The sequence below is a fragment of the Microbacterium bovistercoris genome, assembly GCF_003387575.1.
GTDB classification, from domain to species: Bacteria; Actinomycetota; Actinomycetes; order Actinomycetales; family Microbacteriaceae; genus Microbacterium; species Microbacterium bovistercoris.
Window position 1 is genome coordinate 1 of sequence record NZ_QUAB01000018.1, and the last position, 55,186, is coordinate 55,186.

Consider the following 55,186-nt stretch of genomic DNA (forward strand, 5'->3'; position numbering starts at 1 on the left):
GGTGCGGCGACTGCCGCCCAGCCGGGTGCGGGCGCCGGCGTCGCCGGCATCCGCTTCGCCGCCGGCGCCGGCGACAACGCCGGCGCGGCGCTCGGCCTCGGCGCACGCAGCGGCGACGCCGTGGTGTCGATCGGCACGTCCGGCACGGTGTTCGCCGTGACGGATGCCCCGGTGCACGATGTCAGCGGCACGGTCGCCGGATTCGCGGATGCCGCGGGCGGCTGGCTCCCGCTGATCGCCACGCTCAACGCGGCGAGGGTGCTGGATGCCACGGCCGCGCTGCTCGGTGTGAACCACGCGGACCTGAGCGACCTGGCGCTCACCGCCGACCCCGGTGCGTCCGGCCTGGTGCTGCAACCCTGGTTCGAAGGCGAGCGCACGCCCAACCTGCCCGACGCCACGGCGACGCTGTTCGGCATGACGCTGGCGAGCACGACGCGCGAGAATCTCGCGAGGGCCGCGATCGAGGGGGTGCTCTGCGGGCTCGCCGAGGGCCTGGACGCGATCCGCGCGCACGGGGTCTCCCCCACCCGTGTGCTGCTCATCGGCGGTGCCGCGCAGAGTCCGGCGGTTCGGACGATCGCCGCGCAGGTCTTCGACCTGCCGGTCGTCGTGCCCGAGCCTGCGGAGTACGTCGCGCTCGGCGCCGCCGCCCAGGCCGCCTGGGCGCTCACGGGCGCACGCCCGTCGTGGGGCGAGGAGGACGGTTCGGATGCTGAGCGGGGAGCGCTCGTCCCCGGCATCCGTTCCCAGTACGCCGCGCGCCTGCCCTGACCTTCAGGCTTCTCCAGCTCCGGTCTCAAGGGTTGCGGGTGCCAGGCCGGAAACACCCGCAACGAGTGAGACCGGAGCTGGGGAGAGGTCGACGGCCCGGAAGGTCAGCGCTCGATCTGGAAGTTGAACACGCCCTGGTCGAAGTGGTTGTACTGCTCGTAGTCGATCAGGTCGTACAGATCGGCCCTGTGCTGCATCTCGCCGAGCTTCGACGTGAGGTGCCCCTCGTCGATCAGCGTGTCGAGGGCGCGATCCGCCGCGCCCATCGCGATGCGCAGCAGCGACACCGGCCAGATCACGAGGTTCACGCCCGCGTCCCGCAGCTGATCGACGGAGAACAGGTCGCTCTTGCCGAACTCGGTCATGTTGGCGAGGATCGGCACCTCAAGCGCCTTCGCCATCGCCTCGAACTCGGACAGATCGCGCATCGCCTCGGGGAAGATCGCGTCGGCGCCGGCATCCACCAGCGCCTTGGCGCGATCGATCGCGGCATCCAGCCCCTCGACGGCACGGATGTCGGTGCGCGCCATGATCAGGAAGTTCGGGTCGCGCCGGGCGTCGGCCGCCGCTCGGATGCGCTTGATCGCGGTCTGCTCGTCGACGACGGCCTTTCCGTCGAGGTGACCGCAGCGCTTCGGGTTGATCTGATCCTCGATGTGGGTGCCGGCCAGGCCCGCGTCCTCGAGCTCCTGGATCGTACGGGCCACGTTCATCGGCTCGCCGAATCCGGTGTCGGCGTCGACGATCGCGGGCAGGTCGGTCATCCGGGCGATCTGCTTCGCCCGGCCGGCGACCTCGGTGAGCGTGGTCAGACCGATGTCGGGCAAGCCCAGGTCGGCCGACAGCACGGCGCCCGAGATGTAGACACCCTCGAAGCCCTTGCGCTCGATGAGGCGGGCCGACAGGGGGTTGAACGCGCCGGGGAAGCGCAGCAGCTCACCCGAGGCGAGCCGTTCGCGGAACAGGCGGCGCTTCTCGGCGGCGGTGGTGGTGGAGTACAGCATCAGATCCTCCTTGGGTCAGGTCCCGGTCGTTGAGCGAGCGACGAAGGAGCGAGACGAAACGCGTCACGCGAACCTGAGACGTTTCGTCTCGCTCCGCTCGCTCAACGGCCGATGCAGCTCAGAACAGTCCAGCCGGGGCCGGGGCAGCTTCGAGCAGGCCGGGCTTGGCGATGATGCTCAGCTCGGCGACCTCCGCCGCGGTGAGCTCGGGCAGACGCTGGACGAGCTCGAGGAACCGCTCGATCTCGGCCGGCTCGAGCACCGGCTCCGCCAGCATCCGGAACTTCGCGACGTAGTTCGCACGGGCGAACGGCCGGGCGCCGAGCGGGTGCGCGTCGGCGACGGCGATCTCGTCGGTCAGCGTCGTGCCGTCGGCGAGCGTGATCTCCACGCGACCGCCGAACGCCTTCTCGGCCGGGTCGATCGAGTGGTACCGGCGGGTCCACTCCGTGTCCTCCGCCGTGGTGATCTTGTGCCACAGCGCGACGGTGTCGGGCCGCGCCGCGCGAGCAGGCAGGTACGAGTCGACGTGGTGCCAGGCGCCGTCCTGCAGCGCCACCGCGAAGATGTACGGGATCGAGTGGTCGAGCGTCTCACGCGAAGCCTTCGGGTCGTACTTCTGGGGGTCGTTCGCGCCCGAGCCGATCACGTTGTGGGTGTGGTGGCTGGTGTGGATCACGATCGACGCGACGTTGGCGGGGTCCGCGAGTTCAGGGCGCTCACCGTGCAGCTTGCGAGCCAGGTCGATCAGCGCCTGCGCCTGGTACTCGGCGGAGTGCTCCTTCGTGTACGTGTCGAGGATCGCGCGCTTGGCCTCGCCTGCGGCAGGCAGCGGCACGTCGTAGGAGGCGTCCTTGCCGTCGAGCATCCAGGCGATCACGCCGTCCTCGCCCTCGTAGATCGGCGACGGCGAAGTCTGCCCGCGCATGGCGCGGTCGACGGCCTCGACGGCCATCTTTCCGGCGAAGGCCGGGGCGTGCGCCTTCCAGGTGGAGATCTCGCCCTTGCGGCTCTGACGGGTGGCGGTGGTGGTGTGCAGCGCCTGGCCGATCGCCTGGTAGATGGTCTCGGCGTCGAGGCCGAGCAGCGTGCCGATGCCGGCGGCGGCCGACGGGCCGAGGTGCGCGACGTGGTCGATCTTGTGCGCGTGCAGCGAGATCGCCTTCACCAGGTCGACCTGGATCTCGTAGCCGGTGGCGATGCCGCGGACGAGGTCGCGCCCGTCACGACCCGCGTGCTGCGCGACCGCGAGGATCGGCGGGATGTTGTCGCCGGGGTGCGAGTACTCCGCGGCGAGGAAGGTGTCGTGGTAGTCCAGCTCGCGCACGGCGACGCCGTTCGCCCACGCGGCCCACTCCGGGCTGGTGCGGTGGTCGAGCGCGGCGCCGAACACGGTCGAGCCGCTGCCGCCGGTGGAGACCGGGTGGCTGAAAGCCTGGGCGCGGGCGGCGTTGATGGGGCCGCGGGTGAGGGATGCCGCTGCCACCGAGGCGTTGTCGATGATGCGGTTGATGATCATGTCGACGACGTCGGCGTCGACCTCGACAGGGTCTGTGGCGACCTGGGCGATCTTCCAGGCCAGCTGGTCCTCGCGGGGCAGGTCCTCTTCGGAGCGGTACACGCGGACGTGGTGGGAGACGGTCATGGGGTTCCTTCCGGCAGTGACTCGAGGATGCTGGTGAGCGCGTTGTGCAGGTGCACGTGCGTGGCGTGGGCGGCGAGGTCGCCGTCGCGCGCGGCGAGCGCGCGGGCGATCGTGAGGTGCTCGGCGGCGGATGCGGCGAGCCGCTCGGGCTTGTCGCGCGCCATCCGGCGCACGCGGACGAGGTGGGTGCGCACGGTGCGCAGTGCCGAGCTCAGGTAGTCGTTGGCGACGGCCGCGTCGAGCGCGGCGTCGAGGCGTGCGATCAGCGCGTAGTAGGCGTCGCGCCCCTCGTCAGCCGACAGGTCGACGGTCGCGAACTCGGATGCCAGGGCGCGGAAGGCCTCGGCATCGCCGCGCTCAGCGGCGAGCCGCGCGGTGGTCTCCTCGAGCGCGCGGCGGATCTCGAACAGAGCGCGGATGTCACCGGCATCCAGGTCGGCGACCACGGTCACGCGCGGCGACTGCTGCACGACCAGGCCGTCGGCGACGAGCCGGCGCAGGGCCTCGCGCAGAGGCGTGCGGCTCACGCCGAGGCGCGCCGCCTGCTCCACCTCGCTGAGCACGAAGCCCGACGGCAGCGCGCCGGACTGGATGTCCTCCAGCAGCTCGGCATAGGCCCGGTCACTCGCTCGCATGCCATTATTGTATACATAAGAGCGCCGCGCAGCGGTCCTATGCGCATTTCAGTGATTGAACGTATACAAGCTATTCCGCGCTGTTCGCGTACGGGTGCCAACGCTCCAGCATCGCCGAGATGATCACCCCACCGGCCGGTGTGCCGTCGGGAACGGCTTCCAGAGCGAGCCCCTCGGCTGCGAGATCGGCCAGTACGCGCGTGCGCAGTGCGACGATCTGTTCCCGTTCCGCAACCGACAGCGCGTCGTCCACCTGCGCCTTGAGCCGAGCGGCGGTCGCATCGACCTCCGGCTGCATCGCCGCGACTGCGTTGTTGATCATCGTGTCGACCTCGTGCCGTTCCTCCGGGCGCAGCGCCCGTACGATCAGTACGAGGGCGACCCCGCCGGCGCCGATCACGCCGGCGACGACGACGAAAGCCGTCCACGCGGTCGCCGGTCGCGACAGTTGGAACGCCGACGCAGCACCCAGCGCGATCCCCAGACCGATCTGCATCCGGACCGCCGCCCAGTTCACCGGCCGAAGTCCCCAGGCGAGCAGCATCGCCAGATCCAGCAGCCCCGCGATTCCCGCGAGAACGGCCACCGCGGTCGCCGTCTCGGCCGGGTCGAACCGGAAACCGCTCGTCAACACTGCCGCCACCGCAGCGCACAACAGCGCCCCGAACAGGACGATCATCGACCAGCCGTGCGGACTGCGTGCACCGAATCGCGCCCGCATCCGCGCACGACAGTCCCTCCAGGCCTGTTCCGCAGCCTCCCGGGACTCATGCCAGATCCGCAGTCCCAGATCGCGATGGCCGACCGTCTCGAAGACCACGCGTTCGACCTCCTTCGGGTCGATGTGCGAAGGGTTCGTCGGCAACGCCGAGCGCACCTCGACGCTCTGTGCCGCGTGATCCTCAGCCATGCGTGGTCCCCGAAACGTATACCGACCGCGCGAATCAGCCGACCCGCCGTCGGCGCTCAGACGCGAGATACGGGTTCCAGTCCGTCAGGAACCCAGCGATGATCAGGCCGCCGGCCGGCGTCTCGGATTCTTCTCCTGATAGCCACTTCGTGCGCACGGCGAGGATGCGCCTCTGTTCCTCCGAGCTGAGCTCTGCGAGAACCTCGGCCTGCAGCCTCGCGGCAGTCGCATCGACATCGGGCTGCATCTCCGCGACCGCAGCACTGATCAGGGTGTCCATCTCGCTGCGCTCGCCCGGGCGCAGCGCCCGCACCAGAAAGATCATCAGCACACCGGCGACGCCCACCACAGCCGTACCCACCACGATGGGAGTCACCCAGGTGACCGGGCGGGACAACTGGAAAGCGGCCGCTGCTCCAGTGGCGACCGCTACGCCGATCTGCAGTCGTACGGCTGCCCAGTTCCACGCGCGCCATCCGGCGGTCAGCAGCACGATCAGGTCGGCGACTCCAGCGAGCGCCGCGAGAACTGCCGTCGCCGCCGACGTCTCGGTCGGATCCGTACGGAATCCGCTCGCGAGTGCCGCCGCAAACGCGCCAAAAAGTACCGCTGCGAACAACACGAAGAATGACCACCCGCCATGCGGGCTGCGGGCACCGTACTTCTTGCGCATGCCTCTGCGGCAGTCCCGCCAGGCCTGCTCAGCGGCCTCGCGCGATCGGTCCCACAGCCGCCCCCCGACGTCGCTGTGCCCCGCCTCAGTGAAAGCGGCGAGCTCGATGCTCTTCGGGTCGGACTGACGACGCGCGCTCTCGTCCTCAGAAACCATGCCGTGCGGGCCCTTCCTCCACGTCGAACGTCGCGACCACATTGTCGGCGTGGACCTGCACGACGGCCGCAGCCAATGGCGGAAGCGACGTCAACGCCGCGACGACGAGGCGTCCATGAACTCCGACGACGTAGACCGTGGATACCGTCCGCGGAATCGCCACCTGCTCGTCCCCGCCGGCCGCCTCGGGGTCGAGCAGCGTCACGCGCCAGCCGGAAACCGCACCGAGATCGACGGGCACCGCATCAGCCGACCACGGCGACGGAACAAGCCGTTCGGCGACCGTGACAGCGCCGGCTGCCGTCAGCGGAACGGGAGCATCGTCCAGCGCCGCGATGCCGAGCATCGCATACACGTCTGCCACAGGCTCTGCCAGCAGCAGCACCGCGACAAGACCACTATCGACCCTTGCACGCAGCGCAAGGGCGGATGCCGTGGCAACCGCATCCCGCGCCTCGGCTGGGGCGGACTGCACCTGGTTCCCGTACCAGTCCGCTGCTTCCGGCATCCCCGGTACCACCTGCCACACGTCAGGATCGGGGCGGAACACGAGCTCAGTCACGTCGCCACCTCACGCTGGCGACGATCGCGTCGCACAGCCGGGACACCGTCTGCTCCCCTTCATCCGGCAGCCTCGCGCCTCCGGCGTCGCGCAGGATCTGCGAGCGGAACATCAGGCCCACCGAGGGATGCCCGGGGACCGGGAGCAGATAACCGGCGCCCGCGACCTCCACCTCTCCGTCTTCCACCGCCACGGTCTGCTCCATCGGCCACCGCAGAATTGTGCCGCCGGGGTCGAGCGGCGCGGCCCCCCGCGACGAGATCAGGCCGCTGCCGACATCCTGCAACGAACCGCCCTTCGGCGCGCGCAGCCACGATGCGACCAAGCTGACCGGCACGAACTCCTCGGGTGCGACTCCGGCAGGAGCGAAGACTCGGACTATCTCGGCCCGCGTGGCCTCCGCGCGCGCGGACGCCAGCATCCCTTCGATGCGCGATCGCAGCACTGCGCGGTTCGATTCCGGAAGCTGATCCAGCACGGCTTCGAGCCGCGGTCGCATCGACCTGAAGGAGGCATCTGACGCTTCCCATCCCGTAGGCAGAAGCACTGCGAACGCGGGCATCCCTCCCGCGGACTCGACGAGTTCGGCGCGCAAGGACATCGGCGGGCTCCCTGTGTGCTCGGGATGGATCGGTCGGGATCGAGCCTAACGGCTCAGTCGAACTTCTCTTTGAGGTCCTTCAGCGTGCTGACGACCTTGACGTACAGATCCACCCCGCCGCCGAACGCCTCGGCAGTGGTCGCCGGGTTGCCCAGAAGAGCCTCCCAGCCTGCGCGCCCCCCACCTGTCCAGCCGAAGTTCTGCACCAGGAACTTCGGCGTGTAGAGCATGCGCATGAGGTTCTGCGAGTTCAACCCATGCGGACTCCGCACGAGGATCTCGCCGTTCTTGCCGACGACATCGAACAGGTTCTTGACCTTGCCGCCCACGAACTCGTCGAGCTTGCTGCCGTACTGCGCGAAATCGTCTCCTGCGATGCGGAAAACCGCCGCGACCTTGGGGAACTTGCCGGGGTTCACGAAGGACGCGAACTTCGCGAGCTTGCCGAACGGGATGATGCCGATGGCGGCGAGCGCGACGCTGGTCCAGTCACCGCGTCCTGCGTTGAGCTTGGCGATCTCGCCGAGCAGGCTGAGCACCCCCGCGACGGCGGCGAGCACTCCGGCGAGGAGCGCGAGCGGGCCGGTGACGAAGAAGGCCACGACCATGAGGGCGATTCCGACGTACAGCAGCACAGTGAGCATCGCCTCAACGAACGGCATCGAGTTGTCCCAGAAGCTGTCCGAGACGCCGTCGGCGTTGACCTTCTCGAGTCCGGAGCACGCGGTCTCGTAGGCGCTCTCCCAGGTCTCGACCGGGGCGTCGTAGGAACCCCAGTAGTACTCCCAGTTCTCGACCGCGGCGTCGAAGGCGCCCTGTTCCGCGTGATCGGTCGGGGCCGTCCCGGTCTGCTCGACGTCGTGGGACTCGTTCCACTCCCACTCCCGCTTCGCACCCGACGCCTCGCCGAGCACCTGCGACGCTGCCCGCACCTCTTCCCAGGTGCGCTCGGCGCCGCTGACCCGCCAGCCGGTCTCGCCCTGCGCCGTACGCAGCTTGTTGCTGTACGCCGCAAGCGTCTCGCCGCTGGGCAGATAGCGCTTCGCAGCGGTGGACAGGTCGCTGTGGACCTCCTTGGCCTGTTCCCGGATCGCCTCGAAGGACTCGCCCTTGCCGACGGTGCCGTCGGCGAAGAGCTCGAGCGTGCGTGCCGCGCGTGCCATCTTCTCGCCGAGCGCTGCGATGTCCGCGGCGTGTGCGGCGATCGCATCCGGATCGCCGTCGATCTCGCGGACCTCGCGCCGCCCCGGGGTGTGCGGCATGTCGGCCTGGGAGTAGATGTAGGAGTTCTCGGTCATTCCTTGGGCTCCATGCTCCGGGCCAGTTCGAGGTCGGCTTCCCGCCATCCGTCGCGCGCGTCATCGATGCGCTTCTTCATCTCTTCGAGATCGAGCCGAAGCGTCTCGCGCTTGTCGTCCCACGCGGATTCGAACTCGTCGGCGGCACGGGCCAGCCGCGAGTCGCCGAGAGGCCGATCGATGGCATCGAGCAGCTTCCCGGTGCGTGCACCGGCGCCCTTCTCATCGAACTCGCTCATGATGTCGCCCAGCGCCTCGCTCAGCGCCTGCATCGACTCGAGCGGGATCTCCACCCCATCCGCCATGATCGCCTCCTCCGCTAGCCCTCGCCAGCATAGACGTCGCGACGGGCGGCGGCGATGGGGAGAACTACCCGTCCACCGGCTCCGGCAGCGGCTCCACGAACTCGGGCGCCTGCGGCTCGCCGAGCTTCACCAGCACGACGCCGGCCAGCACCAGCGCCGCACCGATGGCCTGCAGCAGGTCGGGCAGCTGGCCCAGCAGCAGCCAGCCGAACAGCATCGCCGCCACCACCTCGGCGAGCGCGACGAACGACGCCAGGCGTGAACCGAGCATCCGGGTCGAGACGATCCCGAGCACGTAGGCGAGTGCGGCGGCGACGAGTCCGATCGCGAGCACCGGCACGAACCACGGGACCGTGCCGAATCGATACGCGATGTCGTCTGTGGTCCAGGTCATCGGCAGCACGCCGAGCACGCCGGCGAGGGTGAGCCCGACCGCGCCGATCAGCAGGCCGAGCCCGGCGAGCGCGATCGGCGGCACGCCCGTGTCGCTGCGGGCCGAGAGGATGAAGTACGCCGCCGCGCCGACCATGGCGCCGAGCGCCCAGAGGATGCCGCCGAGGTCGAGCCGCGCGCCGGTGACGATGTCGAGCATGAGCACGAGCCCGACGAAGGCGACCACGGCGCCGGCGATGCTGCGCGCGGAGGGGCGCTCACCCCGGCGGATCCAGAGCCAGAGCACCACGGCCACGGGTGCGGTGTACTCGATGAGCAGCGCGATGCCGACATCCATCACGGCCACCGCCTGGAAGTAGAACAGCTGCGTCGCGGTGACGGCGAGCAGGCCGTAGGCGAGAACCATCCCCGCGTTACGGCGCACCGCTCCCCAGCGTCCGCGCAGTGCGAGGAGGGTGGGAATCAGCAGGGCGATCGCGCCCACCCAGACGCGCACGGTGACGGCGGCGCCCGGCGTCCAGCCGGCGTCGATGAGCCCGCGCGCCCAGGCGCCGGACATGCCGAACGAGAATGCCGCGGCCACGGCGATGAGCAGGCCGAGGGTCGTGCGCCGGCCTGCGGAGGAGAGAACGGATGCCACGGGTCGACGCTACCTGCCCGTTCGCCGCTCGACTGATCCGTCGAGAACTCTTCACAAACGATTATCGATTAGTGTAATGTCCCCAGTGTCCCACCACCTGGAAAGGATCAACGATGATCAAGCGCCGCCTCCTCCCCGTCGTCGGCATCTCCGCCATCGCCGCCCTCGCCCTCGCGGGCTGCAGCGGCTCGTCCGGCGGCGACTCCGCCTCGGCCGACGGGAAGACCACGCTGCGCGTGCTCGTGAACGTCACCCCCAACCTCACCGAGGAGTTCTGGAACGACCTCGTCGCACCCTTCGAGAAGGAGCACAAGGACATCGACGTCGTCATCCAGAACCCCGGCGCGGAGGGCGTCGCAGCGGCGGTGCCGCGGCTGCTCGCGGCCGGTGACGCTCCCGACATCGTGCAGTCGATCGCCCCGACGCCCACGCTCGCGCCCGAACTGGTCGACCTGTCCGAGTACGACTGGGCGAAGAAGGGCCCGCTCGCAGAGCAGTACTCGATCGACGGCAAGACGTACATGGCCGGCATCGGCTACCAGCTTCAAAGCCTGTTCTTCTACAACAAGACCGCGTTCGAAGAGGCGGGGATCACCGAGGTTCCCACCACCGTCGACGAGCTCACCGAGGACCTCGACAAGCTGCAGAAGGCGGGCTGGACGACGACGGTCCAGACCGGCGGCGACTGGATGACCAGCCACGCGCTGCAGGCGCTCGGCCTGCCGTCGGTCATCGCCGAGAACCCGAAGTGGTTCCAGGAGATCTCCGCGGGCGATGTCACCTTCAGCGAGACGTACGGCGACGCGGTGGACACCTACGCCGACTGGGTCGCGAAGGGCTACATCCCCAAGGACGCACTCGGGATCAAGTACCCCGATGCCGAGCAGGCCTTCCTCTCCGGGAAGAGTGCCGTCTACCCGATGGGGAGCTGGTTCGCCGGGACCCAGGCCAAGGCTGCGGACTCCGCCGACATCGGTGTGTTCCGCGCCCCCGCGTTCGACGCCGACGAGCAGCCTGCCATGGGCGCCAACATCGCCAGCCCGTACTCGATCCTCAAGGCGACGAAGAATCAGGATGCCGCGGCCCAGCTGATCGAGTTCCTCGTGACCGACAAGAAGGCCGTCACCGACCAGCTCGCGGTCGACGGTAACTTCCGCGACGGCTACGAGTACGAGATGACCCCGCTCGGCGAGGAGCTGCAGAAGATCAGTGCCGACACCCCGGAGGACGCGTACACCCCCACGGGCGGCGGCTACGGCGAGCGCACGATGCCCACGGGCTACTCCGAAGAGCTGAACACGCAGACGCAGGCGCTGATCGGCGGGACCAAGGCCGCCGACATGCTGAAGTCCATGGACGACTGGTTCGCGGCGAACGCCGGCTGACCGTCTGCGGCCGGGGCGGTCCTCCGCCCCGGCCGCACTGTCGGCATCCGCACAGGACAGCGAAGAAGAAATGTTCCGCACCCGACCCGAATCGGAGCTCATCCCCATGAGCACGACCCTCGCTCCTCGGCGCCGCTCGGCGCTCCAGACCTGGCAGCTGCGCCTGCCGGGCTTCCTCATGGCCGCACCGGCGGTGGCCGTCTTCATCGCGATGTTCGTGATCCCGATGATCCTCGCCGCCGTGCTGAGCTTCACCAACTGGAACGGCTACAGCCTGAACTTCGACTTCATCGGCTGGGACAACTACGCCAAGGCGTTCCGCAACCCGCGCTCGATCGATGCGGCGATCTTCACCGGGATCGTGGCCGTGGTCGGCACCGTGCTGTGCAACGGCATCGGCCTCGCCGTCGCCGCACTGATCTCCGGCCCCGGGCGCTCGAACACGCTGCTGCGCACGATCTTCTTCTACCCCTACGTGATCAGCTCGCTGATCATCGGCTTCATCTGGTCGGCGATGCTCTCCCCACAGGGGGCCGTCAACGGTGTGCTGAGCACCATCGGCCTTCCGGCGATGCCGTTCCTCACGGACCCCACCTTCGCGAAGGCCAGCGTCATCTTCACCATCGCGTGGGCGCACTTCGGCTTCAACATGATCCTGTTCCTCGCCGGCATCAAGTCGGTGCCGGCCGAGTACTACGAGGCCGCGACCGTCGACGGTGCCTCGCGCTGGCAGCAGTTCCGCTCCATCACGCTCCCGCTGATCGCACCGGTGTTCACCGTGAACATCGTGCTCACCCTGGTCGGGCTGCTCAAGGTCTACGACGTGGTGCTCTCACTCACCGACGGCGGTCCGGCCGGCTCCACCCAGACGATCGTCTACCAGATCCTGAAGAACTCCTTCGCGAACTCCGAGCTCGGCTTCGGCGCCGCGCAGTCGATGGTGCTCCTCATCGTCACCGCCGTGATCGGCCTGGCCGTCACGCTGGTGCGTCGCCGCGCAGAGCAGAAGGTCACCGACTGATGAAGCAGACACGAAACCGCCCCTCCGTCGCCGTCTCGACGATCCGCTGGATCGTGCTCGGCGTCATCGCGATCGGGATGCTCATCCCGATGTACACGATGGTGATCAACGCCTTCAAACCGCAGGCCGAGATCATCGAGAACCCGCTGCTGATCACGCCGCAGAGCTTCACCTTCGAGTACCTCTGGGCCGCGATCACCAGCAGCAAGTTCAACGTCATCGCCGCCTACGGCGTGACCCTGCTGTTCGTCGTGCTGGTGAACATCTTCTGCATCGTGCTGTCGGCTCCCGTGGCCTACGTGATCGCGCGCGGCGGATCCAAGTGGCACCTCGGGCTGCTGCTGCTGTTCGTCTCGGGCCTGTTCATCCCCGGACAGGTCACGCTGATCCCCGTCGTGTTCGTGCTGCGCATCCTCGGCCTGATCAACACGATCCCCGGGTTCATCCTGTTCGAGACGGCCGCGACGCTGCCGGTGACGATCTTCCTGTTCACGGCCTACCTGCGGTCGGTCCCCCGGGAGATCGACGAGGCGGCGGCGCTGGACGGCGCCGGCAGGATCCGGGGGTTCTGGTCCTGCATCTTCCCGATCATGAAGCCCGTGGTCGCGACCATCGTGGTGCTGAACTCGATCGGGGTGTGGAACGACTTCGTCAGTCCGCAGATCATCCTCGGCCCGAGCTCGGGGATCTACACGGTGACCACCGGCGTGTACGCCGCGGTCGGACAGTTCTCCACGGACTACACGCAGGTCTTCCCGACGCTGCTGCTGGCGGTGCTGCCCGCCCTGGTGTTCTTCGTCCTCATGCAGCGGCACATCATCGGCGGCCTTGCCGCCGGGGCGACGAAGGGCTGATCCCGGTGACTGACGAGTACGCCTCCCCGCTGCGCACGATCCCGGCGTGGGCCGTGCTGCAGCGCCGGCTGTTCGACGAGATCGAGAGCGCGCGGCGCGTGTTCTCCGAACGGTACACGCTGCCGGACGGACGGCTGCGCGGCGTCGCCGAGTTCGAGGATCGGGACGGCGTGGACGACCTGTACGAGCCGTTCTTCAACTGGCCGGCGTTCTACCTGCTCGGCGGGCCCGACGAGGTGCTCTCCGACGCGAAGCGGCACTGGGAGGGCGTGACCCGCCAGCTCGCCGAGGCCGGCATGCTCACCGACGAGTACGAGAACGGCTACGACTGGTTCCATCAGGGCGAGTCGCTGCTGCTCTTCGCCGGCATCTGCGCAGCCGATCCGGACGACCCTGCATTCGCCGAGCGGGCCCGGCGCTTCGCCGACCTGTTCCTCGACCCCGTGCACGGCAACTACGACGCCGAGCGCAACATCATCCGCGCTCCGCACAACGGCGCCCTCGGCGCCCGCGTCGGATTGGACGACCCGGATGAGGACGGCCGGCTCGCACCCTACTCGGCCGACCGCGCCGAGATGCGCCCGTACGGCCTGCCGGTGCACGGGCTCGACGGCATCCGCGAGTGGGACGATCTCGCCGACCCGCGGAACGCCGCACGGATGACCGCCGAGATGCAGCACAGGGCCGCCGGTGACGTGGCGGTGAACCTGGCCGCCACATCGCTCGCCGCGAACCTCTGGCTGTACGCCGGCGACGACGAGGCCGCGGACTGGGTGCGGCGGTACGTCGACGGCTGGCGCGAGCGCGCCGACGGCGGCCTGATGCCCGACAACGTCGGCCCGGACGGCGAGGTCGGCTCGCTGCAGGACGGCCGCTGGTGGGGTGGCCACTACGGCTGGGCCTGGCCGCACGGCCTGCACTCGGTCGGCATGAGCGCGCTCATCGGCGCGCTCAACCACGCCCTGATCACCCGCGACGATGCCGCTCTCGACCTGGTGCGCACCATGCTCGACACGGTGCTCGACCAGGCGCGCACCGGCACGGTCGCGGACAGCACGTACAGCCTGCGCGGTGGGTGGATGGCCCGGTTCGGCGACGCCGCGCACGAGCCGGGGATGCTGGTGCCGTACCGGCACAGCCTCGACGGCTGGTTCGACTTCGGCCCACTGCAGCTCGATCTGCCGGTCTGGCTGTGGTGGTGGACCCGCGACGAGAGCGACCGTGCCCGCCTGCAGCGCATCGCCGACGGCATCCCGACATCCGCCGACCTTGTCGCGCCGTTCCGCGACAAGGAGGAGGCCGGCCACGAAGCGGGCTGGTTCGCGTACCTGTCCGGTGACCTGCCGGAGTACCCGGAGCGCGCGCTCGAGATGGCGCTCGGCCAGGTCGCCCGGCGCACCGCGATGATGCTCGCCGACGGCACCGATCCGGATGCCGCTCATCTGCACTTCTGGCAGCGAGTGAACCCCGTCGCCACCGAGGTGCTCACGCAGCTCGTCGGCGGCGCTCCCCAGGTGCTCTACAACGGCGGCCTCGGCTTCACCGCGCTGCGCTACGAGGACGTCGATCGCGGCAGACCCGGCATCCCCCAGGACGTCGCCGCGCTCGTGCACCGCCTCGACGGCGACGACATCGGGCTGCGACTGGTGAACACCTCGGTCGTGCACACGCGCACCGTGCGGATCCGTGGCGGCCGCTTCGGCCTGGACCGCGTCGTCTCGGTCGCGGCGCGCGTCGAGGAAGCGGGTGGCTACCCCGGGGCATCCGGCTCCTACGCCGCTCCCGCCGGCGCCGTCGTGACCCGCACCGCGGAGTGCGACGACGACCTCGTGGTGACGCTGCCGCCTGCGCACGGTGCCGACCTCGACCTCACCCTCGCCAGGGCGGCAGGTTCGCCCCGGCATCTCATCACCGAAGGACACGCATGACCGCCGAACTGATCCGCCCCGACTTCGCCCTCCCGGTGCGGGGCGCGGCCTACTCCCGCCCCGACGCCGCCCTCGTCGAGGACTTCTCGTCGCTGTCGTCGGCGACGGCGTGCGCGAAGCTGCATCAGCTCGGCATCCGCCGCACGTTCGTCGAGGGCCCGACTCCGCTCACGACGGGCAGCCGCGTCGTCGGCTCCGCGCTCACGCTGCAGTTCATGCCGCAGCGCGAGGACATGGCGCTGCCGCAGGACTCCTCCGCCGGCGTCGAGCAGGAGTACGCCGAGCGGCACACCGCCCTGTGGCACGTGCTCGAGGCGGTGCAGCCGGGCGACGTGCTGGTGGTGCAGGCGTACGGCAGCAGGTTCTCGGGATGCCTCGGCGACATCCTGGTGCGCTACTTCATGCGCAAGGGCGGCGCGGGCATCGTCGTCGACGGCCGCATCCGCGACGCCGGGCGCATCCGCGAGCTCGGCATCCCGGTGTGGTGCACGGGGACGACCCCGCACTACGCCTCGCAGTCCGAGTTGGCGCCCTGGGCGTACGACGTGCCGGTCGCCGTCGGCGGCGCGCTGTGCATGCCGGGCGACCTGGTGATCGCCGACGACGACGGCCCTGTCGTGGTGCCACAGGCCATGGCCCCGCAGGTGGTCGCATCGGCACGTGATCACGAGGAATGGGAGGTGTTCAGCCGCAGCCGACTCGACGAGGGCGCACGGCTGAGCGACTACTACCCGCTCACCCCCGACACCCGCGAGGAGTACGAGGCATGGCGCTCCCTGCAGCCTTCCACCCGCTGACACCCGTTCCGTGGCTGCGCGACGACCTCGGGCTCGGCTGCGCGCCCATCGGGAATCTGTTCACACCGGTCGCCGACGACGACGCCGTCGCCACCGTGCACGCCGCGCTGGACGCCGGAGTGCGATTCTTCGACACCGCGCCCCTATATGGCTCGGGCGAGAGCGAGCGCCGTCTCGGCCTCGCCCTGCAAGGTGTGCCGCGCGACTCGTACGCGCTGGGCACGAAGGTGGGCCGCCTGTTGGTGGATGCCGCTGGGAGCACGGTCGCTCCGGGCTCCGTCGGCCGGGACTCGGTCGCCGACCTCAGCCGGGATGCGGTGTGGCGCAGTCTGGAGAGCAGCCTCGCTCTGCTCGGCACCGACCGGGTCGACGTGCTCTATCTGCATGACCCGCTCGACGTGGATGCCGCCCTGTCGGGAGCGCTGACCGCCATGACCGAGCTGCGCGAGCAGGGCGTCGTGCGAGCCATCGGCATCGGCAACGGGGTCCTCCCCGTGCTCGAGCGGTACGCCGCCGAGGCGCCGGTCGACGTGCTGATGGAGGCGGGAAGGCTCACCCTGATCGACCGCGGCGCCCAGGAGCGGCTGATGCCGCTCGCCGCGGAGCGAGGCATCTCGATCGTGGCTGCGGGGGTGTTCAACTCCGGGATCCTCGTGGACCCGGAGGGGTCGCCGTTCTTCGACTACCGCCGCGCCGATGACGTCCTCATCGAGCGCGCGCTGCGCATGCGGGACGTGTGCGCGTCGCACGGCGCGACACTCGCGGATGCCGCGGTGCAGTTCCCGCTGCGGCACGGCGCCGACGGTGTCGTGGTCGGGGCGCGCACGCCGGAAGAGGTGCTCGCGTTCGTGCGCGGACGGGATGCCGCGATCCCGGACGAACTCTGGAGCGCGCTCGACGAGGTGGTCGCCGCCTGATGGACATCGTGGACGCACACGTGCACATCTGGGACGTCGACGCGTTCCCGATCCCGTGGTTCCATGACGGCCTCGGTCTGCCCCCTGTCTCCGCGCCGGAAGCCTTTCGCGACGCGGCCGCGCCCTGCGGGGTCTCGGCCGCCGTCGCCGTGCAGGTCGCGGACTCCGTCGAGGAGGCGCGCTGGCTGGCGGCGACGACCGCGACGGACCAGATGCTCACCCGCGCCGTACTGCAGTACGAACCCGAGCCGGGACGAGTCCTGGGCGCCACGGCGTTCGAGGACGCCACGTTCAGCGGCATCCGTGCGGCGATCCCGCAGTTCGCGGCCGATCTCTCGGACGTGCCGGGTCTGGACGCCCTGACCGACGCCCTGGGGTCTGCAGGACGGGTGCTGGAGCTGCTGCTGCGCCCGGAGCAGCTGCCGGGCGCGGCAGCGCTCGCCGGCCGGCATCCGGCGACGCCGATCGTGCTGTGCCATCTGGGCCTCGGCCACGGCGCGGCCACGGAGGCGTGGCGGTCGGGTCTGGCGGCGTTCGCCGCCGCCGGCAACACATACGCGAAGTTCTCCGGGCTGCTCTCGCCGACTCGGACGGATGCCGAGCTCTCGGCGCTCGCCCGCACGGCGCGGGGCCTCTTCGGCGCCGACCGCCTGATGTTCGGCAGTGACTGGCCGATGTCGGCCCGCACGCACACCTACGCCGAGGTCGTCGACGCCGTCTCCCGCGTGATGCCCGACAGCCCGGCCTTCTGGACCGGCACTGCCGCCCGCCTCTACCCTCTGTCCTGAGACCTCTCCCGCCCGGGTCGCCAGCGACCGCCCTTCGTCACTTCGTCTCGCTGCGCTCGCTCAGCACGGCGCTCGTCGCTGGCGCTCCTCGCTCAGGAGCCGGGCACCCGGGTCCTGAGCGAGCGAAGCGAGACGAAGGACGTGCCGCTGTGGAGAACTCCAGGCGCCCCGTCCCGGAACGGCGTACCTTCGCCGTCATGCCTCACGTCTACATCCTGAAGTGCTCGGATGGCAGCCTCTACACCGGGAGCACTTGGAACCTCGAGTACCGTCTCGCCCAGCACGAGTTCGGCGAGGGCGGCGACTACACGAGACGACGCCGTCCGGTCGAACTCGTGTGGTGTGCGGAGTTCTCGCGTGTGGACGAAGCATACGGATGGGAACGCCGGATCCACGGCTGGTCGCGAGCCAAGAAGCAGCTCCTCATAGACGTGAAGTACGAGGACCTGCCCGGATGGAGCAGGAGACAGCGCGAGGCGAAGCGGGCCGAGGATCGTGACTGACGTCCTTCGTCTCGTCGCTGGCGCTCCTCGCTCAGGACCCGGGGATCGGACTGTCGCACGCCCCGGGTCCTGAGCGAGCGAGGAACGAGCGAGACGAAGGACGCCCTCACCAGTGTCTGACGTCCTTCGTCTCGCTTCGCTCGCTCAGGAACCGGGAAGTCGAACCTCAGGAGCCACGCTTCGGGTCCTGAGCGAGCGAGGAACGAGCGAGACGAAGGGCGTCCCCGCAGCTGGGACTGACGTCCTTCGTCTCGCTTCGCTCGCTCAGGAGCCGGGCCTCAGGAGCCGGTGGAGCCGGAGTCGTCCAGCAGGGTGCCGGCGGCGTGACTGCGGAACAGGTCGGCCGCAGCATCCGCATCTCCGGCGTCGAGAACGTCGAGCAGGCCGCGGTGCCAGTCGGCCACCTCGTGCCAGTCGCCGGTGAACTTCGGATCTCCGAGCACGTGCATGACGCGCAGGCTGGGCTCGAGCAGATCCCACATCTTCGGAAGGTAGACGTTGCCGCTCGCCTCGATCACAGTCCGGTGGAAGGTGAAGTCGAGCTCGCGGAAGCGGGCGAGGTCGGGGGCGTCCGCCGCCTCGTGCATCGCGTCGATGAGGTCGGAGAGCGCGGCGCGGCGCTCCTCATCCAGGGTGCCGCAGGCGAGCCGTCCGGCCAGTCCCTCGAGCTCGACGCGGGCGACCTTGGCCTGGCTCGCCTCCTCCTGCGAGTAGCTGGCGACGAAGTTGCCCTGGTGCCGCACGTGCGACACCAGCCCTTCGTGCGCGAGCCGCTTCAGCGCGTCGCGCACCGGCGCCTGGCTGACCTGCAGCTGACGGGCCAGCTGCGACTCCACCAGCTGCTCCCCGGGGGCCAGGGTCGAGTCCTTGATCATCTCCTTGATCATCGAGTAGATCTGATCCGACAGCAGCCCCCGCTGCAGCCCCATCGTCCCGAGCGCATCAGTCATGTTCACAGTGTACTTTCGTTATCGACTATCGCTAATGCCGGCGGCATCCCGCCAGGCCTGCGCGATCAGACGCGATCCTTCCGGGGTCGGGTGCACGCCGTCCGGCGCGAGCTCGGCCGCATCGCGCCCCTCCGCCGCGGCCGCGAACAGGGCGGCCAGCGGCACGAGCGCGGCGTCGTACTCCTCCGCCAGGCGCACCACGACTCGTCGCTTCTCCTCGAGGTCGATGAGCCAGCCCTGCTGCTCGTCGTCCAGTGGCAGGAAGAACGGCTCCATGAGGATCAGCCGCGGGCTGTGCGCGGCCACGACGGCGTCGAGGATGCGGCGGTACGCGGCCTCGTAGTCGGCGGTGTCCGTGGGGTCGTCGCTGTCATGCCGCCGCAGCATCTCGTTCACGCCCACGTACACCGTGAGCAGCTCGGGCGCCGTCGGCATCAGCTCTGCGCCCCAGCGCGCCTCGAGGTCGGCCACGCGGTTACCGGCGATCCCGAGGTTGCGCACCGTGGCGCCGCCGGCGACGAGTTCGTCCGCGAGCAGCGACACGTATCCGTCGCCCAATGAGGCGGCGTCGCCCCTGTCGCGACCGGCGTCGGTGATCGAATCCCCGATGAACACGATCCTGCGGGGTGCTGACATCGTCTGCCTCCTAGTTCTTCAGCTTCTTGCGCACGGACGTCTTGAGCTCGACGGTCGCCGTGTCCAGTGTGACGGTCAGGGTCTGGTGCGGACGCACCTTGCGGCTGTCGAAGCCCGTGACCATGTCGGCCGTCACCGGCTGCTGCGTCACCGTCCCGTCGCTCCACTCGACGTCGAGCAGCATCCCGGTCGTGTCGAGCTCCTCGCCCACCAGGTAGGCGGTCTTCGGCTTCGCGTCGTCCGCCCAGCGGATGCCGGCCACGCTGGCCGGCGGCGGCGTCGGGCGCACGACGAGCGTGTTCTCCTTGGCGTAGTGGTACAGGTTCAGGTACCCGTCGGCGCCGATGCGCAGGTTCTCCCTCGCGTCGAGCACGTTCCACACGGTCTTGCCGTCCACGCGCAGCACCACGCGCGTTCCGCCGTCCTCGGCGATCGCGCCCACCTCGATGCGATGCGTGCTGTTCGGCTCGATGACGGTGTTCGGGATGATGTCGAGCATCGTCTGGCCTGGCGTCCAGCTCTGGAACTCGAGCGTGTCCTCCTTGACGATGAACAGGTATCCGGTGTTGGAGTTCTGCCAGGCGGGGATCCCGGTCTGGTCGGAGCGCACCTGGAAGCCGTACCAGCCGCCGTCGAAGGCGCCGAAGTCCGCATCGAACTGCAGCAGCTCGTCGGCATAGCGCTCCGCCTTGTACCCGTACACGCCCTGCGCGGTCAGTCGCACCCCGTCGTCGCCGACGGCGATGCCGTCCGCGACGCTCCAGTTCGCGGCGTCCTTCAGCTGGGCGTCCAGCCGCTTCGCCGGGTACTCGGCGTCCGCCACGGTGACGGTCACGGAGTCGGTGAGCGCCGGGTCGGAGACGGATGCCGCGGTGACGGTCGTGGTTCCGGCGCCGACGGCGGCGATGCGCCCGTCGACGACCGTCGCGACCGCCGGGTCGGCGACGGTCCAGGTGACGCGGGTGTCACTGGCGTCCTCCGGAGCCGCCGTCGCCTTCACACTGTGCCGCTCGCCGACGTTCAGGGCGAGGGTCTCGGCGTCCAGGCTGATGCCCGTCACCGGCACACCCGACAGCGAGAATCCGATGTTGTCGAGGTCGAGCGACTTGTATCCCTCGACGTAGAAGCCGACGCGGCCGGCGGCGCCGGGAGCCGGGTCCCTGCCCTCCAGCACGACGGAGCCGTTCACGACGATCCTGATCTTGCCGTCCTGCACGGCGATCCGCACGTGGGAGGTCTTCCCGTTCGGCAGCGCCTGGTCGGCCGGGAGCACCTTCTCGGCGACGATCTGCCAGTTGCCGTCGAAGATGTCCCAGGTCGGACCGGCCGCCGCATTTCGGTACCGGATGTAGCCGCCGCCGTTCTGGTTGCGGTTGTAGATCAGCAGGTCGGACTTCACGACGTCGCCGGCAGGCGGGGTGACGTCGAAGTCCAGCACGAACTGGGTGAAGTCGCGGGGCAGCAGCGAGTTCGCGCCGTTCACGATGCGGTACACCTTGTTGCCCGTGGCGTCGACCTGGATGCTGCGGTTCGGGTCGGTCGGCCAGCTGTTCGCCCCCGACTCGAAGTCGGTGAAGTGCAGCACGCCGTCGCCCTCGGAGACGATGACCTCGATGGTCGCCTGCTTCGCGGTGTCGGACTTCGCGGTCGCGGTCACGGTCGTCGTTCCCGGGCCCATGCCGAGGACGACGCCCTTGGCGTCCACCGTCGCGACCGCCGTGTCGGCGGAGGTGTAGGTGACCTCGGCATCCGCGGCGTTCCAGGGCAGCGGCACCGCACGGACGCGGACCTGATCGCCGGCGTCGAGGTGCACCTGGTCGCTGTCGAAGGCGATGCCCGTCAGCTCCACCTTCTCCGGCGACTGGGACTGGCCGATGTGACCCTGCACGCCGATCTCATCGAACGCGATGGGCTCGAAGCCGGGGATCTCGGTGAACACCTCGGAGTCCGCCTTCAGCGCGTAGTCGCCCTTCGAAGCATCCACGAAGCCGGGGTCGGCCGTCGCGACGAGGTTGGTGCCGTAGTTCAGCAGGTTCTTGCCGTCCTTCGCGCCCTGGTCGTTCAGTCCGGCGATCGGCTTGCGGTTCGGGTTCCACACCACGTTCTTCGCGTAGGTGCTGTGGTCTGGGTAGTAGTGGTTGTCCTCGAAGAAGTGGGCCAGTTCGGGGTACTTCTCGAGGTACGGCGTGCCGACGAAGTCGTTGTTCTCCTCGAACACCCGCTTCCACTCCGGCATGTACGACCGGTCGACGACGTTGCCCTCCTGGTCGCCCATCCACTGCTCGTAGTTGTCGTACGGAACGTAGGCGTCGACGAAGACGTTGTTGCTCGCGTTGATGTAGTCGGCCGAGCCGCTCTTGATCGCCGAGTTGCCCATGTTCACGAACACGTTCTTCTCGATCGTGAGGTCCCAGGTGAAGTTGTCGGCGTAGATGCCCTCGACGCCGGCGATGCCCACGCCGATGTCGTGGAAGTAGTTCTCGCGGAACACGTGCCCGCGCTGCTGCGGCGTCATCCCGGAGTTCATGTAGATCGCGCCGAGGTCGTTGAACAGCTTGCAGACGTCGTACACCTCGTTGCGCTCGAACAGGTGGTCGTTGCCGTAGACGATGATGCCCGGGTGCGGGGCGTCATGGATCTTGTTGTTCTTCGCCACGTTGCCGACGCCGTCGAACATCACACCGGGGTTGTAGGCCTTGTGGTAGTACGCGAAGTCGGCGATCTCGGAGTTCTGCACGCTGTTGCGGCCGGGTTCGAGGGTCTTCTTGTCGCCGCCCTGCAGCACCACCCCGATGCCGCCGACGTGCGTGATCTTCGAGTCCGTCACCGCGTGGTCGCGGCCCCCGCGGTTGATCGGGATGCCGTCGTAGGTGTAGCGACCGGGCGAGTTGATCAGCACGCCGCCGTCGGTGAAGTTGCGGATGTCGGCGTGCGAGATCTTCACGTTCGAGCCGCCGAGGATGACGGCGGCGGTGGCGCGCCCGTACTCCATCACGATGTCGTCGAAGGTGACGTAGGAGGTGTCGTCGGTGCGGAGCATGGGCTCGTTCAGCGTGGTGACGGTGACGTCGCCCTCGCCCGAGGTGAACGCGGCATTCGGGATCAGGTACAGCTTCCCGGCATCCCGGTCGATGTAGTACTCGCCGGGCGCATCGAGCTCCTCGAGCAGGTTCTGCGCGAAGTGGAAGTCGGGGAACCAGCTCTTCATGATCCCGGACATCTCGCCGTAGCGCAGCGTGATGGTCTTGGCGGTGGTGTCGATCTTCTCGATCTTGTTGTACGACCACTCCCAGCTGTAGCCGAAGATGCCGTCCAGCCAGACGTCCTTCGCCGCGGTCCAGTACTTCGGGCGGTCGTAGCCGTAGGTGAACGTGCCACCGCGGTCCTGCAGGTCGGCGTCCTTCCGGGTGGGGCCCGGATCGACGATGTCGCCCATCTGCACGGTCGGGGTCGCCGCGTCGGCGTTGGGCCAGCGGGCCAGGGTCATGCCCTGCCCCGCGATGAAGAGCTCCATCGGCGGCGTCGTGCTGACGTCGTTGGCCTTCCAGTAGCCGTGCCGGCTGAGCTGCCCGAAGTCGGTGAGGCCGTGCGCCTTCAGGTCGATCTCGAGCACCTTGCTCCTGGCGGACTCCTCGACGATGCGGCCGGTGACCGCAGCATCTGCGACCTTGGCGAAGTCGTCGCGCGGCAGGGTGCTTCCGCCGGTGAGCGTCGCCCGCTCGCCGGGGTAGGAGCGGTACTCGATCGGATGATCCGCGGTTCCGGAGTCCTGTTGCTCGAGGGTGAAGGAGGCGCTGCGCCGGTACTCCCCCTCGCGCAGGAAGACGGTCATCCCGTCGGGCAGGCCGGCGCCGGCCTTGAGCTGGCGGATGCGGTCGCGCGCGCCCTCGAGCGTTGCGAGCGGAGCGCCGATCGTGCCGGCCGCGGTGTCGTCACCCCCGGGCGCCACATAGAGGGCAGGACCGTCTGCGGCGGATGCCGGGGACGTCGCGGCGAGGGCCGATCCGAGGATCGCCGCCAGGGCCAGAGTTGCCAGTGCACGCTTCATCGCGTCTCCGATTGCTCATCGAGGGGCGCGGGTGGTGACCCGCACGGTCGCTGGGGCGACCAGTCGAAAGCCTAACTAATCGATAATCGCTAATCAAGCATCGATCCGCCCCCACGAGTCGCCTGCTTCAAACTTCACATCTCTTCCCGTTTCATCACAGTTTGTCTCGTTACTTGATCGTGACAACGCCAGGTTGACGAGCGGCGCATGACCGGTAACCATGGAAATATCGCTGCAGGCACCCGAGCCGCCGCGGAACGCACCAAGGTCAAGGATGCCCAGTCATGACAGAACTTCTCGATAGTTCACATAAGCTGTCAACAAATCGTCCGCGGCGGATCTCGAACGGGATGTTCGCCCTGCTGCTGACGGCGCCCGGCCTTGCCCTTCTCGCCGCCGTCGTCGTCTACCCGCTGATCACCGCCCTGGTCACGGCGTTCTTCGAGCAGAGCCTCGTCGAGCCCGGCCGTGAGTTCGTCGGCCTGGACAACATCATCGATGTGCTCACCGGCGACTTCCTCCGCCTGCTGTGGCAGACCATCGTCTTCACCCTCGGCACGACGATCGCGCCGTTCGTGATCGGTTTCGGTCTCGCCTTGGCCTTGAACACTCGCATCCGCGGCGCGAAGGTGCTGCGCGGCATCATGCTCATCCCCTGGCTGATCCCCGGCGTCGTGGTCTCGTTCCTGTGGATGTGGATCTTCAACGCCAACTACGGCGTGATGAATGCCGCTCTGGAGTCGATCGGACTGATCGACGAGCCGCAGGCGTGGCTCGCGAATCCGACCACCGCGATGATCGCGGTCATCGTCGCAAAGACCTGGCAGTCCTTCCCCTGGATGATGGTGATGCTGCTCGCCGGCCTGCAGACGGTGCCGCCCGAGCTCCACGAAGCGGCCGAGATCGACGGCGCCGGCACCGTGCGCCGCTTCTTCTCGATCACCGTGCCTCAGCTCAGCGGCATCATCGGGCTGGTGCTGCTGCTCGAGTTCATCTGGAACTTCCAGCACTTCGACATCATCTACGTGCTCACCGGCGGCGGCCCCGCCGGATCCACCCAGACCTTCGCCACCGCGGTGTACGAGACCGCGTTCACCGGATTCGACCTGGGCAGGGCCGGCGCTCTCGGCCTGCTCTGGATGGTCCTGCTGATGGGGCTGGTCGTCGTGTACGTCCGGTTCTCCGAGAAGGGAGAGAAGCGATGACCTCGCTGCTCACCGAGTCCCCCGCCATCGTCGACGCAGACGCCGACCGCCCCGCGCAGGTGATGCGCAAGCCGCGCGTGCGCGCGGATCGGCGCGCTGTGACCGTCAGTGCGTGGATCGTCGTCGCCGTGTTCGGCGGATTCGCCCTGCTGCCCGTGTACTGGCTGCTCGCGACCTCGCTCACCCCGCGCACCGAGGTGTTCGCCTACCCGCCGAGGCTGTTCCCCTCCGAGATCAGCTTCGACGCCTACCTGGCGCTGGCGAACAACCCGGCCCTGTTCGGATACCTGCGCAACAGCATCATCGTGTCGATCATCACCGCCGTGCTCTCGGTGATCGTCTCCGCATACATGGGCTACGCGTTCTCGAAGTTCCGATACCGCGGCCGGCGCAGCCTGATGTACTTCGTGCTGGCCTCGCAGATGTTCCCGCAGGCGCTTCTGCTGATCACCCTTTACACCGTGTTCTCCGCATACGGGCTGCTGAACACCTACGCGGCCCTGGTGCTGTCGTTCACGACCTTCACGCTGCCGCTGTGCGTGTGGATGCTGAAGGGCTTCTTCGACACCATCCCCGACGACCTCATCGAGGCCGCGCTCGTCGACGGAGCGTCGCGCATGCGCATCATCCACTCCGTGGTGCTGCCGCTCGCAGCGCCGGGTCTCGTCGCTGCAGGTCTGTTCGCCTTCGTCCGCGGCTGGAACGACTTCATCTTCGCCCTCACGCTCGCCGGCCCCGACAAGCAGACGCTGCCCCCGGGCCTGGTGAACACGTTCATCGGCGAGGCCTCGACCGCCTGGCCCGAGCTGATGGCGGCATCCCTCGTGGTGTCACTGCCGGTCGCCATCGCCTTCATCGCACTGCAGCGCTACCTCGTCGGAGGAATGACCGCCGGCGCGGTCAAGGGCTGACCCGCTTCCCTTCCCATCTGAACCCTCGAAGAAGAGAGAGAGAACCATGTCTCAGACCACCCCGTCCGTCTCGCGCCGTCAGCTGCTGCAGTTCGCAGGCCTCGGCGCCGCCGGCCTCATGCTCGCGGGCTGCATGCCCACCGGCGGCTCGGGAGCGGCCGCGCCGAGCTCCGGCACCGCCCTCGCCCCCGGCACGTTCACCCCTGCCGACTTCTCGTTCTCGAGCTGGTCACTGACCGAGGAGGCCGCGGCCCCCGCGATCAAGGCTCTGCTGGACGGCTACAAGAAGAAGGACTCCGTCGGCATCACCGAGGTCTCCTTCCCCTACAACGAGTACTTCAAGCAGCTGATGCTTCAGGTGCGTGGCGGGCAGTTCTCCGGCGCTGCACACGTGGACGTCGCGTGGCTCGCCTCGCTCGCCGCCCTCGGCAAGCTGCAGGACGTCTCCGCGTTCACCAAGGACCGCGGCTACACAGCGTCCGCGCTGGAGGCCGCGCAGTACGACGGCGTCCAGTACGGCTTCCCGTGGACCATCGGCGCGATCGGCCTCGTGACCAACTCCGAGCTCATCCAGAAGGCCGGCATCGACGAGTTCCCGGTGACGATCGACGAGTACGAGGGCGCGTTGAAGAAGCTGAAGGGCCTCGGCGGCGGCGTCATCCCCTATGCAGCCTCCACCAAGGCCGCGCAGCTGAAGGACATCCTGATCTGGATGGAGACCTTCGGCAGCCCGCTGGTGAAGGACGGCAAGGTCACCATCGGCGACGACGCCAGCGTCGAGGCCGTCACCTGGTACAAGTCGCTCTACGACCAGGGCCTGATCGCCGCCGATGTCGACCGCTTCGACGCCCGCTCGCTGTTCTCGCAGGGCCGCGCCGCGATCTACGACGACGCCCCGGTGGGCCGCAACACCGTCGTGAAGGACTCTCCGGACCCGAAGCTGGGCGAGAAGATCGTCTCGGAGTCGCGTCCGGTGCTGAAGAAGGGCGACACCCCGCGCGCCCTGGTGTGGGGCGGCGCGATCGTCGTGGTCGGCGGTGCAGGCGACGATGCCACCGGCACTGCCGCGGACTTCGGTCAGTGGTCCACCAGCGACCTGGATGCCGTGCTCGGCGACTACGAGGTGCGCGGTCTCCCGCCCGTCACCGAGGAGGCGCAGGCGTCCGACATCGTCACCTCCGACGCCTTCGGCTCGCGCTTCGCCGAGAAGGTCACGGCGACCGCGACCGTCAACCCGTTCTGGCAGTACCCCGAGTACGCCCAGGTCGAGACCGCCGTCGCCGATCGCGTGCAGGCCGTGCTGGTCGGGCAGCAGAGCCCGAAGGACGCCATGGCCGCCGCCGGCGAGGCCGCACAGAAGCTGATCGGCTGATGCGCGCTCCGATCAGGCGCAGGGCGGCCGCTCTCGCGACAGCCGGACTGGCGGCCGCGACGATCGCCGCCCTGGCGCCGGCGGCGAGCGCCGCCGTGCACCCGACCGTGGTCGAGACCGTCCCGGTGACCGTCGACGGCTCCAACCAGTCCGGATGGTGGAATCCGCTGACCGTCGTCGGCGACACCACCTACTTCGCCTACAACGTCCCCGCGGGGACGAACCGTCACCAGGTGCACCTCGCGGCCCGCTCCGCGGACGGCGAGTGGACCTCCGGATGCCTGCGGTTCGCGACCGGCGCCTGCGCCGACTATCTCAACGACAACGGGCACAATCAGCCGTCGATCGCGATCGACGGCGCCGGCGACATCCACGTGTTCGCCTCCATGCATCACGAGGACTGGAACTACTTCCGCTCCGCCACGCCCGGTGACGTCACGTCGCTGGTCGAGGTCAGCGAGGAGATGCCCGACCAGGGAGCGACGGTCTCGTACCCGATCACCTCGGTCGGTCCCGACGGCGACGTCTGGCTGATGGTGCGCACCGGCCCTGATGCGCAGGCGCGCCGTGACGGGGTGCTGTACCGGTACGACCTGGATGCCCGCACCTGGGCGCGGGAGACGCTCATCGCCTCCGCGACCAACTTCTCGGTGTACCCGGACGACCTCACGGTCGACGAGTCCGGCCAGGTGCACGTGCTCTGGGAGTGGCACAAGTGGGCTGCCGGCCCGTACCGCCACCTGGGGTCCTACGCGGTGTGGAACCCGGACACCAAGTCGTTCCACGACGTCGCCGGTGACGCCCTTCCCACGCCGATCCGCCCCACCACCCCCGGCCCCGTGGTCTTCCAGCCGTTCACCGCCGACGAGTCGATGGACAGCACCACGCCCGCGTTCCAGACCGCGAAGATGGCGGTGCAGGACGGCGCGCTGCAGGGCATCACCTACCGCTACTCCGCGGCAGGGTCGACGCTGTTCGATCTGAAGTGGGCGGCATGGGACGGCTCGGCGTGGAACCGCGAGACACTGATCGACTCGGCCTCGCTCGGCGCGGGCGTCGACACGATCGCGGCGATGGATGCCACGGCCTTCGGCTCGAAGACCCGCGCCTACGGCGTCGTGTCCGTGAAGGAGGGTACCGGCCTGCGCAGCCAGGTCGTGATGTTCGAGCAGGCGAAGGGCCGCACGGGCTGGGCCGTCGAGGCGATCGGCGCGCCGATGACCGGGCAGCAGCGTCTGCGGGCCGCCACCGGACCTGCGGGCATGGACGTGCTCTATCTCAGCGCGCCCGCCACCCCCGGCGGCGGAACCCTCCGCTACGCCGAGATCCCGCGCTCCGGTGAGAAGCGCGCCGGCGGCTCGCTCGCCGACATCGTCACCGCCCTGCGCGACGCGCAGTGACACCCCGGCGGATGCCGCGCGCAGCGCGCGGCATCCGCCCTCTGAACGAAACCCAGGAGTACCACCCCATGCGCACGCAGACCATCGAAGCCGACATCATCGTCGTCGGAGGAGGCCTTGCCGGTGTGAGCGCCGCCGTCGCCGCAGCACGACTCGGCCGGCGCACCGTCCTCATCAACAACCGGCCGGTGCTCGGGGGCAACTCGTCCTCCGAGGTGCGGGTGTGGGTGTGCGGAGCCACGGCGCACGGCAATCAGCGCTGGGCGCGCGAGACCGGGATCATGGGCGAGATGTTCCTCGAGAACCAGTACCGCAATCCCGAGGGCAACCCGGTGTACTGGGACGACGTCGTGCTGGACACGGTGCGCCGCGAGCCGAACCTGCAGCTCTTCCTCAACACCGAGGTGATCGAGGCCGGTGCCACCGGCCCCGACGACGACCGTCGCGTCACCTCGGTGACCGGATGGACCATGGGCTCCGAGATCCGTACGGTCTTCCACGCACCGATCTTCCTGGACTGCACCGGCGACGGACTGGTCGGCCGCCTCGTCGGCGCACGGCACCGGCTGGGCAAGGAGGGGCGCGCCGAGTTCGACGAGGCGTGGGCCCCCGAGGAGCCGATCCGCGAGTTCCTCGGTTCGACGCTGCTGTTCTACACGAAGGATCTGGGCCACCCGGTCAAATTCGTCGCCCCCGAGACGGCGAAGGACATCAGCACCACTCCGATCCCCGCGACCCGCATCATCCGCAGCGGCGACAGCGGCGCGCACTACTGGTGGATCGAGTGGGGCGGTCAGCTCGACATCGTCGACGACAACGAGCGCATCCGCGACGAGCTGCGCTCGGTGATCCTCGGCATCTGGGACCACATCAAGAACTCCGGCGAGTTCGACGCCGACAACCTCACCCTGGAGTGGATCGGCAACCTCCCCGGCAAGCGCGAGTACCGCCGCTTCGTCGGCGACCACACGCTGCGCCAGCAGGACGTGCTCGACCAGGTCGAGTTCGACGACGGCATCGGCTTCGGCGGATGGTCCATCGATCTGCATCCCGCCGAGGGCATGTACGCCACCGGCGCCGGCGCCGTGCAACGCTTCTCGGACGGGGTGTTCGAGATCCCGTTCCGCTCGTTGTACTCGGCCAACGTCTCGAACCTGCTGATGGCGGGCCGGAACATCTCGGCGACGCACATCGCCTTCGGCGCCGCCAGGGTCATGGCCACCTGCGCCGTGATGGGCGAGGCCGCCGGCACCGCGGCATCCCTCTGCCTGTCCTACGGCGAGAGCCCGCGAGAGCTCTACGCGAATCACCGGCGCGAGCTGCGCCAGGCGCTGCTGCGCTCGGACTCCTCGCTGATCGGCGTCGCCAATGAGGACCCGCAGGATCTCGCCCGGCGCGCGGTCGTCACCGCGTCGAGCCGGCGGCGCACGATCGCGACGGATGCCGGCGGCGCCGCCCCGCACCCGCTCGCAGACGACCTCGGCATCGTCATCCCGGTGCATCCGGCACTGGAGACCACCGACCTGCTGCTCGGCGCCGACGAGGCGACGACGCTCACGGTCGAGGTGTGGTCCAGCAGCAAGCGTCAGAACGTCGTCCCCGAGCGCCTCGAGCACACCGCGGTCGTCGAGGTGCCCGCAGGTGCGGCGAGCTGGGTGAGCGCACCGACCCCGTTCTTCCCCGAGACGCCTCAGAACGCGATCGTCGTGCTCCGCGCGAACCCCGCGGTCAGAGTTCAGCTGACCTCGCCGCTGCCCGCGGGCGTGCTCACGCTCGTGCACCGCGCCGACAACGACGACGAGAACGTCGAGATCAGCGACGAGGGCCTGCTGGTGAAGTGGCCGACCAAGCCGCTTCGCGGTCGTGTCCCGGTCTTCCGCACGGCGCCCGAGACCGAGGCTCTCGCTCCCGAGCGCGCCGTGTCCGGCTACAATCGCCCCTTCGGCGGTCCGAACATGTGGGCATCCGAGCCGCTCGCAGACGACACCGAATGGCTGCGGCTGGATTGGGACGCCCCGGTCGAGGCCCGCGAGGTGCGGCTGGTGTTCGACGACGACGTCGACGTCTCGCTGATCACCCTGCACCACCACCGCACGCCGGACGAGATCATGCCGCAGCTCGTGCGCGACTACCGCGTCGAAGTGCTCCCGGCGGGATCGGAGACGTGGACCACGGTCGTGGCGGTGCAGGGCAACCGTCATCGCCATCGCATCCACGCGCTGCCCGCAGGGCTCGGCGCTTTCCGCGCTGCGCGGCTCGTCGTCGAGGCCACGAACGGCGCCGCCGAGGCCCGTGTGATCGCGTTCCGGGTGCAGGCGTGACGGAAGGCGCTAACGTGAAGCGCACCCGCACTCCCGCGGGTGACCGTCGCACGATGAGGAGGCCCCGGGTGAGCACGTCCTTCGGCGAGCGCGAGGATGCTCCCGTGCGCTCGGTCCCGGGCGCCCGCGCCACACGGACCGGCTTGATCGCGCTGGCGGTCCCGCACCTGGAGGAACCGTACTTCGCCGAGCTCAGCTCGCGACTGGTGCGCGGCGCCGAGGCCAGAGGGCTCGCCGTGCTGATCGTGCAGACTGAGGGCGACCACGCCCGCGAGGTCGACGTCGCCAACGGGCACGGACTGCCCGACATCGACGGCCTGATCCACATCCCGCGTTCGCTGACGGTCGCCGACCTCACGCGTCGCACCTCCCCCGGCCCGCTGGTGCTGCTGGGCGAGCACATCCAGGTGAGTCCGTTCACGCACATCACGATCGACAACCGCGAGGCCGCCCACACCGCGACTGCGCATCTGATCGAGGTCGGCTGCCGCAGGATCGCTTTCGTGGGCCGCCGAGATGCACGCCCCTCGGATGCCGCGGATCGCCGCCATGCCGGTTATCTCGAGGCGCTCAGCGCCGCGGGCATCGCCATCGACCCGGTGCTCACCGCCCAGGTCGACTCCTTCACGGCGGAGGAAGGCGAAAGGGTGGTGTCCGGACTGGCCGCCGCGATCGGCGATCTGGACGGCATCGTGTGCTCCAACGACTCGGTCGCGCTCGGTGCGCTGGCCGCACTCGCCGCACTCGGACGGCGCGCACCGCAGGATGTCGCGGTGATCGGCATCGACGACATCCGCGCCGCGCGCTTCTCCGTCCCCGCACTCAGCTCGGTGGCTCCTGATCACGAACAGCTCGTTGACGCCGCGTTCACCGAGTTGGAGCGTCAGCTCAGCACTCCCCTGGGTGCCGACCTGCCGGTGCGGCACGTCGTCATCCCCAGCCGCCTGGTGAAGCGGGCGAGCACCGCCCGCTGATGGCTCCCTGCACCTGCCTCAGCGCGTCAGAGGCCCGCGGGTCGATCGCGCTCGGCGATGTCGACATGGCCGATGTGCTCGGCGAGCCGCTCCCGGGCCTCCTCATCGAGCCCGTCGTCGATGACGAGCCGATCGATGTCACCGAGGTCGGCCACCGTCGTCAGACCGACCACCTGCCAGCGGGTGTGGTCGGCGAGCACGACGACTTCGCGGGCGGCGGCCATGAACGCGCGGTAGGTCTCGGCCTCGAGCAGGTTCATGGTGGTGAGCCCCGCCTGTTCGTCGAGGCCGTGCGCGTCGAGAAGCACCAGGTCGCAGTGCAGCCGCTCGAGCGCGCGTACCGCGACCGGGCCGACAAGGGACTGCGAGGGGGTGCGCACGCCGCCGGTGAGCACGACGGTCTGCGTGTACGGGGCGTCCGCGCGATCCGGGGGCGAGAACAGGTCGGATACCGGCAGCGAGTTCGTCACGATCGTCAGGTCGGGCACGCGCACCAGCTCCTGGGCGAGCGCGATCCCCGCCGCCCCGCCGGTGAGGCCGATGGCCATCCCCGGCTCGACGAGTCCGGCCGCCGTGGCGGCGATCGCGCGGCGCTCAGCGGTCGAGACCGGCGCGGTGCCTGCGCGACTCCCGGTGGCGGGGGTACGGACACCGCCGCGCACCTTCTGCACCGACCCTTCGTCGGCGAGCAGTTCGATGTCGCGGCGCACGGTCATCTCGCTGACGCCCAGCGCGGCGGCGAGATCGGGCAGTGCGACCGTGCCGCGCTCGCGCGTGAGGGCGAGGATGCGCTCGCGTCGCTCGGTGACCAGCATCCGCTCTCCTTCTCGTGCCGTCACCAGTCTGCCATGCGGCCTTCCGTCCGCTCTCTCGACACCGACCGCCTCGACACCGACAGGAGCCCGCTCCGCGCATGACGTACCCCGCGCCTTTCGACATCTGGTTCCCGGATGCCGCCTTCGACGGCAGCTACGGCTTCACCCTCGACACCCTGCGGGCCGTGCCGCCGGTGCCGCCGCGCACGGGCTTCGCTGCGCAGTGGCTCTCGTGGCGGGAGGCAGCGGGCGGCGTCGACGCGGCGCCGGTCGTGCTGTCCACCGAGAAGACGGACGGACGCACGGTGTCGCTGATCGAGCTCTCCGGGGCCGACGGTGTGCGGCTGCGAGCCTGGTCGGTCTCCCCGCTCGAGGGGAACGTCGCGAGGGTCGGCATCGTGCACGGGCACGGCTACGGCGGGCGCGATGCGGTCGACCTGCGACGCGTACCGGTCGATGCTGCGGCGATCTTCCCCGTGGCCCGCGGCCTGGGGGCGCTGAACGCCGATGTGGGCGCGCCCGAGGATCGTGAGGCGCATGTGCTCGGCGGCCTCGAATCCCCCGACGACTACGTGATCGGGCTCTGCGCGCGCGATCTGTGGCTCGCGGCGGATGCCCTCGCCGTGCTCGCCGGCGACCTGCCCCTGTACTACGTGGGCGAGAGCTTCGGCGGCGGCCTCGGCGCTCTCGCCGTGCCCTGGGATGAGCGGTTCGTCGGTGCGACGCTGATCGTGCCGACCTTCGGCCAGTACGACGAGCGCATCGCAGTGCCGTGCCTGGGCAGCGGCGAGTTCCAGCGTGCCCGGGTGCAGCAGCATCCGGAGGCCCGCGAACAGCTGCGTCCCTTCGACGCGTCGACCACGGCAGGGTTCTTCTCCATCCCGGTGCGGGTCGAGGCCGCGCTGTGGGATCAGAACGTTCCGCCGCAGGGCCAGTTCGCCGTCGCGAACGCGGTGCCCGATCTCGAGCTGCACGTGCTTCCCGCCGGGCATGCGGAGTACCCCGGTCTCGCAGAGGTCACCGCGGAGGCGGTGCAGGGCGGCCTGGCGCATCTGGAGCGAGTGCTCATACGCTGAGCCCGGGCCGCTTCACGCTCAGGCCGAGGGGTGCCCGACGACCCCCTTGCGCAGCAGCGCGTTGCCGTACTTGCGGGTCTCGCCCGTGCGCACCATCAGGTAGGCGCCCTTCGCGACGTCGTAGTACGCGAATCGCTCCACGAACCGCGTCGTCGCCTCATCGGTGCCGGCGGCGGCCATCAGCTCGCGCTGTATGTCGAGCACCGCAGCATCCGCCGACTCCATGAGGTCGATGCCGGGGGCGTCGTCCAGCGGCAGCACGGAGCGGATCGCCGCGACGACCTCGGGAGTGGAGGTGCCGGGCAGGTCGATCACCCTCTCGCCCAGCGCCCACGCCGGGAAGTGCGCGTCAGCGACGACCACGGCGTCGGAGTGTCCCATCCGGTCGAGGTGCAGCAGCAGCTCACCGGTGAGCAGTGGGTTGATTCCTTCGAGCATCCGACGGCCTTCCTGTCGTTCGAATCATGCCGGGATGAGCGAGCGCTCCGCGAGCTCCGCCCACAGTGCGTCGGGGATCTCCGCGTGCATCCGCTCGGCGTTCTGACGCACAGAGTCCGCCTTGGCCGTGCCGACCACGACGGTCGCCACGACCGGATGCCGCGCAGGGAACTGCAGTGCGGCGGCGGGCAGTTCGACGCCGTGCTTCGCGCACACCGCGGCGAGTTCGCGCGCGCGATCCAGCACATCGGCCGGCACCGCACCGTAGTTGTAGGTGCCGCTCGCCGCCGGCGACGAGGTCGCGAGCAGCCCGGAGTTGAACACCGCAGCATCCACCACCCGCACGCCTCGCTCCTCGCAGGTCGGGAACAGATCCTCCAGCGCCAGCTGCTCCAGCAGCGTGTAGCGCCCCGCGATCATGACCAGGTCCAGGTCGCCCTCGCGCACGGCACGAGCTGCGACGGCGGCGTCGTTCACGCCGATGCCGATCTCGCGCACCAGGCCCTCGTCGCGCAGCGCGGCGAGGGCGGGCAGCCCGTCGCGCATCCCCCACTCGAGGTCGTACACGTCGGGATCGTGCAGGTAGAGCACGTCGACCCGGTCGAGACCGAGCCGCTCCAGCGAGTCATCCAGGCTGCGGCGGACGCCCTCCGGGCTCGGATCGAACCGGCGGATCAGGTCGTCGGGCACGTCGAAGGCGTTCTCCAGGTCGCGACCGCCCGCGTACGCGGGGTTGGGCTCGAGCAATCGCCCGACTTTCGTCGAGATGACGAACTCGTCGCGCGGCTTGGTCTGCAGGAACGCGCCGAGACGGCGCTCGCTCAGGCCCAGTCCATAGTGCGGGGCGGTGTCGAAGTATCGGATGCCGCTCTGCCAGGCGGCCTCCAGCGCGGCCTCGGCCGCCTGATCGGAGACCGCCGTGTAGAGGTTGCCGATGGATGCGGCGCCGAAGCCGAGTGGGCCGAATCCGACCTTCGCGTCAGGCGACATGCTGCCCCCTCCAGGTGTACTCGGCGATGCTCCCGGCCTTCATTTCCATGCCGTTGCCCGGCGCCGTCGGCGCCGTGTACGAGCCGCCCCGGATGTCGGTCGGCACGACGAAGTGCTCGTGCAGGTGGTCGACGTACTCGATCATCCGCCCCTCTCGGGTGCCGCTGACGGCCACGAAGTCGAACATCGACAGGTGCTGCACGGCCTCGCACAGGCCGACGCCCCCGGCGTGCGGGCACACGGGCACGCCGAACTTCGCAGCCAGCAGCAGGTTGGCGATGTTCTCGTTCACGCCGGCGACGCGCACCGCGTCGATCTGCATGACCTCGATGGCCTGCGCCTGCAGCAGCTGCTTGAAGATCATCCGGTTCTGCGCATGTTCGCCGGTGGCGACCCGGATCGGTGCGACGCCGCGGGCGATCTCTGCGTGGCCGAGCACGTCGTCGGGGCTGGTGGGCTCCTCGATCCAGGCGGGGTGGAACTCCGCGAGGGCGTTCACCCATTCGATCGCCTCGGACACCTCCCAGCGCTGGTTCGCGTCGATCGCGATCGGGAAATCGGGTCCGCACACCTCACGGGCCTTGCGGAACCGGCGGATGTCGTCCTGCAGATCGGCACCGACCTTGAGCTTGATCTGCGTGAAGCCGTCGGCCATGGCCTCGCGGGCGAGGCGCTCGAGCTTCTCGTCGGAGTAGCCCAGCCAGCCGGGGCTGGTGGTGTACCCGGGGTAGCCGGTGGCGAGCAGCTGCCGCTCGCGCTCCTCGCGGCCCTTCTCTGCGGCGCGGAGGATGCCCAGCGCATCCTCGCGGGTGAGGGCGTTGGTCAGATAGCGGAAGTCGACCAGGTCGACGATCTCGTCCGGCGTCATCCGGCTGAGCAGCTGCCACAGCGGCAGACCCGCGCGCTTTGCCTTGATGTCCCACAGGGCGTTGATCACGGCGCCGATGGCCATGTGCATGACGCCCTTCTCCGGACCGAGCCAGCGCAGCTGGGAGTCGCCGATGATGTCGCGGAAGGTGCCGCCCATGTCGTCGAGCAGCGGCTCGATCTCACGGCCGACCAGGTGACCGGCGAGCGCGTCGATCGCGGTGACCTGCACGTCGTTGCCCCGGCCGATCGTGAAGACGAACGCGTGCCCGGCATCCCCGGCATCCGTCCGCACGATCACGTACGCGGCCGAGTAGTCGGGGTCGGGGTTCATCGCGTCCGAGCCGTCCAGACTCAGCGAAGTGGGAAAGCGGATGTCGCTGGTCTCCAGCGCGACGATACGGCTCACAGGGCTCCTTCGATCACTTGGAGTGTAAACATCGGATGTCTATACTGTCAACGAGCACACCGATGCGCCGACGAGGAACAGGAGAACCATGAAGTTCGCGCGACTTGGAGAGGCCGGGAGCGAGACGCCCGTCGTCATCGACGGCGACCGCACCTTCGACCTGCGCCCCGTGACATCCGATGTGAACGGCGACTTCCTCGCCGACGACCCCGTGGGGCGCACCCGGGCGGCGCTGGACGCCGGCTCGCTGCCGGAGATCACGGATGCCGCGTCGCTGCGCATCGGGTCGCCGATCGCCCGTCCGAGCGCGGTGATCTGCATCGGCCAGAACTACGCCGCCCACGCCCGCGAGTCGGGGGCCGAGCCGCCGACCGTGCCGATCATGTTCCTCAAGACGCCGAACACCGTGGTGGGCCCCGACGACACCGTCACCATCCCCCGCGGCAGCGAGAAGACCGACTGGGAGGTCGAGCTCGGCATCGTCATCGGCACCCGCACCGCGTACCTCGACGCCGTGGAGGACGCCGCGGCGCACATCGCCGGCTACGTCGTGGCGAATGACGTGTCGGAGCGCACCTTCCAGATGGAGGTGTCCGGCGGCCAGTGGTCGAAGGGCAAGATCGCGTTCGGCTTCAATCCGACCGGCCCGTGGCTGGTCACCGCCGACGAGGTCGACCCGCAGAACCTGCGCCTGCGCAGCTGGGTGAACGGCGAGCCCCGCCAGGACTCGGACACGTCCGACATGATCTTCGACGTGCACACGATCGTGCATCACCTGTCGCAGTACGTCACGCTCGAGCCGGGCGACCTCATCCTCACCGGCACACCGCAGGGCGTGGCGTTCGGCGGGAAGTTCCCGTACCTGAAGGCCGGGGACGTCGTCGAGGTCGAGATCGAGGGCCTCGGTCACCAGCGCCAGGAATTCGTCGCATGGGAGGCGGGCAAGTGACCGCCCTTCGACAGGCTCAGGGACCCATGCTTGACGGACTGGTGGCGATCGTCACCGGCGGAGCATCCGGCATCGGCGCGGCCATCGCTGCGGCGCTGCACGACGAGGGCGCGAAGATCGCCGTCCTGGACCGCGACATCTCTGGCGCCGACGAGCGCTTCGCCGCGTTCACCGCCGACGTCTCCGACCGTGCATCGGTGGATGCCGCGGTCGCGGCCGTCGCGGAACGCTTCGGGCGCATCGACATCGTGATCAACAACGCCGGCGTCGGCGCTCAGGGCGACATCGCGGCGAACGACGACGACGAGTGGGCGCGCGTGCTCTCGATCAACGTCACCGGCATCGCCCGCGTCACCTCGGCGGCACTGCCCTGGCTGCGGAAGTCGCCGTCGGCGGCGGTGTGCAACACGGCATCCATCGCATCCACCACTGGCCTGCCGCAGCGGGCGCTGTACTCCGCGTCGAAGGGCGCGGTATCGGCGCTCACCCGCGCGATGGCCGCCGACCACCTGCGCGAAGGCATCCGCGTCAACGCCGTGAACCCCGGCACCGCCGACACCCCGTGGGTGGGCCGCCTGCTCGACTCCGCCGACGACCCGGCCGCCGAGCGCGCCGCGCTGAACGCCCGTCAGCCGCACGGCCGCCTGGTCTCGCCCGACGAGGTCGCCGGTGCGGTGCTGTACCTGGTGTCCCCGGCATCCGGGTCGACGACCGGAACCTTCATCGAGGTCGACGGGGGCATGGCGCAGCTGCGCCTGCGCCCGGAGTGACTCCCCGTCCCGAAGGCCGCCCGCGCACCGCGCCGGGCGGCCTTCGGTGTCTCAGGCCACCCGCTCGTGCGGCTGGTCGAGCACGGGCCGCACGGGGCGACCCGGCACCAGCGCGCCATCCGCGACGAACCCCTCGGGCCGGCCGCGCAGATCGGCGATCAGGCGCGCACGGCACGCCTGCAGAGCGGATGCCGCGGCGGCATCCCCCGAGCGATCGCGCAGCTCGTGCGGATCCACGACCAGGTCGAACAGCTGCTCGGCGCCGGTGCCGGACAGCCACACGTACTTCCACCGGCCCGCACGGATCCACTGCATCGAGTGTCCGAGCGCGATGTGCTCGCCGTGCAGGTGCGGCTCGTCCTCCGCCAGCTCGGCGGCCGGCACCGCGGCGTCTCGCGCACCGGGCGGCAACGGCTGCCCGGTCCACGGCGCCGCCTCCCGCACCGACACCGCGTCGCGCAGGTCCCGTCCGTCGACGTCGTCGGGCACCGGCACCCCCGCGCAGGCGAGCAGCGTGGGCATGACGTCGCGCAGCTCGACGATCTCGTCGCTGACCTGCTGGGCGTCGATCGTGGGGCCGGCGAGGATCATCGGCACCCTGGACGACCCCTCATACGGATATCCCTTGCGCCACAGGTAGTGGTCGCCGAGCATATCGCCGTGGTCGGAGGTGAACAGGATGTAGGTGTCGTCGGCCACGCCGAACTCCACCAGGATCTCGAGGAACCGGTTGATCTGCGCGTCGATGTGGCTGATGTGGCCGTAGTACCCGGCGCGTGCCCGGTGCGCGGTGCGCGCGTCGTAGTGCGCGACGTTCGCGTCGGGCAGTGCGTCGTTGCGCAGGTGGTCGAACTCCCCCGCCCAGTCTCCGACCGGCGGCTCGACGGCCGGCGCGTCCAGGTACTGCTCGAACGCCCACGCCGGCGGGTCGTAGGGCGCGTGCGGGCGGTGGAAGGACAGGTACAGGAAGAACGGCCGCGTGGGGTCACGGCGGTACAGCCAGTTCTCCGCCTCGGTCACGACCCAGTTCGTCGGATGCAGCCGCTCGGGCTTGTCCCAGGGCCGGGCCACCACCGAGTTGCAGTTGATCCCGTTCTCCAGATAGTCGTCGACCGCCGACGAGCCCGCCTGTGCACGCAGCCAGGTCAGGTAGTCGTCGTAGAACCGGGCATCCCGCTCCCTCCGCCGGGAGTGATGCAGGTAGCCGTCGTGCAGGATGACGTCGTCGAACCCGATCCGCACCCGCTCCGGCGAGTAGTGCATCTTGCCGATGGCCTGCGTCTGGTACCCGCCCGCCGACAGCGAGCGGGGCAGCGTCTCGGCGATGTCGAAGTCCACGCCGTCGGCATAGCCGACCCGGCGGTGGTGCTCCTGCGACAGCCCGGTCAGCAGCGCCATCCGTGCCGGCACGCACGTCGGCGTCGCGGAATAGGCGTTCGAGAACCGCACGCCCCGCGCGGCGAGCGCGTCGAGGTAGGGCGTGCGGACGATCGGATGCCCGTCCGCGGAGAGGCAGTCGCCCCGCCACTGATCGACGCAGATGAGGACGACGTTCGGCGATGAGGGCATGGTCACGACGCTACTCCCGGCGCCGGTCGCCGGATGCCGTAGAACGCCAGAGCGTTGCGCCAGAGCAGCTTGTCGACCTCCAGCCCCCGATCCGTCGCCCATTGGGCGATCGTGTGGCACCAGTCGTCGCGCACCCCTTCCATGAAGAAGTCCTCACCGCCTTCGTCGGAGGCGTGCATGGCGGACACCGGCCAGTCGCTCCCCCACATCAGCCGGTCCTCGCCGAAGGCGTCGGCCACGACGTCGAGGAACGGCTCCAGCTGGTCCTCGTCCCAGCGCCCTCCGGCCTCCGCGGGCAGGCCGGAGAGTTTGACGTGCACCTGCGGATGGCGCGCGAGATCGGCGATGTCGCGCCGCCATTCGGCGGTGGGGCGCAGCGGCGCGTCATCGGTCCCGACGGCGGGTTTCCCGAGATGGTCGAGCACGATCCGCAGGTCGGGCACGGCTTCGGTGAGCGCCGTCACATCGGGGATCTGATGGTCGCGCACGCAGGCGTCGAAGGTCCAGCCGCGGGACGCCACGGCGCGGGCGCCCTCGATGAACTTCGGGGTGCGGGCGAATCCGTCCTTCTCACCCTGCAGCAGGTGCCGCACGCCGACGACGCGCTCGAACGCGGCCAGTTCGTCGAGGTGCGCGAGCGTCTTGCGTCCCCGGTCCAGGCGGGCGCCGGCGACGATCGCGACGACGCCGGTCTCGGGGGCGATCGATGAGACCCAGCGCACCTCGTCGATCGTCTGCTTCTCGACCGGGTCGGCCTGCACGAAGATCGCGAACTGCTCCTCCACGTCTTCGATCCGGTCGTCCAGGAGCTGCTCCGCGGCATAGGCGGTGTCCAGCTCACCTTCGAGCCATCGGTAGGTGAGGACCTCGGGGTCCCAGAGATGCAGGTGGGAGTCGACGACGCGCATGCGTCCATACTGCCGCAGACATCCGACCATTGTGCGAGGATGTGGCCATGGCAGTCACTGACGAGGCGATCGAGAAGATCAAGGCGATGATCGTCTCCGGAGAACTCGGCCCCGGCGACCGGCTCCCTCCGGAGAAGGAGCTCGCCGAGCGGCTCGGTCTCTCGCGCAACTCCATGCGCGAGGCGGTCAAGGCCCTCGAGGTCATCCGGGTGCTCGACGTCCGCCGCGGCGACGGCACCTACGTCACCAGCCTCGAACCGCACCTGCTGCTCGAGGCGATCACCTTCGTGGTCGACCTGCACGACGACGACTCGCTGCTCGAGCTGTTCGCCGTGCGGCGGATGCTGGAATCCCAGGCGACGGGTCTCGCGGCCGGCAACGCCACCGCCGAGCAGGCGACGGTGCTGCAGGACGAGGTCGCTTCGGTCGATCCGGAGACGGTCTCGCTCGACGACCTCGTCGCGCACGACATCCGCTTCCACCGCGAGATCGTGCGGCTGACCGGCAACGGCTACCTGGCCAGCCTGATCGAGAGCCTGAGCAGCCAGACCGTGCGGGCGCGGGTCTGGCGCGGCCTCACCGAGCAGAACGCGACGGCCCGCACGCTCTCCGAGCATCAGGCGATCGCCGACGCGATCGCGCAGCACGACTCGGCGCTGGCCATGTCACTCGCCACCGCGCACGTCGCCGGCATCGAGCGCTGGCTGCGCCAGGCGGCAGAGGCCTGACCGCGACTCAGCCGCCGACGACACCCTCGAACAGTCCGATGTGGTTGCCGTCGGGGTCGACGATGACCGCCCACCAGCTGCTGTCGGTGATCGCAGACTTCTCCATCGCGACGCTGCCGCCCGCGGCCTTCGCTGCGGCGACCGTGTCATCGATGGAGTCGACCTCGACGTACGACCGCGGCTGCGTGAAGCCGTCGTCGCGCGGCGCGAGTCCGCCGCCGCTGATCCCGTTCGGCGCCTGCCACATCGGGTAGCCCTCGAATCCGGGCATCTCCGAGATGTCCCAGCCGAACAGGCCGGAGTAGAACGCCATCCCCTTCGCCATGTCCGAGACCGGGATGTCGATGTGAGTGATGTCTCCGTGCGCCATGAACCTCTCCTCTCCTGGTCCCCCAGGGCAAGTCTGCGCCCGGCACGCACGTCGGACAAGGCCGATACCCTCGATCCATGAGCGAATGGGTCAGTTCCGCCATCCGCGTGCTCGAAGCCGACGGCAACCGTTCGGCCGACACGCACCTGCATCTCTTCCCCCTCCCTACCGAGTGGGGCATCGATCTGTACCTGAAGGACGAGTCGGTGCATCCGACCGGTTCGCTCAAGCACCGCCTGGCACGCTCGCTGATCCTCTACGGCCTGGTCAACGGTCTCATCGACGAGAACACCACGCTGGTCGAGTCGTCCAGCGGGTCGACGGCCGTCTCCGAGGCCTACTTCGCGCGGATGCTGGGACTCGAGTTCGTCACGGTCGTGCCTCGCTCGACCAGCCAGGAGAAGATCGACCTCATCGAGTTCTACGGCGGCCGCTGCCACCTCGTCGACCGTGCCGAGGACATCTCGCCCGAGGCGCGCCGCCTGGCCGCCGGATGCCGCGGCCACTACCTCGACCAGTTCACCTACGCCGAGCGCGCGACCGACTGGCGCGGCAACAACAACATCGCCGAGAGCGTGTTCAGCCAGCTGTCGCAGGAGCGGCATCCGATCCCGTCCTGGATCGTCGTCGGCGCGGGAACCGGCGGCACCAGCGCGACCTTCGGCCGGTACGTGCGCTACCGGCGGCACGAGACGAAGGTCGCGGTCGTCGATCCGGAGGGCTCGGCGTTCTACGCCGGCTGGAAGGGCGACGCGGATGCCACGGGCCAGCCCTCGAAGATCGAGGGCATCGGCCGGCCCCGCGTCGAGGCCTCGTTCGTGCCGAGCGTGATCGACGAGATGATCCAGGTTCCGGATGCCGCATCCGTCGCCGCCATCCGGCTGCTGCGCGAGCGCACCCTGTACTGGGCCGGCGGCTCGACCGGCACGAACCTCATCGGTGCGTTCCAGCTGATCTCACGGATGCGCGCTGCCGGTGAGACGGGCAGCGTGGTCACCCTGATCTGCGACAGCGGGGTGCGCTACGCGCAGACCTATTACAACGACGAATGGGTGGCCGCGCAGGGCTGGGACCTCGCACCGCACCGCGCGCAGTTGGAGCGGTTCCTGGAGTCCGGGGCCTGGTGACCGCGCCGCTGCGCCGGCTGCGTCAGGACGATGCGCCCGCGGTGCTCGCCGCCTTCCGCTCGGCGCCGGACATGGCACGCCAGGGGACCGTGACGACTCCGGCCGAGGCGGAGGCCTACGTCGCGCGGCTGTGCGACCCGGCGGGGCCGCACAGGGCTTTCGCGATCGACGTCGACAGCGCGCTGGCAGGCCTGGTCGCGGTCACGGTCGACGCCGAGAACCGCAACGGCTGGTTCTGGTACTGGATGCACGCCGCGCATCGCGGCGGAGGCCTCGTCACGACGTCGGCCAGAGCAGTCGCCGACTGGGCGCTGGGCGAGGAGGGCGGATGCGAACGCCTCGAGCTCGGACACCGGGTGAACAACCCCGCATCCGGCGCCGTGGCGCGAGCAGCCGGCTTCGTGCTCGAGGGACGCGAGCGCGGCAAGTTCCTCATCGCCGGGGAGCGGATCGACGTGCTCACCTACGGGCGGCTCCGATCCGACCCGTGAGCGCTACGCTTCAGGCATGACTACGCTCATCCTCACCGTCGCGGGAGCGGATCGCCCCGGACTCGTCTCGGCCGTGGCCGACGCCGTCGACGCGCACGGCGGCAACTGGGAGAACAGCCGCCTCGCCGAGCTCGCGGGCATGTTCGCCGGTGTGATCGAGGTGTCGGTCGCGCCCGAGCGCGTCGCCGACCTCCAGTCCGCGCTGCGGGCGCTCGAGGGACTGCTGGCGGTCACCGTGCACACCGGAACGGATGCTGCGGCATCCGCCGACGTCCAGCGGATCAGCCTGACCGTGCTCGGCAACGACCGTCCCGGCATCGTGCGCGAGGTCTCGCGCGTGCTCGCCGAGCACGCCCTCAGCATCGAGGACATGACGACGGTCACGAAGGATGCCGCGATGGCCGGCGGCCGGCTGTTCGAGTCGACCGTCACGGCGACGGTGCCGTCGACGGCCGACATCGACGCGCTGCGCGCCGCCCTCGAGCAGCTCGCCACCGAGATCCAGGTCGACATCTCGCTGGGCTGAAGTCTCGGGCATCCGCCGTATCCGCAGTTGGGCACGACGCCTCGCCAGCGCCGTGTGCAGCGAGTAGCCTGGGGCACATGAGCCTCCTGGAACGAATCACTGTCGATCCGGCCGTCATGCACGGCCGACCGGTGATCCGCGGGTTGCGGTACCCGGTCGCGCTGATCCTCGATCTACTCGCTTCCGGAATGTCTGCCGCAGAGATCCTCGAGGACTACCCGGACCTCGAGGATGACGATATCCGCGCGGCCCTTGCATATGGCGCTCAACTGTCGCAGAGCCGTGTCGAGGCGTTCCGAGTGGCATGAGATTTCTCGTCGACGCCCAGCTTCCCGCGCGGCTCGCGCTGTGGCTGAGGAAAGTCGGCTTCGATGCGATGCACAGTTCGGATCTTCCCGACGGGAACCGCTCGACGGACGCTGATATCGCCAAGATCGCTGATGCGGATGATCGCGTTGTGGTGAGCAAGGACGCCGACTTCCTCCTATCTCATGTGGTGAGCGGATCTCCTCAGCGTCTCCTGGTCGTTGCGACCGGGAACATCCGTAACGATGAGCTGATTGCCCTCTTCGATGAGCTCATGGGAACGATCGCTTCGCGTTTGCGGCAGTACGCGGTGGTCGAGTTGCATCCCGGCTTCTTGAGGGTTCATGACCAGGAGCTTCGCCGTGCCGCGGGCCGTCCAGTCTCGCCCGCGGACTACCTGCAGGCGATCTCGGAATCCCCTCTCGATCCAGACGACGCTGTGAGGCTGCTCAACGAACGAGGCGACTTCGATGGGTCCGAGGAGCCCTGGGAGCCCTCCTGACCGGCTCTGCCGACAGGCCGCCAGGCCCCGGAGCCCCAAGCTGTGCCCGCCGCGCCGGGCTACGCTGAGACGATGGAACCCGACCGCCGCGAGCGCGTGATCGCCGCGCTGACCGCTGACCTGCCCGAGGGTGTGCTCGTCACGAACCGCGACTCGCTCGACGCGTACCGCTGGGACCGCGCCAACGACCCGGATGCCGGCGTGCCGCTGGCCGTCGTGCGCGCGACGTCGACGGAGGACGTGCAGGCCGCGATGCGCATCGCCGCCCGCGAGGGCGTCGCCGTGATCCCGCGCGGCGCGGGCTCCGGCCTGTCCGGCGGCAGCTCGGCTCAGGACGACGCGATCGTGATCGCGCTGGACCGGATGCGGCGCATCACGATCGACCCCGTCGTGCAGATGGCCACGGTGCAGCCCGGCGCGTTCAACGTCGAGGTCAAGGCAGCGGCATCCGAGCACGGCCTCTGGTACCCGCCGGACCCTTCATCGCAGGAGTTCTGCTCGATCGGCGGCAACGTCGCGACGAACGCCGGCGGCCTGTGCTGCGTGAAGTACGGCGTGACCACCGACTACGTGCTCGGTCTCACCGTCGTGCTGGCCGACGGCAAGGCCGTGAAGCTCGGCGGCCCGCGGCTGAAGGACGTCGCCGGACTCTCGCTGACGAAGCTGTTCGTCGGCAGCGAGGGCACGCTCGGCATCATCACCGAGATCGTGCTGCGACTGGTGCCGGCGCAGCGCACGCCCACCACTCTCGTGGCGATGTTCCCCACCCTGTCGGGTGCGATCCAGGCCGTTCTCGACATCAAGGGCGCGATGCGCCCGTCGATGCTGGAGTTCATGGATGGCGTCGCCATCAACGCCGTCGAGGACATGATGCGCATGGAGCTCGACCGCTCGGCGGCGGCGATGCTGATCGTGCAGTCCGACGAGCCCGAGGCGCTCGCCGCCGAGCAGATCGCGGCCGTCGAGGTGATCTGCGAGGCGAACGGCGCGACCGAGTGCTACGCCACGAGCGACCCCGACGAGAGCGAGGCGCTCATCGAGGCGCGCCGCCAGGCGATCCCCGCCGTCGAGAAGCGCGGCGCCCTGCTGCTGGAGGATGTCGGAGTGCCGCTCCCCCGCCTGGGCGATCTGGTGCTCGGCGTCGCCGAGATCGCGGCCCGGCATCGCACCGAGATCTCGATCGTCGCGCACGCGGGCGACGGCAACACGCATCCGCTGCTCGTGCTCGACCCGTCGGATCCTGGTCAGAAGGAGCGCGCCGACATCGCCTACGGCGAGGTCATGGACCTGGCGATCGCACTCGGCGGCACGATCACCGGCGAGCATGGCGTGGGCCGGCTGAAACAGCCCTGGCTCGGCGACTACCTCGGCGAGGACGTGCTCGACCTGAACCTGCGCATCAAGAAGGCCCTCGATCCGCAGAACATCCTCAACCCGGGTGCGGTGTTCGGCGCCATCTGACATCCCGATGGAACGTCATCGGCCGGTGCCCCCTCGGGGCACCGGCCGAATCCAGCTGGCGGGATGCCTCAGACGAGGCGCTTCTTCGGCGAGACCGTGTAGGTGTCCTCCGGGTCGTCATTCACGACGCCGGCCAGAGCCGTGTCGATCGCGGCGAGAATGTCGGCATCGAGCACCACGCCGGACGCCTTCACGGTGTCGGCGAGCTGCTCCGGGCGCGAAGCGCCCACGAGCGCGGCGGCGATGTTCTTGTTCTGCAGCACCCATGCGATCGCGAGCTGCGGCATCGTCAGTCCGGCATCCGAGGCGATCGGCTTCAGGTTCTGCACGGCGGTGAGGATGTCGTCACGCAGGAAGCTCTTGATGAAATCCGCGCCCGAGTGCGGGTCGGTCGCGCGCGACCCCTCCGGCACCGGCTGACCGGGCAGGTACTTGCCGCTCAGCACGCCCTGCGCCATCGGCGACCAGACGATCTGCGAGATGCCCAGCTCCTCGGATGCCGGCACGACCTTGCCCTCGATCACACGGTGCAGCATCGAGTACTGCGGCTGGTTCGACACCAGCTGCACACCGAGCTCGCGGGCGAGCGCGTGGCCCTCGCGCAGCTGCTCGGCGGTCCACTCCGAGACGCCGATGTACAGCGCCTTGCCCTGGCGGACGACGTCGGCGAAGGCCTGCATGGTCTCCTCGAGCGGCGTCTCGTAGTCGTAGCGGTGCGCCTGGTACAGGTCGACGTAGTCGACGCCCAGGCGGCGCAGCGACCCCTCGATCGAGTCGCGGATGTGCTTGCGGCTGAGGCCGGTGTCGTTCGGGCCCTTCGGGCCGGTCGGGAAGTACACCTTCGTGAAGATCTCGAGGCTCTCGCGGCGCTGCCCCTCGAGAGCCTTGCCGAGCACGACCTCGGCGGCCGTGTTGGCGTAGGTGTCCGCCGTGTCGAACGTGGTGATGCCGGCGTCCAGCGCGGCGTGAACCGTGGCGATCGCGGCGTCGTCACCGACCTGCGACGCGTGCGTCACCCAGTTGCCGAGGGTGATCTCCGAGACCTTGAACCCGCTGTTGCCCAGATAGCGATAGTTGACCATGTCTCAACGCTAGTGCCGTGGGACCGGTCACGGCGCCGCTCGCGTCATCGATCGATGCTGCGGTCTCAACGGTTGCGGGTTCTGTGCTCTGGACACCCGCCACCGTTGAGACCGGAGCAGACGACGCGCCTGCCCGACGAAGGTCGGATCAGACCGAGGCGCCCTCGCGGAGGTCGGCGCGCGTGAGCGGCACGGTCGGCGCGTCGCCCGCATCCGAAGGCGGGGATGCCGGTGCCGGTGGCTCGGCCGGCGGGAGCGACCCCGTCGCCACGATTGCGGCGCGGTCGCGGTAGCCCTCGGCGGATACCCGATCCTCCTCGACCTGCTTGCGGATCGCTGCGGTCTTCTCGTACAGCGACGGGTCGCCGTAACTGGTCAGCACCTTCACCAGGACCGGCAGCAGCTCGATCATGAAGAACAGCGCGGCGATCAGCCAGTGCGCCCAGAAGATCGTGGGCTCCTTCTCGCCGAGGCGGTTCAGTCCGCTGATCTGGCTGAGCAGGCCGATCGCGCCGGCGTTGCCCTGCGCGACAGCGTCGGCCCGCGCGTTGTACGCCGCGAGCGCGGTCTCGTAGGTCTGCTTCGCGGCGGGCAGCTCGGCGCGCGCCTGCTTGCGGTTGGCCGACTCCGAGGCCGACAGCTCGCCCTTCGCGGCGGTGCCAGCGCTCTCCAGCTCGTCGTTGGCGGTGCGCAGCTGGGCGGCGAGCGCGTCGTAGGTCTGCTGCGCCTCGGTCAGCTGTGCCTTCGCGGCATCCGAGCTGGTGCCCTGACCGTGTACGCCGGTGCAGCCGGGCACGGTGCCCGCGCCCTCGCCGGTCAGCTCGCACTGGTACAGCGCCCGGGCGCTGTCGATGGTCTTCTGCTGCTCCGCCATCTTCGCGGTCAGGTCGTCGACCGTCTTCTGTGCGGCGGACTCGGATGCCGAGGAGTTCGACGTTCCGGCGACGATGCCCGTCGCGGCCTGGTTCTCCAAGTCGGCGACGCGCTGGGTCGCGGCATCCAGCGCCTTCTTCTCCGGGCCCTTCTCGAGCGCATCCTGGTCGGACTGCGCCTGCGTGATGTTGGTCGATGCGACCTCGCGGGCGATGTCGTTGTGGAACACCTGCAGCACGACGGGCTCGGCGACGACGAAGCCGATCAGCGCGGCCATCAGTACGCGCGGGATGGCGAGGGCGATCAGCTTCCCGACACTGCGGGTCGCCGTCATGGTCGAGGTGAGGAACCGGTCCAGGTTGAAGATGATCGCGGCCCAGACGATCGCGAGCGGCACTGCCAGCCAGACGGCGACCTGCACACCGGTCATCAGCGCGAACATCATCGACAATGCCGACACCAGGGCGGTGCCGAGCAGCACGAAGAACATCTGCACGAAGCGAGGCGTCTCACCCGGCACGCGGTCGAGGATCTCGCCGTCGGCACCGCCGAGGATCGCGAGCGTGCGCAGTCGCGAGCCGGGGACGCGCTCGCGCTTCGCGCGCTTCTCGCGCGGCGGCTTGGGTGCGCGCGGTGCGCGCGCCGGTTCAGGCGCCGGAGCGGATGCCGCGGTCTGCGGCTCGTCGACGATCACCTGCGTCTCCGCCTGAGCGTCCGCCGGTGCCGGCTCGTCGACGAAGGGGAAGTCGTCGAGGTCGTACGTCTCGGTCTCCTGCTCGTCGTGCACGACGGGATTCGGGCGCGTGGTGGTCTCCACGACGTCGTTGAGCGCGGTCGCGTCGACGCCCGCCTCGGCGTCGGGGCCCGCCGGGCGGTATTCGCGGGTGAAGTATTCGGGGACGTCGGCAGCAGCGTTCGGGTCGCTGTTCGGGTCGTCGACGTCGAACTCGATGCGGCCCTGGGAATCCATGCGTCCTGGGCGGTGACCAGAGTAGGACATCCTTCCACGGTAGGGAAGGGCGCCTGTGGAGCGGCCCGACGAAACCTGCGAGCGCTCCCAGGTTCGGGGTGCGGTTATGCGACCGACGCTCCACATCGCGGGCTGCTCGGCGGGTTCTCCCCGCTCCGGGATCCACCGTTCTTCGGGCTCTGATGCCTCCGTATCGTGGGTAGCCGACCACCCGTGCAAACGCGCAGAATGGAGACATGTACATGTCCGGTGAACTCATCGCCGTGATCGGCCTCGGTGTCACGATGCTGACCGCGCTCGCCGGCGGGTTCGGCTGGGTCGTGCATCGCATCGATCGCGTCGAGAGCAGGATCGACCGCGTCGACGCCAAGGTCGACCGTGTCGACGCCCGGATCGACCGTGTCGACGCCCGGATCGACACCCTCAGCGACAAGATCGATGCGCTCGGTGGCGAGCTCACCGAACTCAAGGTCGAAGTCGCGCGCTGGACGGGACCGAAGTCCCCGTTCATCGCGGCGCGCTGACCCGCGCGGTCAAGCCTGCGGAAAGGGACACTGGAGGTATGAAGACCCTGCTGCTGGCCCGCCACGCGAAGTCGGACTGGGGCATGCACGGATACTCCGATCACGACCGTCCGCTGAACGCCCGGGGCAGGCGGGACGCCCCCGCGATGGCCAGGCGACTCGTCGTCGAGGGCGTCGCGCTGGACCGGATCGTGTCGAGCACCGCGACCCGCGCGCGCAGCACGGCCGACGAGTACGCCGCGGCGTTCGGGCTCGCCCTGACGGAGGAGCCGCGGCTCTACGCAGCATCCGCTCGTACGATCCTGCAGGTCGCGTCCGGACTGCCGGACGAGTGCGCGGTCGGGATGCTGGTGGGACACAACCCCGGGATGAGCGATGCCGTGGGTGAGCTCACCGGCGAGTTCGTCGAACTGCCGACCTGCGCGGTCGTGGAGTGCGAGGTCGACGTGGACCTCTGGGCGGAGCTGACCGAGGGTTCGGGACGGCTGGTCCGGGTACGCACGCCCGGCGACTGACTCTCAGGCGGGCAGCATCCGCCGGATCGCGGACTCGCAGGACGCGAGCGCCGTCTCGAGCGGGAAGTGCCCGGCGGCGGCGAGTGTGCCGAGGCCGTGCACGAGTCCCCACGCCGCGGTGACGTCGTCCTCGGTGAGTCCCACGGCGATGACGGCGCCGCCGAGCAGTGACTCGAGCTCCTCGATGAGCGGAGCCATGGTCTCGGTCGGCGAGCCCGGAACGCACACCGCCGGGTCGTAGACGACGTCGAAGGCGTTGAGACGCTCGACGGCGAAGCGGATGTACGCCTGTCCGCCGGCGACGAGTGCACTGACGGGTTCGGGCGCACTCCGCAGCGCAGCGCGCACCTCGGCGACGAGGTCGGCCATGCTGCGCTCGGCGAGGGTCTTCAGGAGTCCGCGCCGGTCGGCGAAGTGGTGGTAGGGCGCGTTGTGGCTCACGTCGGCCGCGCGCGCCACCTCGCGCAGGCTGATCTCCTGCGCGGGCTTCTCGGCGAGCAACTGCATCGCAGCCGTCTCCAGCGCGTGCGCGAGATCGCCGTGGTGATAACCGGAACGAGAACTTGACACGAGCAACATTGTTGCCTATCTTGACACTGTCCATCAAATAGACACTGTCAAGATAGGAGCATCCGATGCCCTCTGCACTCGTCATCGACGGCCACCCCGACTCCCGGTCGCTCACCGCGGAGCTCGCCCGCCGCTACACCGCCGCGCACGGCGACGCACGGCTCCTCGCACTGCGCGACCTCGACTTCGACCCGCACCTGCGGTTCGGCTACCGCGAGCGGATGCCGCTCGAACCGGACCTGACCGACGCCAAGGCCGCGCTGCATGAGGCCGCGAACGTCGTCGTCGCCACCCCGCTGTGGTGGGGATCGGTCCCCGCTGTACTGAAGGGCTTCTTCGATCGCGCGCTGCTCCCCCAGCAGGAGTACCGCTACTCGCCCTCCGGACTTCCGGTCGGGCTGGTCGGCGCCGACCGCGGCCGCCTGCTGCTGCTCGCCGACACCCCCTGGTTCTTCGCGCCGATCACCGGCCTGCCCGCGCAGACGCAGGTCGCGCGGAACACGATGAAGCTGTGCGGCATCCGCTCGGTGCGCACGCACCGGATGCTGGGCGTCAAGACCGCGTCCTCGGCGAAGATCGAGGGCTGGCTGGAGCGTGCATCGCGCCTCGGTGCCGCCGACGGTGCCCGGGATCGGGCATCCGCCGTCCTGCCGGAGCCGACCGCAACTCCGTCGGAACCCGCGGCAGCCTGGAGCGGGGCCCGCAGAGCCCGCAGGCTCCGCGTGGCCCCGTGAGCCCCGGAGTCCGGGTCCCGCAGTTCGCCGAAACCCCACCGTGGTGACGGCAACCAGGCGGGGTCTCGGCAAACCAGGGGGGCGGGGTCAGCCCTGCGTGGCGGACGCCGGGGCGGATGCCGCCACTGCGGGACGCGCCGCACCCCGCGCGGCGATGTCGCGGGCGACCGCCATCAGAGTCGGGTACGAGCCGCCGCCGGCGATCGCGATGTATCCGCGATGCTCGTAGGAGCGCGCAGGTCGCTCGCTCTGCCCGACGGCCAGCGGGATGTATGTTCCACCCGCCTGCGTCACGATCAGTTCGGCGGCGCTGATGTCCCACGGGTTCACGTTGAATCCGCAGGCCGCATCAGACCATCCGGCCGCGACATGCGACAGCGTCAGCGCGGCGCTGCCCGGCCGGCGCACCGCGCGGAACGCGAGCACCAGCTCGGCGAAATCCGTCAGTGCGGTGCCGCCGTGCGCCGCGAGATCACGGGCGTTCGGGTAGCCGGTGATGAGCGTCGCCTCGGCCTCGGTCGGATGCCCCACCGACCGCAGCGGCTCGCCGTTCAGCCAGGCACCGGACAGGTCGGCGGAGAACATGTCGTCGGCCATCGGGTCGAGGATCGCCGCGCCGACGACGCGTCCGTCGATCGCTGCCGCCACCGAGACGCACCAGAACGCGATGCCGTCGATGAAGTTGCTCGTGCCGTCGATCGGGTCGACGAACCACGACACCCGCCCCTCGCCGACGGCACCGCCCTCCTCGCCGAGGATCTGCGAGTCTGGTTCGTGCTCGAAGATGTACGCCGAGATCGTCTTCTCTGCGTTCTTGTCGTGCACGGTGACCACGTCGCGGGCATCCTTCTTGTGATCGACCGTCATCGCACCCCGGAAGGCGGCCCGCAGCTGATCGCGCACCGACAGCGCCGCACCCTCGGCGACCCGGCGCAGATGCCGCGACTCGTCGCGCAGCTCGTCGGTCATGATGCGACCCGCTCGATCGACGCGACCAGCAGGTCGCGCAACCCCCACGGATCGGCCACGATCGCGTCCGGCTGCACCGGAAGGTCGTAGGGGAGGTCGTACGTGCTCTTCGCCTCCATGAGGATGTTGCCTCCGACGCCCGCCCGGACCCCGCACAGCACGTCGCGGTCGAAGTTGTCCCCGACGTACCAGCAGCGTTCCGCCGTCTCGCCGATGGCGCGTGCACCGAGGTGGATCATCTCGGGATTGGGCTTGCGCACGCCGACCTCGTCGCTGTAGATCTGCTCGGCGAAACGCCCGGTCAGCTCGTGGCGGGTGACGTAGTCGCGGTGCACCTGCCCCATCAGAGTGTTGCTGACGATGACGACGGGAATGGATGCCGCATCCGCGGCATCCAACAGCTCGATGAAGCCGGGCCGTGTGGTGCGCTCCTGCTTCAGCTCGCCCATCACGCGACACAGCTCGCGGGCGTTGTCCCGCACGTAGCTCCGAGCGGAGATGGGCCAGTCGCCTGCGACGAAGCCCTCCCAGAACTCCTGGTAGGTCAGCTCGGCGGGTGCGAACGGCCGCGACATCGCGTTCTTCCACCGCGAGTCGGCCTTGGCGCCCTCGCGGATGTCGCGTTCGATGTCGGACACCGTCAGTGAGGAGGATGCCGCACCGGCATCCTCCAGCGCATCCTGCACGTGCCGGGCGAGCACGCCCTGCCATCCGGCCCTGGTCGCGGTCTCGACGAGCACGCCGCCGAAGTCGACCAGCAGGCCGTGCGGCATGGTGAGTTGTGTCATTCGTGTTCTCCTCGGCGGGTTCAGCGGTGCGGCGGCGGGTCGCCGGCGTCGTACCGTGACGACCAGTCGGTCATCACGGAGGTCAGGGTCGGATAGTCGCCGCCGACGCCGGTGGCGTAGTAGTCGGGTGCGAGGTGGAACGGCTCGCGATCGGCGCCTGCCGCGAGCCCGCGGATGCTCCCGCCGGCCTGCTCGAGGATGAAGCCCCCGGCCGCGATGTCCCACGAGTTCGTGTAGAACCCCATCGTGGCATCCGCCCAGCCGGCGGCGACGTGCGCCAGGTTCAGCGCACCGCTGCCGAGATTGCGCACCGCGCCGAAGGATGCCACCAGCCGCGACTGTGCCTCGTAGGCGGTCTCGCCGAACAGCCAGGTGTCCTTCGGATTGGGAAAGCTCGAGATGAGCGTGGCGTCGATCTCGTCGGGTGCGGCGTCCGACCGCAGCGGGGCGTCGCCCAGCCACGCCCCGGAGAGGTCGGCGCTGAACACGTTCTGCGCCATCGGGTCGAACACGACCCCTGCGACCACCTGTTCGTCGGCGACGGCGGCGATGGAGACGCACCAGTATGCGAGACCGCGGGCGAAGTTGGAGGTTCCGTCGATCGGGTCGATGTGCCACTGCACGCGCCCCGACCCCCGGGTTCCGCCTTCCTCGCCCACGATCATCGCGTCGGGTACGTCATCGAGCAGGGCGGCGGTGATGCTCTGCTCCGCCGCCCTGTCGTGCACCGTCACGATGTCGTGCGCATCCCGCTTGAAGTCCCGCTGCATCGGCGCCCGGAAGGCATCGCGCAACTGGTCGCCGACGCCGAGAGCGGCCTGGACGGCCACCCTGCGCAGCTGCTGGGATTCGACGACGGTCACGGTCATGAGTGGTTGTTCGCGATCCAGAAGTCGCTCCAGTCCGGCAGCTTCTCGTAGTCGCTGATCTGCGTGTCCTTGTTCGGCTGGTAGACCTCGTCCCAGATGTCGGCGATGCCGGACGGCTCGTCGGGAGCGGGTTCGACGTCGTTGTTCGCCGAGAACTTGCCGTCTTCGACCTGCAGCGAGATGCCCTCCTCCGTGAGCATGTAGTGCAGGAACAGCTTGGCGGTGTTCGGGTTCTTCGTGCCGTTCGCGATCAGGCCCAGCTTGTTGTAGCCGATGCCGGAGTACGGTGCGACGTGCTCGCACATGCCCAGCTTGTAGCCGCTGTCGGCGTTGTCGCGGAACTTGGCCGTGCTCAGCAGCGCCATGAACGCCTCCTTCTGACCCGGAGCACCGGCCGCGGCCGCGGCCTCGTCGTCGCCCTTGGTCAGAACCGGTTCGTTCTGCGCGAGACGCTTGAGCCATTCGGCCGCCGCGCTGTCCTCGTCAGAGCTGAACTCCTCGCCGAAGTACTCCTCGTAGGCGTCCTTCAGCGCGTCGTCATCGTTCTCGGCCATCTGGTTGACCCAGTACAGGATCTGCACCTCGAGCGTCGGGTCCTCGAAGGTGACGTGGCCCCTCCAGTCCTCGTCGGTGACCGCCCACACGTTGTCGATCGGGCACCCGTCGGGGTACAGCTCGGCGTTGTAGGCCCAGACCATCACGCTGGTGGTGACGACCTGGGGGTCTGTCATCTCGGGATCGAACTTGTCGGCGAGGTCGGGCGGCGTCCACGACGACACGATGCCCCGTTCCAGGAGCTCTCCCTTCGCCGCCGGACTGTCGCTGAAGATGAGCAGGTCGGTCTTGACATTGTCGGCCTCCGACTCACGGATCGCGATCTCGGCGGCCTCGCCGGCCTTCACCTTCACGCCGGTGGCATCCAGCCCGTACTTCTCGCTGAACGCCTCGGCGATGTCGACGATCTTGCCCGTACTGTCGGACACGACGATCGGACCCTCCTCCTTCGCCGCCTCGATGAGCTTGTCGAGCGAGTAGTCTTCATCGCTGATGCCGAGCTCGACGGCCTCGTTCTCGCCGTCGCTCTCGGGCGCTGCGCCCCCGGACGACGGCGCGCACGCCATGAGCCCCAGCGACAGCAGGGTCACAGACCCGGCGGCCGCCGCGGCGCGTGCCGCGTTCCTCTTGGTGAACAACATCGTTCTCTCCTTTGTCTCGGTCGGGTCGCCCCGGCGCTGTGTGATCACTTGCTGAGGTTGAGCCGCCAGAAGTCCTGCCACTCCTGGGTGCGATCGAAGTCGTCCTGCGCGCTTGCAGAGTTGAAGATGAGGATGTCATCCCACACGTCGGCGAGGCCGCTCGGCTCGTCATCCGGGATGGCGATCTC

The 55,186-nt window shown here is 69.3% G+C and carries 56 protein-coding genes (1 of these 56 cut by a window edge); 28 read left to right on the forward strand and 28 right to left on the reverse strand.

The window, feature by feature from the left end; all coding sequences use genetic code 11:
* Window positions 1-774, forward strand: a 774-nt coding sequence (locus DY023_RS04150) for an FGGY-family carbohydrate kinase (protein ID WP_245958586.1), incomplete at its 5' end; no start/stop codon positions are given.
* A 104-nt stretch (window positions 775-878) separates the two neighbouring features.
* On the opposite strand, the gene prpB is transcribed toward DY023_RS04150, so the two are convergent.
* The 10 genes from prpB to DY023_RS04200 all read right to left on the reverse strand — a co-directional run bounded on the left by prpB (window position 879) and on the right by DY023_RS04200 (window position 9,596).
* A complete protein-coding gene (gene prpB / locus DY023_RS04155) occupies window positions 879-1,778 on the reverse strand; it encodes a methylisocitrate lyase (RefSeq protein WP_116241089.1) in 900 nt (299 codons plus the stop codon).
* 118 nt (window positions 1,779-1,896) lie between these two features.
* A complete protein-coding gene (locus DY023_RS04160) occupies window positions 1,897-3,423 on the reverse strand; it encodes an MmgE/PrpD family protein (protein ID WP_116241090.1) in 1,527 nt (508 codons plus the stop codon).
* Window positions 3,420-4,058: a GntR family transcriptional regulator gene (locus DY023_RS04165; RefSeq protein ID WP_116241091.1), complete on the reverse strand. Its 639-nt coding sequence runs from the start codon at window positions 4,056-4,058 to the stop codon at window positions 3,420-3,422. Before DY023_RS04165 ends, DY023_RS04160 begins: the two co-directional genes overlap by 4 nt.
* Window positions 4,059-4,128: 70 nt before the next feature.
* Entirely contained in the window at window positions 4,129-4,968 is an 840-nt protein-coding gene (locus tag DY023_RS04170; protein WP_116241092.1) for a hypothetical protein, read from the reverse strand.
* Between the two features lie 34 nt (window positions 4,969-5,002).
* Entirely contained in the window at window positions 5,003-5,797 is a 795-nt protein-coding gene (locus DY023_RS04175) for a hypothetical protein (RefSeq protein ID WP_116241093.1), read from the reverse strand.
* Entirely contained in the window at window positions 5,787-6,359 is a 573-nt protein-coding gene (locus tag DY023_RS04180) for a hypothetical protein (protein WP_147303259.1), read from the reverse strand. Before DY023_RS04180 ends, DY023_RS04175 begins: the two co-directional genes overlap by 11 nt.
* The gene (locus DY023_RS04185) at window positions 6,352-6,960 is read right to left on the reverse strand and encodes a hypothetical protein (RefSeq protein WP_147303260.1); all 609 of its coding nucleotides are present in this window, start codon (window positions 6,958-6,960) and stop codon (window positions 6,352-6,354) included. Before DY023_RS04185 ends, DY023_RS04180 begins: the two co-directional genes overlap by 8 nt.
* Before the next feature lie 53 nt (window positions 6,961-7,013).
* Window positions 7,014-8,258 carry a hypothetical protein gene (locus DY023_RS04190; RefSeq protein ID WP_116241096.1) on the reverse strand — a complete coding sequence of 415 codons (1,245 nt, stop codon included), beginning with the start codon at window positions 8,256-8,258 and terminating at the stop codon, window positions 7,014-7,016.
* The gene (locus DY023_RS04195) at window positions 8,255-8,563 is read right to left on the reverse strand and encodes a hypothetical protein (protein WP_116241097.1); all 309 of its coding nucleotides are present in this window, start codon (window positions 8,561-8,563) and stop codon (window positions 8,255-8,257) included. The genes DY023_RS04190 and DY023_RS04195 overlap by 4 nt, the downstream gene beginning before the upstream one ends.
* 64 nt (window positions 8,564-8,627) lie before the next feature.
* Window positions 8,628-9,596 (reverse strand): EamA family transporter, encoded by a 969-nt coding sequence (locus DY023_RS04200; RefSeq protein ID WP_116241098.1) that lies wholly within the window; start codon window positions 9,594-9,596, stop codon window positions 8,628-8,630.
* Between the two features lie 113 nt (window positions 9,597-9,709).
* Between DY023_RS04200 and DY023_RS04205 the strand changes: the two genes are divergently transcribed.
* From DY023_RS04205 to DY023_RS04240, 8 genes are all read left to right on the forward strand, one after another.
* Window positions 9,710-10,981: an ABC transporter substrate-binding protein gene (locus DY023_RS04205; protein ID WP_116241099.1), complete on the forward strand. Its 1,272-nt coding sequence runs from the start codon at window positions 9,710-9,712 to the stop codon at window positions 10,979-10,981.
* A gap of 106 nt (window positions 10,982-11,087) precedes the next feature.
* Window positions 11,088-12,002, forward strand: coding sequence for a carbohydrate ABC transporter permease (locus tag DY023_RS04210; RefSeq protein ID WP_116241148.1), 915 nt, complete (start codon window positions 11,088-11,090; stop codon window positions 12,000-12,002).
* Window positions 12,002-12,856 (forward strand): carbohydrate ABC transporter permease, encoded by an 855-nt coding sequence (locus DY023_RS04215; protein ID WP_116241100.1) that lies wholly within the window; start codon window positions 12,002-12,004, stop codon window positions 12,854-12,856. The genes DY023_RS04210 and DY023_RS04215 overlap by 1 nt, the downstream gene beginning before the upstream one ends.
* A 5-nt stretch (window positions 12,857-12,861) precedes the next feature.
* Entirely contained in the window at window positions 12,862-14,784 is a 1,923-nt protein-coding gene (locus tag DY023_RS04220) for a DUF8034 domain-containing protein (protein ID WP_245958587.1), read from the forward strand.
* Window positions 14,781-15,581 (forward strand): RraA family protein, encoded by an 801-nt coding sequence (locus tag DY023_RS04225; RefSeq protein WP_116241101.1) that lies wholly within the window; start codon window positions 14,781-14,783, stop codon window positions 15,579-15,581. The genes DY023_RS04220 and DY023_RS04225 overlap by 4 nt, the downstream gene beginning before the upstream one ends.
* A complete protein-coding gene (locus tag DY023_RS04230; RefSeq protein WP_116241102.1) occupies window positions 15,551-16,498 on the forward strand; it encodes an aldo/keto reductase in 948 nt (315 codons plus the stop codon). Before DY023_RS04225 ends, DY023_RS04230 begins: the two co-directional genes overlap by 31 nt.
* Complete coding sequence (locus DY023_RS04235; RefSeq protein ID WP_116241103.1) at window positions 16,498-17,286, forward strand: amidohydrolase family protein; 789 nt, start codon at window positions 16,498-16,500, stop codon at window positions 17,284-17,286. The genes DY023_RS04230 and DY023_RS04235 overlap by 1 nt, the downstream gene beginning before the upstream one ends.
* Window positions 17,287-17,483: 197 nt before the next feature.
* The gene (locus tag DY023_RS04240; RefSeq protein WP_116241150.1) at window positions 17,484-17,789 is read left to right on the forward strand and encodes a GIY-YIG nuclease family protein; all 306 of its coding nucleotides are present in this window, start codon (window positions 17,484-17,486) and stop codon (window positions 17,787-17,789) included.
* 278 nt (window positions 17,790-18,067) lie between these two features.
* On the opposite strand, the gene DY023_RS04245 is transcribed toward DY023_RS04240, so the two are convergent.
* Genes DY023_RS04245 through DY023_RS04255 form a run of 3 tightly spaced genes read right to left on the reverse strand, consistent with a single transcriptional unit; the run spans window position 18,068 to window position 23,423 of the window.
* Complete coding sequence (locus DY023_RS04245) at window positions 18,068-18,739, reverse strand: GntR family transcriptional regulator (protein WP_116241151.1); 672 nt, start codon at window positions 18,737-18,739, stop codon at window positions 18,068-18,070.
* A gap of 18 nt (window positions 18,740-18,757) precedes the next feature.
* Window positions 18,758-19,375: a GDSL-type esterase/lipase family protein gene (locus DY023_RS04250; protein WP_116241104.1), complete on the reverse strand. Its 618-nt coding sequence runs from the start codon at window positions 19,373-19,375 to the stop codon at window positions 18,758-18,760.
* Between the two features lie 10 nt (window positions 19,376-19,385).
* On the reverse strand, window positions 19,386-23,423 hold the full coding sequence (locus DY023_RS04255; protein ID WP_116241105.1) for an Ig-like domain-containing protein: 4,038 nt from the start codon (window positions 23,421-23,423) through the stop codon (window positions 19,386-19,388).
* A gap of 350 nt (window positions 23,424-23,773) precedes the next feature.
* On the opposite strand from DY023_RS04255, the gene DY023_RS04260 reads away from it, so the two are divergent.
* The 6 genes from DY023_RS04260 (at window position 23,774) to DY023_RS04285 (ending at window position 31,606) form a co-directional block, all read left to right on the forward strand.
* On the forward strand, window positions 23,774-24,628 hold the full coding sequence (locus DY023_RS04260; RefSeq protein WP_181905719.1) for a carbohydrate ABC transporter permease: 855 nt from the start codon (window positions 23,774-23,776) through the stop codon (window positions 24,626-24,628).
* Window positions 24,625-25,539, forward strand: coding sequence for a carbohydrate ABC transporter permease (locus DY023_RS04265; RefSeq protein ID WP_425453409.1), 915 nt, complete (start codon window positions 24,625-24,627; stop codon window positions 25,537-25,539). The genes DY023_RS04260 and DY023_RS04265 overlap by 4 nt, the downstream gene beginning before the upstream one ends.
* A gap of 46 nt (window positions 25,540-25,585) precedes the next feature.
* The gene (locus DY023_RS04270; protein WP_116241107.1) at window positions 25,586-26,911 is read left to right on the forward strand and encodes an ABC transporter substrate-binding protein; all 1,326 of its coding nucleotides are present in this window, start codon (window positions 25,586-25,588) and stop codon (window positions 26,909-26,911) included.
* Entirely contained in the window at window positions 26,911-28,311 is a 1,401-nt protein-coding gene (locus DY023_RS04275; RefSeq protein WP_116241108.1) for a BNR-4 repeat-containing protein, read from the forward strand. Before DY023_RS04270 ends, DY023_RS04275 begins: the two co-directional genes overlap by 1 nt.
* Window positions 28,312-28,379: 68 nt before the next feature.
* Entirely contained in the window at window positions 28,380-30,632 is a 2,253-nt protein-coding gene (locus DY023_RS04280; protein WP_116241109.1) for an FAD-dependent oxidoreductase, read from the forward strand.
* 68 nt (window positions 30,633-30,700) lie between these two features.
* The gene (locus DY023_RS04285; RefSeq protein WP_245958588.1) at window positions 30,701-31,606 is read left to right on the forward strand and encodes a LacI family DNA-binding transcriptional regulator; all 906 of its coding nucleotides are present in this window, start codon (window positions 30,701-30,703) and stop codon (window positions 31,604-31,606) included.
* 26 nt (window positions 31,607-31,632) lie between these two features.
* Here DY023_RS04285 and DY023_RS04290 read toward each other — a convergent pair whose 3' ends face one another.
* Entirely contained in the window at window positions 31,633-32,421 is a 789-nt protein-coding gene (locus DY023_RS04290; RefSeq protein WP_116241110.1) for a DeoR/GlpR family DNA-binding transcription regulator, read from the reverse strand.
* Between the two features lie 98 nt (window positions 32,422-32,519).
* On the opposite strand from DY023_RS04290, the gene DY023_RS04295 reads away from it, so the two are divergent.
* Window positions 32,520-33,497, forward strand: a complete 978-nt coding sequence (locus tag DY023_RS04295; RefSeq protein ID WP_181905720.1) for an acetylxylan esterase — start codon at window positions 32,520-32,522, stop codon at window positions 33,495-33,497.
* A gap of 18 nt (window positions 33,498-33,515) precedes the next feature.
* Here DY023_RS04295 and DY023_RS04300 read toward each other — a convergent pair whose 3' ends face one another.
* The 3 genes from DY023_RS04300 to DY023_RS04310 are packed head-to-tail and all read right to left on the reverse strand — an operon-like array spanning window position 33,516 to window position 36,201.
* A complete protein-coding gene (locus DY023_RS04300; protein ID WP_116241111.1) occupies window positions 33,516-33,935 on the reverse strand; it encodes an RbsD/FucU family protein in 420 nt (139 codons plus the stop codon).
* Between the two features lie 24 nt (window positions 33,936-33,959).
* The gene (locus tag DY023_RS04305; RefSeq protein WP_116241112.1) at window positions 33,960-34,925 is read right to left on the reverse strand and encodes an aldo/keto reductase; all 966 of its coding nucleotides are present in this window, start codon (window positions 34,923-34,925) and stop codon (window positions 33,960-33,962) included.
* Window positions 34,915-36,201: an L-fuconate dehydratase gene (locus DY023_RS04310; RefSeq protein WP_116241113.1), complete on the reverse strand. Its 1,287-nt coding sequence runs from the start codon at window positions 36,199-36,201 to the stop codon at window positions 34,915-34,917. Before DY023_RS04310 ends, DY023_RS04305 begins: the two co-directional genes overlap by 11 nt.
* A gap of 88 nt (window positions 36,202-36,289) precedes the next feature.
* Between DY023_RS04310 and DY023_RS04315 the strand changes: the two genes are divergently transcribed.
* Together DY023_RS04315 and DY023_RS04320 are read left to right on the forward strand one after the other, a co-directional pair.
* Window positions 36,290-37,150, forward strand: coding sequence for a fumarylacetoacetate hydrolase family protein (locus DY023_RS04315; protein ID WP_116241114.1), 861 nt, complete (start codon window positions 36,290-36,292; stop codon window positions 37,148-37,150).
* A gap of 26 nt (window positions 37,151-37,176) precedes the next feature.
* The gene (locus DY023_RS04320) at window positions 37,177-37,920 is read left to right on the forward strand and encodes an SDR family NAD(P)-dependent oxidoreductase (protein ID WP_116241115.1); all 744 of its coding nucleotides are present in this window, start codon (window positions 37,177-37,179) and stop codon (window positions 37,918-37,920) included.
* A 51-nt stretch (window positions 37,921-37,971) separates the two neighbouring features.
* Here the strand turns inward: DY023_RS04320 and DY023_RS04325 are convergent, their stop codons facing one another.
* Window positions 37,972-39,489 carry an arylsulfatase gene (locus tag DY023_RS04325; RefSeq protein ID WP_116241116.1) on the reverse strand — a complete coding sequence of 506 codons (1,518 nt, stop codon included), beginning with the start codon at window positions 39,487-39,489 and terminating at the stop codon, window positions 37,972-37,974.
* Between the two features lie 2 nt (window positions 39,490-39,491).
* A complete protein-coding gene (locus DY023_RS04330) occupies window positions 39,492-40,397 on the reverse strand; it encodes an amidohydrolase family protein (RefSeq protein ID WP_116241117.1) in 906 nt (301 codons plus the stop codon).
* 47 nt (window positions 40,398-40,444) lie between these two features.
* Between DY023_RS04330 and DY023_RS04335 the strand changes: the two genes are divergently transcribed.
* On the forward strand, window positions 40,445-41,125 hold the full coding sequence (locus DY023_RS04335) for a FadR/GntR family transcriptional regulator (protein ID WP_116241118.1): 681 nt from the start codon (window positions 40,445-40,447) through the stop codon (window positions 41,123-41,125).
* A gap of 7 nt (window positions 41,126-41,132) precedes the next feature.
* On the opposite strand, the gene DY023_RS04340 is transcribed toward DY023_RS04335, so the two are convergent.
* Window positions 41,133-41,495 (reverse strand): VOC family protein, encoded by a 363-nt coding sequence (locus DY023_RS04340; RefSeq protein WP_116241119.1) that lies wholly within the window; start codon window positions 41,493-41,495, stop codon window positions 41,133-41,135.
* 77 nt (window positions 41,496-41,572) lie between these two features.
* On the opposite strand from DY023_RS04340, the gene DY023_RS04345 reads away from it, so the two are divergent.
* From DY023_RS04345 to DY023_RS04370, 6 genes are all read left to right on the forward strand, one after another.
* Complete coding sequence (locus DY023_RS04345) at window positions 41,573-42,622, forward strand: PLP-dependent cysteine synthase family protein (protein ID WP_116241120.1); 1,050 nt, start codon at window positions 41,573-41,575, stop codon at window positions 42,620-42,622.
* Window positions 42,619-43,113, forward strand: coding sequence for a GNAT family N-acetyltransferase (locus DY023_RS04350; protein ID WP_220347230.1), 495 nt, complete (start codon window positions 42,619-42,621; stop codon window positions 43,111-43,113). The genes DY023_RS04345 and DY023_RS04350 overlap by 4 nt, the downstream gene beginning before the upstream one ends.
* A 16-nt stretch (window positions 43,114-43,129) precedes the next feature.
* Window positions 43,130-43,639: a glycine cleavage system transcriptional repressor gene (locus tag DY023_RS04355; RefSeq protein WP_116241122.1), complete on the forward strand. Its 510-nt coding sequence runs from the start codon at window positions 43,130-43,132 to the stop codon at window positions 43,637-43,639.
* A 77-nt stretch (window positions 43,640-43,716) separates the two neighbouring features.
* Complete coding sequence (locus tag DY023_RS04360; protein ID WP_116241123.1) at window positions 43,717-43,947, forward strand: DUF433 domain-containing protein; 231 nt, start codon at window positions 43,717-43,719, stop codon at window positions 43,945-43,947.
* A complete protein-coding gene (locus DY023_RS04365; protein ID WP_116241124.1) occupies window positions 43,944-44,447 on the forward strand; it encodes a DUF5615 family PIN-like protein in 504 nt (167 codons plus the stop codon). The genes DY023_RS04360 and DY023_RS04365 overlap by 4 nt, the downstream gene beginning before the upstream one ends.
* 72 nt (window positions 44,448-44,519) lie before the next feature.
* Window positions 44,520-45,908 carry an FAD-binding oxidoreductase gene (locus DY023_RS04370; protein ID WP_116241155.1) on the forward strand — a complete coding sequence of 463 codons (1,389 nt, stop codon included), beginning with the start codon at window positions 44,520-44,522 and terminating at the stop codon, window positions 45,906-45,908.
* A gap of 68 nt (window positions 45,909-45,976) precedes the next feature.
* On the opposite strand, the gene DY023_RS04375 is transcribed toward DY023_RS04370, so the two are convergent.
* Both DY023_RS04375 and DY023_RS04380 read right to left on the reverse strand, forming a co-directional pair.
* Window positions 45,977-46,990, reverse strand: coding sequence for an aldo/keto reductase family protein (locus tag DY023_RS04375; RefSeq protein WP_116241125.1), 1,014 nt, complete (start codon window positions 46,988-46,990; stop codon window positions 45,977-45,979).
* 148 nt (window positions 46,991-47,138) lie between these two features.
* Window positions 47,139-48,833: a DUF4407 domain-containing protein gene (locus DY023_RS04380; protein WP_245958589.1), complete on the reverse strand. Its 1,695-nt coding sequence runs from the start codon at window positions 48,831-48,833 to the stop codon at window positions 47,139-47,141.
* Between the two features lie 236 nt (window positions 48,834-49,069).
* Here DY023_RS04380 and DY023_RS04385 point away from each other — a divergent pair, with 236 nt between their 5' ends.
* Together DY023_RS04385 and DY023_RS04390 are read left to right on the forward strand one after the other, a co-directional pair.
* Complete coding sequence (locus tag DY023_RS04385) at window positions 49,070-49,357, forward strand: coiled-coil domain-containing protein (RefSeq protein WP_116241127.1); 288 nt, start codon at window positions 49,070-49,072, stop codon at window positions 49,355-49,357.
* Between the two features lie 38 nt (window positions 49,358-49,395).
* Window positions 49,396-49,872 (forward strand): SixA phosphatase family protein, encoded by a 477-nt coding sequence (locus tag DY023_RS04390; RefSeq protein ID WP_116241128.1) that lies wholly within the window; start codon window positions 49,396-49,398, stop codon window positions 49,870-49,872.
* 3 nt (window positions 49,873-49,875) lie between these two features.
* Here DY023_RS04390 and DY023_RS04395 read toward each other — a convergent pair whose 3' ends face one another.
* Entirely contained in the window at window positions 49,876-50,451 is a 576-nt protein-coding gene (locus DY023_RS04395) for a TetR/AcrR family transcriptional regulator (RefSeq protein WP_245958590.1), read from the reverse strand.
* A gap of 56 nt (window positions 50,452-50,507) precedes the next feature.
* Between DY023_RS04395 and DY023_RS04400 the strand changes: the two genes are divergently transcribed.
* Entirely contained in the window at window positions 50,508-51,176 is a 669-nt protein-coding gene (locus DY023_RS04400; protein ID WP_116241130.1) for an NAD(P)H-dependent oxidoreductase, read from the forward strand.
* 87 nt (window positions 51,177-51,263) lie between these two features.
* On the opposite strand, the gene DY023_RS04405 is transcribed toward DY023_RS04400, so the two are convergent.
* The 5 genes in view from DY023_RS04405 to DY023_RS04425 are tightly spaced (at most 44 nt apart) and all read right to left on the reverse strand, a layout consistent with a single transcriptional unit that may run on beyond the window.
* Window positions 51,264-52,145, reverse strand: a complete 882-nt coding sequence (locus DY023_RS04405; protein WP_116241131.1) for an inositol monophosphatase family protein — start codon at window positions 52,143-52,145, stop codon at window positions 51,264-51,266.
* The gene (locus DY023_RS04410) at window positions 52,142-52,933 is read right to left on the reverse strand and encodes an HAD family hydrolase (RefSeq protein WP_116241132.1); all 792 of its coding nucleotides are present in this window, start codon (window positions 52,931-52,933) and stop codon (window positions 52,142-52,144) included. Before DY023_RS04410 ends, DY023_RS04405 begins: the two co-directional genes overlap by 4 nt.
* Before the next feature lie 20 nt (window positions 52,934-52,953).
* Window positions 52,954-53,802 carry an inositol monophosphatase family protein gene (locus tag DY023_RS04415; protein WP_116241133.1) on the reverse strand — a complete coding sequence of 283 codons (849 nt, stop codon included), beginning with the start codon at window positions 53,800-53,802 and terminating at the stop codon, window positions 52,954-52,956.
* Window positions 53,799-54,998 carry an ABC transporter substrate-binding protein gene (locus tag DY023_RS04420; RefSeq protein WP_116241134.1) on the reverse strand — a complete coding sequence of 400 codons (1,200 nt, stop codon included), beginning with the start codon at window positions 54,996-54,998 and terminating at the stop codon, window positions 53,799-53,801. Before DY023_RS04420 ends, DY023_RS04415 begins: the two co-directional genes overlap by 4 nt.
* A 44-nt stretch (window positions 54,999-55,042) precedes the next feature.
* Window positions 55,043-55,186, reverse strand: partial view of an ABC transporter substrate-binding protein gene (locus DY023_RS04425; protein ID WP_116241135.1) — the 3' portion only. Its footprint extends 1,035 nt past the window's final position; only the last 144 of its 1,179 coding nucleotides appear in the window; its start codon lies off the right edge, out of view; the stop codon is at window positions 55,043-55,045.

What these genes read in the sequence shown, in the direction of transcription:
- prpB (WP_116241089.1), bottom strand. Translation starts at nt 1,778, where the DNA reads ATGCTGTACTCCACCACCACCGCCGCCGAGAAGCGCCGCCTGTTCCGC.
- DY023_RS04160 (WP_116241090.1), bottom strand. Translation starts at nt 3,423, where the DNA reads ATGACCGTCTCCCACCACGTCCGCGTGTACCGCTCCGAAGAGGACCTG.
- DY023_RS04165 (WP_116241091.1), bottom strand. Translation starts at nt 4,058, where the DNA reads ATGCGAGCGAGTGACCGGGCCTATGCCGAGCTGCTGGAGGACATCCAG.
- DY023_RS04170 (WP_116241092.1), bottom strand. Translation starts at nt 4,968, where the DNA reads ATGGCTGAGGATCACGCGGCACAGAGCGTCGAGGTGCGCTCGGCGTTG.
- DY023_RS04175 (WP_116241093.1), bottom strand. Translation starts at nt 5,797, where the DNA reads ATGGTTTCTGAGGACGAGAGCGCGCGTCGTCAGTCCGACCCGAAGAGC.
- DY023_RS04185 (WP_147303260.1), bottom strand. Translation starts at nt 6,960, where the DNA reads ATGTCCTTGCGCGCCGAACTCGTCGAGTCCGCGGGAGGGATGCCCGCG.
- DY023_RS04190 (WP_116241096.1), bottom strand. Translation starts at nt 8,258, where the DNA reads ATGACCGAGAACTCCTACATCTACTCCCAGGCCGACATGCCGCACACC.
- DY023_RS04195 (WP_116241097.1), bottom strand. Translation starts at nt 8,563, where the DNA reads ATGGCGGATGGGGTGGAGATCCCGCTCGAGTCGATGCAGGCGCTGAGC.
- DY023_RS04205 (WP_116241099.1), top strand. Translation starts at nt 9,710, where the DNA reads ATGATCAAGCGCCGCCTCCTCCCCGTCGTCGGCATCTCCGCCATCGCC.
- DY023_RS04210 (WP_116241148.1), top strand. Translation starts at nt 11,088, where the DNA reads ATGAGCACGACCCTCGCTCCTCGGCGCCGCTCGGCGCTCCAGACCTGG.
- DY023_RS04215 (WP_116241100.1), top strand. Translation starts at nt 12,002, where the DNA reads ATGAAGCAGACACGAAACCGCCCCTCCGTCGCCGTCTCGACGATCCGC.
- DY023_RS04225 (WP_116241101.1), top strand. Translation starts at nt 14,781, where the DNA reads ATGACCGCCGAACTGATCCGCCCCGACTTCGCCCTCCCGGTGCGGGGC.
- DY023_RS04230 (WP_116241102.1), top strand. Translation starts at nt 15,551, where the DNA reads ATGGCGCTCCCTGCAGCCTTCCACCCGCTGACACCCGTTCCGTGGCTG.
- DY023_RS04235 (WP_116241103.1), top strand. Translation starts at nt 16,498, where the DNA reads ATGGACATCGTGGACGCACACGTGCACATCTGGGACGTCGACGCGTTC.
- DY023_RS04240 (WP_116241150.1), top strand. Translation starts at nt 17,484, where the DNA reads ATGCCTCACGTCTACATCCTGAAGTGCTCGGATGGCAGCCTCTACACC.
- DY023_RS04245 (WP_116241151.1), bottom strand. Translation starts at nt 18,739, where the DNA reads ATGACTGATGCGCTCGGGACGATGGGGCTGCAGCGGGGGCTGCTGTCG.
- DY023_RS04250 (WP_116241104.1), bottom strand. Translation starts at nt 19,375, where the DNA reads ATGTCAGCACCCCGCAGGATCGTGTTCATCGGGGATTCGATCACCGAC.
- DY023_RS04255 (WP_116241105.1), bottom strand. Translation starts at nt 23,423, where the DNA reads ATGAAGCGTGCACTGGCAACTCTGGCCCTGGCGGCGATCCTCGGATCG.
- DY023_RS04260 (WP_181905719.1), top strand. Translation starts at nt 23,774, where the DNA reads ATGTTCGCCCTGCTGCTGACGGCGCCCGGCCTTGCCCTTCTCGCCGCC.
- DY023_RS04265 (WP_425453409.1), top strand. Translation starts at nt 24,625, where the DNA reads ATGACCTCGCTGCTCACCGAGTCCCCCGCCATCGTCGACGCAGACGCC.
- DY023_RS04270 (WP_116241107.1), top strand. Translation starts at nt 25,586, where the DNA reads ATGTCTCAGACCACCCCGTCCGTCTCGCGCCGTCAGCTGCTGCAGTTC.
- DY023_RS04275 (WP_116241108.1), top strand. Translation starts at nt 26,911, where the DNA reads ATGCGCGCTCCGATCAGGCGCAGGGCGGCCGCTCTCGCGACAGCCGGA.
- DY023_RS04280 (WP_116241109.1), top strand. Translation starts at nt 28,380, where the DNA reads ATGCGCACGCAGACCATCGAAGCCGACATCATCGTCGTCGGAGGAGGC.
- DY023_RS04290 (WP_116241110.1), bottom strand. Translation starts at nt 32,421, where the DNA reads ATGCTGGTCACCGAGCGACGCGAGCGCATCCTCGCCCTCACGCGCGAG.
- DY023_RS04295 (WP_181905720.1), top strand. Translation starts at nt 32,520, where the DNA reads ATGACGTACCCCGCGCCTTTCGACATCTGGTTCCCGGATGCCGCCTTC.
- DY023_RS04300 (WP_116241111.1), bottom strand. Translation starts at nt 33,935, where the DNA reads ATGCTCGAAGGAATCAACCCACTGCTCACCGGTGAGCTGCTGCTGCAC.
- DY023_RS04305 (WP_116241112.1), bottom strand. Translation starts at nt 34,925, where the DNA reads ATGTCGCCTGACGCGAAGGTCGGATTCGGCCCACTCGGCTTCGGCGCC.
- DY023_RS04315 (WP_116241114.1), top strand. Translation starts at nt 36,290, where the DNA reads ATGAAGTTCGCGCGACTTGGAGAGGCCGGGAGCGAGACGCCCGTCGTC.
- DY023_RS04320 (WP_116241115.1), top strand. Translation starts at nt 37,177, where the DNA reads ATGCTTGACGGACTGGTGGCGATCGTCACCGGCGGAGCATCCGGCATC.
- DY023_RS04325 (WP_116241116.1), bottom strand. Translation starts at nt 39,489, where the DNA reads ATGCCCTCATCGCCGAACGTCGTCCTCATCTGCGTCGATCAGTGGCGG.
- DY023_RS04330 (WP_116241117.1), bottom strand. Translation starts at nt 40,397, where the DNA reads ATGCGCGTCGTCGACTCCCACCTGCATCTCTGGGACCCCGAGGTCCTC.
- DY023_RS04335 (WP_116241118.1), top strand. Translation starts at nt 40,445, where the DNA reads ATGGCAGTCACTGACGAGGCGATCGAGAAGATCAAGGCGATGATCGTC.
- DY023_RS04340 (WP_116241119.1), bottom strand. Translation starts at nt 41,495, where the DNA reads ATGGCGCACGGAGACATCACTCACATCGACATCCCGGTCTCGGACATG.
- DY023_RS04345 (WP_116241120.1), top strand. Translation starts at nt 41,573, where the DNA reads ATGAGCGAATGGGTCAGTTCCGCCATCCGCGTGCTCGAAGCCGACGGC.
- DY023_RS04355 (WP_116241122.1), top strand. Translation starts at nt 43,130, where the DNA reads ATGACTACGCTCATCCTCACCGTCGCGGGAGCGGATCGCCCCGGACTC.
- DY023_RS04360 (WP_116241123.1), top strand. Translation starts at nt 43,717, where the DNA reads ATGAGCCTCCTGGAACGAATCACTGTCGATCCGGCCGTCATGCACGGC.
- DY023_RS04365 (WP_116241124.1), top strand. Translation starts at nt 43,944, where the DNA reads ATGAGATTTCTCGTCGACGCCCAGCTTCCCGCGCGGCTCGCGCTGTGG.
- DY023_RS04370 (WP_116241155.1), top strand. Translation starts at nt 44,520, where the DNA reads ATGGAACCCGACCGCCGCGAGCGCGTGATCGCCGCGCTGACCGCTGAC.
- DY023_RS04375 (WP_116241125.1), bottom strand. Translation starts at nt 46,990, where the DNA reads ATGGTCAACTATCGCTATCTGGGCAACAGCGGGTTCAAGGTCTCGGAG.
- DY023_RS04380 (WP_245958589.1), bottom strand. Translation starts at nt 48,833, where the DNA reads ATGGATTCCCAGGGCCGCATCGAGTTCGACGTCGACGACCCGAACAGC.
- DY023_RS04385 (WP_116241127.1), top strand. Translation starts at nt 49,070, where the DNA reads ATGTACATGTCCGGTGAACTCATCGCCGTGATCGGCCTCGGTGTCACG.
- DY023_RS04390 (WP_116241128.1), top strand. Translation starts at nt 49,396, where the DNA reads ATGAAGACCCTGCTGCTGGCCCGCCACGCGAAGTCGGACTGGGGCATG.
- DY023_RS04395 (WP_245958590.1), bottom strand. Translation starts at nt 50,451, where the DNA reads ATGTTGCTCGTGTCAAGTTCTCGTTCCGGTTATCACCACGGCGATCTC.
- DY023_RS04400 (WP_116241130.1), top strand. Translation starts at nt 50,508, where the DNA reads ATGCCCTCTGCACTCGTCATCGACGGCCACCCCGACTCCCGGTCGCTC.
- DY023_RS04405 (WP_116241131.1), bottom strand. Translation starts at nt 52,145, where the DNA reads ATGACCGACGAGCTGCGCGACGAGTCGCGGCATCTGCGCCGGGTCGCC.
- DY023_RS04410 (WP_116241132.1), bottom strand. Translation starts at nt 52,933, where the DNA reads ATGACACAACTCACCATGCCGCACGGCCTGCTGGTCGACTTCGGCGGC.
- DY023_RS04415 (WP_116241133.1), bottom strand. Translation starts at nt 53,802, where the DNA reads ATGACCGTGACCGTCGTCGAATCCCAGCAGCTGCGCAGGGTGGCCGTC.
- DY023_RS04420 (WP_116241134.1), bottom strand. Translation starts at nt 54,998, where the DNA reads ATGTTGTTCACCAAGAGGAACGCGGCACGCGCCGCGGCGGCCGCCGGG.